This window comes from Nonomuraea sp. NPDC050328, assembly GCF_044459405.1.
Lineage (GTDB): Bacteria > Actinomycetota > Actinomycetes > Streptosporangiales > Streptosporangiaceae > Nonomuraea.
On the sequence record NZ_JBITIW010000011.1, the window covers coordinates 168,241 to 223,636 of the forward strand.

The window sequence follows — 55,396 nt, forward strand, 5'->3', positions numbered from 1 at the left end:
ACCACGAGTACCAGCACGACCGCTGGATCGGCGAGGTCCGTCACCGCGACCTCGGTCACCCCCTGCCCGACGACCCCGCCTCCGACCTCCTCACCACGGTCGACGGGTACCTGGTCGTGTGCGGATGGAACCTCTGACACCCGTCCGCTCCCGACATGCCGCCGGCCACACGCTCGGCCCGCACCGCAGAGGTGCGTAGGTGAGCGAGCGCACCATGCCGGCCTCGGCGGCGGAGGTCCACACCGGGGTGTTCTATCTCGGGCTCATCACCGTGCTCCTCCCGCTCGGCGTACCGCAGGGGCGTTCCTGTTCACCCAGTCCGCGACCCCAACGCCCGCAGCTCGCTGGGCGGACGGACGACAGGGTCTAGTCGCGTGGGTCGGCAGCAGTGCCGCAGGACGTCCCTGCAGCTCTGCGAGAGCGGCAGAACTGCTCGCGGTACCGCCACCCGGGTGGAAGCCGTGGAGGCGGGTCAGGCTCGCTGCCCATGTCCGCCGCGCCCCGAGCCGGGTCAGCCTGTGACGCGCTGATTTGACATCTCTCTAATTAGAGGCGCATCATGACTACTACTTCGACAGTCTTCTAAGTAGGAGGTGTGAGATGCGGTCATCGACCGCGTCCGCACCTTCGCCCTCACCCTTCGATAAGCCCATCACCCCTGGACCTTGAGGACTCTTGTCATGAGCGACAGTTGCTGCGGCACCACCCCGTCCCTCGAACTCGAGCAGCCGGTCACCACCGGCGCCACCGACACCCTGCCGGTCGTGGTGATCGGCGCAGGGCCGGTCGGCCTCGCTGCCGCCGCCCATCTGGCCGAGCGCGGCCAGGACTTCCTCGTCCTGGAGGCGGGCGAGCAGGTGGCCGCCTCCATCGCGCAGTGGGGACACGTCCGGGTCTTCAGCCCGTGGCGCTTCAACCTCGACGCCGCCGCCAAGCGCCTGCTGGAGGCCGACGACTGGACCGCCCCCGACGAAGACTGGCTGCCCACCGGCGCGGAGCTGATCTCCGACTACCTGGCTCCGCTGGCCAAGCTCTTCGGCGACAAGGTCCGCCTGGGCTCGAAGGTGACCGCGATCAGCCGCGTCGGCTACGACCGGGTGCGCACCAACGGTCGTGAAGGCGTGCCCTTCCTCATCCGCCTGGCCGGCGGCGAGGAACTGCAGGCCCGTGCGATCGTGGACGCCTCCGGCTCCTACACCACCCCGAACGTGCTGGGCGCGAGCGGCCTGCCCGCCTATGGAGAGGGGCAGGCGGAGATCGACCACGCGCTGCCGGACGTGCTCGGCGCCGACCGCGACCGCTACGAGGGCAAGCACGTCCTGGTCGTCGGCGCGGGCCACTCGGCCGCGACCACCCTGCTCGGCCTGGCCCAGCTCTCCGCCGACACCCGCATCACCTGGGCCATCCGCGCCGGTACGGCAGGCCGTACCTATGGGGGAGGCGAGGCCGACGCCCTCCCGGCCCGCGGCGCGCTCGGCACGAGACTCCGTGCGCACGTCGAGTCCGGCCGGATCGACCTCGTCACCGGCTTCTACGTCCACCGCATCGAGGGTGACACGGTGATCAGCCGCGACCCGTCCGGTCACGAGCAGACCGTCGTCGCCGACCGGATCATCAGCGCCACCGGCTACCGCCCCGACCACACCATCGCGAGCGAGCTGCGGCTGGACCTGGACCCGATCCTCGGCTCCACCCGCGCGCTCGCCCCGCTGATCGACCCGAACCAGCACTCCTGCGGCACCGTCCCCGGCCACGGCGTGGACGAGCTGGCCCACCCTGAGCCCGGCTACTACGCGGTCGGTGTGAAGTCGTACGGCAGAGCGCCGACCTTCCTCATGGCCACCGGCTACGAGCAGGTCCGCTCGGTGGTCGCCGCCCTCGCCGGCGACTGGGAGGCCGCCCGCGAGACCCACCTCGACCTGCCCGAAACGGGGGTCTGCTCCTCCAACCTGGCCGAGGCCCAGGAGCAGCGCGTCGGCCTGGCCACCGGCCTCAGCGGCGGCCTGCTGACCACCCCGCTCCCGCTCGCCACGGTGAACTCCGGCGGCGGCTGCTGCGGCTGACCAGGCTTCCGAAAGGAACCCGACCACCTGGTTGCGAAGCAGGATGTCCGGAAATGTCTGACGGCTACCCCGCCGCCGCGCAGAAAGAAGCGCTGCGCCTCCTCTGCCACCACGACGGGCTGGACACCGAACGCCTGGCCGGCACGCTCGCCTGGCGGCTTGAGGCACAGGGCTTCATCGCCCAGGCCGGTGACACGTGGACCGCCACGCCGGCCGGAGCGGCGCGGCGTGACCGCTGAACCCGAGACCGCCGCCCTAGCCAGTCGGGGCGGCGGTCAGCCGTACGCCAGGCAGGGCCGGTGGATCGTCGTGGCGCTCGGCCTGTCCGTGCTGGCTGGACGCCGGCCTGGTCAAGGAAGCCGCCTGATCATCACTCGGTCCAGCGGCACGGCCCCGATCGCCCGCCATCGCGTATGATTTAGACGAGGATCGAATTAAGGAGCCCCGGATGACCGCCGTGACGATCCAGTGCTGCGCGCCGATCGCCCGCGAGCCGCTGTCGGAGGCCGACGCGGCCGACCTCGCGGTCCTGCTCAAGGCGGTCGCCGACCCGGTACGGCTGCGCCTGCTGTCGATGATCGGCTCCCACGCCGGCGGCGAAGCGTGCGTGTGCGACCTGACCGGCTCCTTCGACCTGACCGCCCCGACGATCTCCCACCACCTGAAGATCCTGCGCACCGCCGGGCTGATCGACGGCGAGCGCCGTGGCACCTGGGTCTACTACCGCATCATCCCGGAGGCGGTGAACAAGCTCGGCGCCCTGTTCGCTCCGCTGGGCGAGCCCGCCCGCGCCGACCTCGGACTCGCTCCCGCCTGACCAGCCGCGGCCGGCTCAGGCGGGTTGCTGGCCCAGTTCCCGTAGCAGCGCACGCACGCGCTGTCCGATCTCGTCCCGGATCGGGCGCACGGCCTCGATGCCCTGCCCGGCGGGGTCGTCGAGCTTCCAGTCCTCGTAGCGCTTGCCGGGGAAGATCGGGCAGACGTCGCCGCAGCCCATCGTGATGACGACGTCGGAGGCCTCCACCGCGTCCGGCGTCAGCACCTTGGGCTGCTGGGCGGTGATGTCGATGCCGACCTCGCGCATCGCCTCGACGGCGACCGGGTTGATCCGGTCGGCGGGCTCGGACCCGGCCGAGCGCACCTCGACGCGGTCACCCGCGAGGTGGGTGAGCCACCCGGCGGCCATCTGGGAGCGGCCGGCGTTGTGCACGCAGACGAACAGGACGCTAGGCATGGACGGGCTCCTTGAACAGGCGACGGCCCCACAGGCTGACGTAGACGAGCGCGACCAGCACGGGCACCTCGATGAGCGGCCCGACCACCCCGGCGAGCGCCTGCCCGGAGGTGACGCCGAAGACGCCGACCGCGACGGCGATGGCGAGCTCGAAGTTGTTGCCCGCCGCGGTGAAGGCGAGCGTGGTGGTCTTCTCGTACGGCAGGCCGATCGCCCGCCCCGCGAGGAACGACCCGCCCCACATCAGGAAGAAGTACGCCAGCAGCGGCACCGCGATGCGCGCCACGTCCAGCGGACGTTCGCTGATGGTGTGCCCTTGCAGGGCGAAGAGGATGACGATGGTGAACAGCAGGCCGTAGAGCGCGATCGGCCCGATCCTGGGCAGGAACCGCTGCTCGTACCAGTCGCGGCCACGAGTGCGCTCACCGAGCCTGCGTGAGGCGTACCCGGCGGCCAGCGGGATGCCCAGGAAAATGATCACGTAGAAGGCGATCTCCCAGGCCGACACGGCCAGGGTCTCCTGGGACAGGCCGAGCCACCCGGGCAGCAGGTCGAGGTAGAACCAGCCGAGCAGGCCGAAGGCGACGACCTGGAACACGGAGTTGAGCGCGACCAGCACCGCGGCGGCCTCGCGGTCGCCGCAGGCCAGGTCGTTCCAGATGAGGACCATCGCGATGCACCGGGCGAGCCCGACGATGATCAACCCGGTGCGGTACTCGGGCAGGTCCGGCAGCAGCAGCCAGGCCAGCGCGAACATCAGCGCCGGCCCGAGAACCCAGTTGAGCACCAGCGAGGCCGGCAGCAGGCGCCGGTCGCCGGTGACGGTGTCGAGGCGGTCGTAGCGGACCTTCGCCAGCACCGGGTACATCATCAGCAGCAGCCCGAGCGCGATCGGCAGCGAGATCTGCCCGACCTTCACCGACTCCAGCGCGGTATCGAGCCCGGGAAGCAACCGGCCGAGCAGCAGCCCGGCGGCCATCGCGAGCCCGATCCACACCGGCAGGAACCGGTCGAGCGTGGACAGGCCCGCAACGACGGACCGCGACGTCCGAGCATCCACGGTCACACCGCCGCCGGGGAGCCGAGGATGGCCGACAGCTCGCCCAGCGTCTCGGGGACCAGCCGGTAGTAGACCCACGACGCCCGGCGCTCCGAGGTCAGCAGGCCGACCTCCTTGAGCACCTTCAGGTGGTGGCTGATGGTCGGCTGCGACAGCTCGAAAGCGCCGGTGATGTCGCACACGCACACCTCGCCGCCCTCGCGGCTGGCCACGATCGACAGGATGCGCAGCCGTACCGGATCACCCAGGGCCTTGAACACCCGGGCGACCCCCGCGGCCTGCTCGGCGTCCAGTGGCCGGCGGGCCAGCGGGGGGCTGCACTCCAGGAGCTGCGGCAGTTCCATCTCCACCGTTCCTCATATCGACAGCCGTCGAAGTCGAGCACAGTCTATATCGATGGCCGTCTATATCCAGACCCGGTCAGTCGATCGCCGGGCTGCGGCGTTCCAGGAAGACCACGTCCCGCCAGACGCCGTGGTGGCGGCCGATGCGCTCTCGGATGCCGAGCATCCGGAAGCCCAGCGCCTGGTGCAGGGTCAGGCTGGCCGCGTTCTCCGGGAAGATCGCGGACTGGATGGTCCACACGCCCGCGTCCTCGCTGGCGGCGATGAACGCCGTCATCAGGGCCCGGCCGATCCCGTGCGCCTGGCAGCCCGGATGCACGTAGACGCTGTGCTCGACCACCCCGGCGTAGACGCACCGGCTGGAGACCGGCGAGGCGGCGACCCAGGCCAGCACCTCCCCGGTCGCGGTGTCCTCGGCGACGTAGCGGAGCACCTTGCCCTCACTGAACGTCGCCCAGTCCGGGGCGGTGGTTTCGAAGCTCGCGTTGCCGGTGTCGAGGCCGGCCTGGTAGATGGCCAGCACCTGCTCGGCGTCCTCGTCGCGCATGGGCCTGATCACCATGCCGGGCGGGGCCTTCGGCTTGGACGCCCGCACGAGGGCCGAGTGCACCCCGCCGCCGTGATCGGCGGTGAGCTCGATCGACAGGCCGACGAACCCGGCCTGCTGGAGCAGCCGCCGGTACTCGCCCACGGACGGCGCCCCGGCCGGGCAGCCCACCCGCCGCTCGGCCTCGGCCCGCCGTACCGGATCGGTGTCGTCGGCGCTCACGATGTCGCTGATCCCGAGCCGCCCGCCGGTGCGCAGCACCCGGAACGCCTCGGCGAACGCCGCGGCCCGGTCGTCGGAGAGCGTGATGACGCGGTTGGAGATGACGACGTCCACCCACAGGCCGGGCAGCGGGATGTTCTCGATCGAGCCCTGCAGGAAGTCGACGTTTCCGACGCCGGCCTCGGACGCTTCGCGCCTGGCCAGCTCCACCGTCTCGGCCGCGGCGTCCAGGCCGTAGGCGCGCCCGTGCGGGCCGACCCGGCGGGCCGACAGCAGCACGTCGAGACCACCGCCCGAGCCCAGGTCCAGCACCGTCTCCCCGGCGCGCAGCTCGGCGACCGCCAGGTCGGAGTAGCGGGTCACGATCTCGTCGTCGGCCATGATTCCTCACTCGCAGGCTGGGGTCGCCGGGACCGGCTTGCCCATCACCACGTCGGCGGCGGTGGGGAAGCAGCTCACGCAGGCTTCGTTGATCCGGTAGAGGCTCGACGTCCCCCGGTGCTCGACCAGGACGAAGCGGACCTCGGCCAGGATCTTCAGGTGGTGGGACACGGTCGACTGGCCGATCGAGACCGCCGCGACGATCTCACCGACGGTCATCGGCTCCCGCTGCCGGGCCAGCAGGGAGACGATCTGGATGCGGGTGGCGTCGGCCAGGGCCTTGAACCAGCTCGCGTACTCCTCGGCTTCGGCTCTCTCCAAAGGCTTCATCGTTAATCGACGATACTCGATCAAAGCGTGCCTTTCCAGCCCTCGGGCCCACGGGTCATCGGCTAGAGACTCCTCACCCCGAAACCCGGCTCGTTGTGCCGTCTCTGGCAGCCCCGCGGGTTCGCCACCCCGCTGACCTGGAGCAGCCCGCGTGGCGAGCTGCGGCTGATCTCGGTGATCACCTCGCTAGCCACGGCGGAGCCGGCACTCAGGGGCTACCGATTGAAGACGCTGCTGCCCGCCGACGCCCGTACGGCGGAGCTGCTCCGATCCACCAAGTGCAAGAAAACACGACATGTCCGGACTTACTCTGATCCAGCCGGAGACCGCGACCGGCCAGGCGGCAGACCTCCTGGCCCGGGTGCAGAAGACACTCGGCGTCACCCCGAACATGCCGCCCTGACCCTGGCCACCGGCCTGGTCCGCAACCGCGGTGACGACCTGGAGGCCGCCGCCCGGCACCTGTCCGAGGAGGAGATCACCGAGGTCATCGCGCACGTCGCGGCCGCTCTTGTTGAGGTAGCGCGTCCCGATCGACTGGCCGATCGTCCGCAGCACCGACTGAGCCGATCCCGGGGGAGCTGCACGATCCCCTCAGCCCCGCCGCTTGTACGGCGAAGCGACCCGCCTCGCCGTACAAGCGGAGCTGCCTCACCCGGCCGGCTTGGCGTACTCGTCGGCCCCGCCCGCGAAGTCGTAGGCGACGGCTTGCTCGTCGCCCACCACCCAGGCGTCATGCCCCGGCGGGCAGACGAACACGTCGCCGGGCCCCACCTCGGACTCGGTGCCGTCACGCATCTTCAGATGGATGCGCCCCTGGACCACGAAGCCGTTGTGGTGCACCTCGCACAGCTCGGTCCCGGCGATCGGCCCTACCGACTCCGACCACTTCCACCCCGGCTCCAGCGTGATGACGCCGAAGCTGAGGCCGCTCAGTCCCAGTACGTCCAGGTGCCCGCGCGGGAAGTCCCGGCGTTCATCCGGCTTGTCGATGTTCTTGACCTCGATCATGCTCTTCATCCCCTCTCGTCCTGGCGGGGCAGTGCGTTTCGAGCAGTCAGATCGTCAGCGGCACGGGATGGATCTCGTCGGCCGGATGCCCCGCACGCTGGTGGATGCGCTGGACGGCGTCGGCGTCCGGCGCATCGGACAGGCAGTAGACGAGCCCGGACTCCGGGTCGGCCCACGCCTGCTCGAAGGTGACCTGCTCTTCGTCCTGGATGGCCAGGTCGGCGTCGTGGGCCTGCTTGAGCTGGTCCGCGGTGATGCCGGTCATGCCATGGTGGACGTCCATGAATTTCATGGTTGCCTCCCAGTCCATGTCCATCCCAGCGTAGGACTGTTCCGGGCCGCCCGTTCCCCTGTGTTGGTTCAAGCCTGCCTATGGTGGACCACACCTTCAGGACGGATCCCCACCGTCGGTCCCTGTTCGGGGGCGGCGCAACGGGTGGCATAAGCAGGTGGGGACGCTCGGAGGGGGATGCGACGGCCAAGGTGTTGTTCGTCGTCTCGGCGGCTGACCACTGGACGCTGAACGACGGCACTCGCCCGCTACCTCGACTCGATCCAGGCCGAGCTGGACACCCCCCGATGCCTGGATGAGGTCGGCCAGAGGGGCTTCGACCTGGTCTTCTACCCCGGAGGGCACGGCCCGATGGAGGACCTCGCCCACGACGAGGTCTCAGGTGCGCTCCTGACCGGAAGGCTCGCCTCCGGCAGGCCTCTGGCCATGCTGTGCCACGGTCCGGCCGCGTTGCTGGCCGCCAAGGACGCCGACGGCTCATGGCCGTTCGCCGGATACCGGATGACCGCGCTGTCCAGCACCGAGGAGAAAACTCAACAGCTTCGGCCGCAAGGCGCTCTGGTTCCTGGAGGACCGGCTGCGAGAGAGCGGCGCGGATTACACCAAGGGCAAGATCCCGCTGGTGCCGCACCTCGAGACCGACCGCAACCTCTACACCGGCCAGAACCCGGCCTCGTCCGAACGACTCGCCCGCCGCCTGGTGACCGACTTGGGCTGACCCGGAGGACGCGGGTCCGGGGAACCCGTCGGAACCCTTCGGGAGACAGCACGGTGAAATGGCTACTCACCGAAGGAGAGGCGTTGAGCGCTGAGACGGTCGAGATCGACGACGGCGAACTGATCCGTCGTTCGGCGCATGACCCGGAACAGTTCGCCGCGCTGTTCGACCGCTACGCCAGGCAGATCCATCTGTACGCGGCCCGGCGGCTCGGCACGCAGGCGGCCGATGACATCGTGGCCGAGACGTTCCTGGCGGCCTTCCGCAGGCGCGGGACGTACGACCCGTCGTTCGCGCTGGCCAGGCCCTGGTTGTACGGCATCGCCACCACGTTGATCGCCAGGCATCGACGGCAGGAGGAGCGGCTGTTGCGGGCGCTGAGCCGTACCGGAGTGGACCCCTTGCCGGAGGAACTGGCCGACGCCGTGACGCGGCGGGTGATGGCACAGGGCAGGGAACGCGAGCTGGCGGGGGCGCTGGCGTCGTTGCCCCGCGGCCATCGGGACGTGCTGCTGCTGGTGGCGTGGGAGGACATGTCGTACGAGGAGGTGGCGCGGGCGCTGGACATCTCGGTGGGAACCGTACGGTCGCGGCTGCATCGTGCGCGGAAGAAGGCCAGGAACGTGCTCGGGGATGAGGAGCTGTGATGAGTGTGATCAAGGAGTTCCGCCGGAGCACCCCGGCGATGACCGACGAAGCCGCGGCTGAGGCCCGGGCACGGCTGATGTCGGAGATCCACGAGCCGGCAACCGTACAGAAGCCCCGCGTGGCGAAGCTCGGCCGGCGGATCGTGGTGGCTGCGGCGTTGGCCCTGGTCGTCGGCGGCAGCGTCGTGGTGTTCAGGGACCAGCCGGGCATGGCGCCGGTGGCCGGCGTGGCCGAGCTGGGCGAGCGCGCCGCGCAGGCGGCGGAGAACGATCCCACGCCCGCCCCGGGGCCCGGGCAGTGGCTCTACACCAAGGAGCTGCAACTGACCGGAGTCGAAGGTGACCCCGACCGCGACCAGCGCGACACCTGGGAACGGTGGACCAGCGTGGACGGCAAGCGGTCGGCCTGGTACCAGGGCGGCAAGCTGATGTTCCAGGGCAGTGCCGCCTTCGACCCGACCGAGCTCGGCAAGCCGCCGGTCACCCCCGGCGGGGTGATCGCCAGGATCGAGGCGGCCATCCTCGACGAGGACCGCCGGGGGCCGCAGGAGCTGAAGGGCCACGTCCCGCCCGAGCTCCTTTTCATGGAGGTCAACCAGCTCGTCTCCCAGCAGTGGCTGGCCCCCGCGGTGCGGTCCGCGCTCTTCCGCGCGCTGCCGGCGATCCAGGGCATGACGGTGACCCAGGACGTGCCCGTCGCCGACGGGCGGCGAGGCGTGGCGTTCAGCCTCACCGACGCTGAGGCGCGCAGCTACCTGGTTTTGGACCCCGAGACCTTCCGCTACCTGGGCACCAACTCGACGCGGCTGAAGGACCGGACCTACGAGGGGGCCGACGGCAGCAAGGAGACCTTCAAGGCGGGCACGGTGGGCCTGACCGCGCAGCTGGAAGCCAAGATCGTGAACCGGCCCGGCGACCGCTCCTGATCGGGACGGAACCCGGCTGACACAGTGGCCAGGGGACCGATGCCCCTGGCCGTTGGCGGAGAGCGTCGTGACAAGGGAGGGGCGATGGACACAGCGGATCGGTATCGGCGCTTCGCGGCCATGGAAGCTCGCCGGCATTCCGCGGCTTATGAGGAGCTGGCGGGACAGATCGCCGTGATGCCGGGATCGAGTACGGCAGGCCATGAGCCTCACCCAGACGAACGAGCCGGGCCGATGCGCCGTGCTGTTGCCGGTCCTCGCCGCACTGCCGCAGCCTCTGGCTCTGATCGAGGTCGGAGCGTCGGCCGGCCTCTGCCTCTACCCGGACCGCTACCGCTACCGCTACGACGACGGGCCGCTGATCGGCCCCGCCGAGGGACAGGTCGTCCTCGAGTGCCGGACCAGCGGTCCGGTCCCGCTGCCGGAAGAGGTGCCGGCCGTGGCCTGGCGGGCCGATGTCGATCTCAATCCGCTTGACGTGCACGACGACGATGACGTGCGCTCCTGGTCCGGTGCCGGAGGACGAGGCGGCCTTCGTCCTTGCGCTGGATGGGCGGCCGCTGGCCTACACCGGCCCTCACGGTCAATCGTTGACCTGGATCGGTTGACGGTCGTCCCAGCAGGGGGAACCTTCCGTCGTCCGATGGCAGGCGGCCCGTCGCGTCCGGCACGTAGGTGGATATATCCGGATACTCCGGCCGGGCGTGGCCAGGGCGACCAGAGCGCGCTGAGCGTCGCCGATTAGGTGGAGGAGCCAGCCCGCCCGGTGCACCGGGTGGGCCGGATAGATCGATCCCGCTCACCGCGGTGGTGAGCTCCCGATAAGCGGCCGCCAGGGCGGCGCGAGCCCGCTCGATGTTCATGCCACCATCGTGCGGGGACCCGCGCGCGGGACGGCAGCACCCTGCTCAGAGCGCTCGGACCTCGGCGAGTCGCTTGACCGAGTAGTCGTCGTCCCAGCAGACGGCCGCTTCCCAGGCGGCCGACGCCTGAGCGGCGATGTCGTGCGCCGCGTCGTCGAGGCCGGCGGCGTTGCCGGGCAGGACCAGGTCGAGATCGGGGACGTCGACGTGCGACTCGTCCCAGTCGATCAGCGCGACGTGGTCCGCGGTCATACGGACGTTGCCGGGGTTGGGGTCCCCGTGCACGACGCAGGTCTGCCCTCCGGCCAGCCGCGCCCACGCTGCCCGGCATCGGGCGACGCCCTCCGGGGGCATCGCGCCCAGGTCGATCTTCGTGCCGGTGTCGGCGTGCAGGAGGTCGGTGGAGGAACGCCAGCCTGGGCGCTGCGGCCAGCCCTTCGTCAACCGGTGCAGCTCGCGGAGCGTGTCGGCGACGCGGCGCCAGTCGTCCTGGGTCTTGGGCGCTTCGCCCTCCACGTAGGTCATGACCACCAGACCGTCGGCGAAGAGCCGGCCGTCCGTCGTCGGAATCGGCACCGGAACGGTCATGCCTTCGCGGTCGAGATGGACGAGGAGTTCGGTCTCCCACGCGAGGTCGGCGTCGCTCCTGGTGCCGAGACGGCCGACCGCGAGGCGCCCGTCGATGCGCACGCTCCAGACGTCGTTGGCGACCCCGCCGGCGAGCCGTTCGACGCGAGTGACGTCCTCGCCCCACTGCGCGAGTGCTTCCCACTTCATTGACCGGATCCTACGGGGTGGGCGAGCCGAGCAGCCGCCCTGGACGTGCCGAACCTTTCGCCGCCCCGCCGCTACCTAGGTGCATGGCTCACCTACACCCAGCGGTCAGGCTGGCGCGACGACACCCCCTGACCGGCTACTTCCTGCTGACCTTCACGCTCTCCTGGACCTGGATGGCGGTGGCGCTCGGCGTGCTGCGGCTGCCCATGCTCGGGATCGGCGGCGCGCTGGCCCCGCTGGTCGGGCCGGCCCTCGCGGCCTTCGTCCTGACGGCGCTCACCCAGGGCAGGGCCGGGATCCGGGACCTGCTGCGGCGGCTCGTGCTGTGGCGGGTCTCGCCGTGGTGGTACGCGATCGTCTTGCTCGGCTGGCCGGCGCTGCTCCTGCTGCTCGGCTTCACGCAGGGGGCGAGCGCACAGGCTCCGGCGGCGGCGTTCTGGGGACTCTTCCTCCTCATCCTGGTCACGGGCGGTCCGCTGGGCGAGGAGCCGGGCTGGCGCGGGTTCGCGCTGCCGCTCCTGCAACAGCGCCACGGTCCCCTCGCCGGAACGCTGGTCCTGGGCGTCCTGCACGGCCTGTGGCACCTGCCGGTCTACGTGCTGGTCCCCGGCTACAACGGCGCCCCGGCCGACCCGGCGGGCCTCGCGGTGTCGTTCGCGACGTTCGTCGGCGGCGTCACCGCCGGGTCGGTGCTGTTCACCTGGATCTTCAACAACACGCGCGGCAGCGTACTGCTGGCGGTCCTCTTCCACGCCGTCGGGAACGTCCTGCACAGCCTGGCCTACGAGCTGTTCCCCGGAGCGGATCTCGGGCACCTCGTGGCCGACCTCCGCACCCTGACCCAGGTCGGGCTGGCGCTGCTGGTCGTCGCGGCGACGCGCGGGCGGCTCGGCCACGACCGCTACCTGCGCGAGGTCCCGCCCGTCCCGGACGCCGGCCGGGCCCGGGTTTGGTCACCGTGACGATACCGCCCGCCGAGTTGGCTGGGGGAGCACCCGGCCCCGCAGCGGGTCAGCACCGTTCGCCCGGTCGCTGCCGCCCACCTGGCGACAGCGCGAGACCGAACCAGTTGGAGGAAACCCTGTGGATCCCCTACGGCAAGACGGCGGGCCGTACCTCGTGATGACGCAACCCGAAGCGCCCGACGACCGGACCCTTCTCTCGGCGATCGCCCAGGGTGATCGCGCCGCGCTGGTGACGCTCTACGAGCGGCACTCGGGCGTGGTCTACTCCCACCTCGTCCTGCTCACCGACGACCACGGGCTCAGCGAGGAGATCCTGCAGGACACCATGCTCGCCGTCTGGCGCGGCGCGGGCGGTTTCCGCGGCGACTCCTCGGTGCGGTCGTGGATCATCGCCATCGCCCGGCGGCAGTGCCGGGACCGGCTGCGCCGCCGGCGGCCCACCCTCGTCCCGCAGGAGGTGCTGGCCAACCGCCCGGCTGCCGAGCCGGGACCGGAGGAGCAGGTGCTGGGCCGGATGGCGGCCGGGGCGGTGATGACGGCCGTCGGCGCCTTACCGCGACACCACCGCGAGGTGCTCGACCTGGTCTTCAGGACCGGGCTGCCGCTCGCCGAGATCGCCAAGATCCTGGAGATTCCCGTCGGCACGGTCAAGAGCCGGCTGTTCGCGGCGCGGGCCGCACTCGTTCGCTCGATGCCCGAAGGGGGATACGCGTCATGACCAAGGCCTCGCCTCACCTGAGCCTTGAAGAGCTCCTCGCCCATGCCGACGGTACGGCGGAGCCGGCCGACCCCCACCTCGACCGCTGCCCGGCCTGCCGGGCCGAGCTCGACGCGTGGCAGGCCGTTGCGCCTGCCGTACGCGACAGTGCTCCTGCCGCTCAGCCGCACCCGCGGGTCCTGCGCGGCGTGCTGGACGCGATCGACGGCCCGCGCCGGGTCCGGCGGCGCGGGCCCGCGGTGCTGAGCTGGGTCGCGGCCGCGGCCGCGCTGGTGGCGATCGCCGGGTACGTCCTGCTGCCGCGCACCGCGTCCGCCCCGGTGGAGGAGGCTTTCGACGCCCAGCGGGTCGCCGCGATGGGCCTGCTCGCCACCGAGTGCGAGAGCCTGCAGGTGGCCGCGGGCTCCCTGCGGGTCGTGGACGGCTCACGCCTGGTCGTGCGTACGGCAGGCGGCAAGGACATCCGGGTCGACGTCGCGCCGACGGCCAAGGTGACCCGGCAGATCGCCGGGACCGTCGCCGACCTCGTCCCCGGTATGTCGGTCCTGGTACGCGGCGAGGGCAGCCGGGCGGGCGACACCCTCGCCGCCGGCAGCGTGCTCGTCGCGCCCGCGAAGCTGAAGCCGCCCCGGCTCCCCGGCGGGATGGGTTCGGGCATCACCGCGATGCTGGCCGGGCACGGCATCGCGATGGGCACGGTGAGCCAGATCCGGGACGGCGCGTTCACCGTGACGGGCGCGGACGGCGGCAAGGTGAAGGTCACCACGTCCGCCTCCACCACGCTCGTCCGGCAGTCCGCGGCGCGCCTGGCCGACCTGACGACCGGCAAGTACACCACCGTGGTCGGCACGCTCCAGGGCGACGGCACCCTCCAGGCCCGTACCGTGCAGCAGGACACCCTGACCGACGGCGACAAGCCGTCCAGGCCCGAGGGCCTGAAGCCCCCCGGCGGCCTGCCCAAGCCGCCGGGCATGAAGGACCCGTTCTCCGGCCTGGGCTGCGACGCCGACGCCATCGCCGGCACCGCACTCAACGGGACGCCGATCTAGATGATCTAGGGCTTCGGCGGGCAGAAGCCTCCGGCGATGATGAGCGCGGTGTCCGCCCGGTCCGCGTTGGCCGGCTTGAAGTTCGCCCGTTCGCCGGCCGACCAGGCGGAGCCGAGCAGCACGTGGCCGTCGGGGACCCGGTCGTATAGGCAGACGGAGTGGGCGCTGCGGTTGTAGACGGAGTCGACGGCGTCGTGCCAGTGATCGGTGGACGGCTCGGACAGCGGGATGGCGCCGAGCTCGAAGCGCTGGCGGGCCCGGACTTCCCCCAGGTCGGCCATCTGCCCTCCGCCGTCCCGCTGCCCGAACAGGCAGGCGTGGCCTTCGAGTCGTGGCGTCGAAGAGCGCCGGCGTGCGTTCTTCGGCCGACTCGGGCCAGCTGAAGGCCTGACGGCCGGGTGTCACTCCTCGGTTCCGGCGCCGCTCAAGCCGCTGACGATCCCCTCCGCGGTCATGCCCAGCCCGGGCAGCGGAGCACTCTCACCCGCGCGCAAGCCGTCCAGGAGGGTGCCGAGCAGGCGGTCCCGCAAGGTGGTGGCGAGCGCGGGGGAGAGGGCCGGAAGGGGCCGGGTGGCGACGGCGAGGAACAGGATCAGATCCCCCGAGGTCACATCGGGCCGGAGCGTGCCCTCGGCCCGGGCGGCGTCGACCAGGGAGTCCACGGCCGACAGCACGCGGGCGGCGGCCTCGCTGAAGCGGGGGCCGGACTCGACCTGGCCGCCGAGGATCGGGAGCATCGCGACGCTCTGGTGCTCGACCACCTGGGAGGCGAACGTCCGGATCGCCTCCCAGGCGGAGGGCGAGGAGTCCAGGGCGTCGGTGGCCGTCGCGGCGACCTGGTCCATGTCGTGGACGGCCACGCTGTGGATCAGGTCTTCGCGGGTGGGGAAGTGGCGGTAGAGGGTGGCGTTGCCGACTCCCGCGCGCTCGGCGATCTGGTCCAGCGGCGCGGCTGGGCCGTACTCCACGAAGGCCGCGTGCGCGGCGCGCAGGATCTGTTCGCGGTTGCGGCGCGCGTCGGCGCGCATCGGCGGATGGTCGGCCACTCGACGGCTCCCTCGATAAACGTGGACAAACTCCCCGCTTATGCTAGCGTGCAAAGGAAGCGGGGAATAACCCCCCGTTTTAGGCGGCAAAGGAGCAGGGACATGCGGTCGGTGGCATGCACGGTCGTGGGCGGCGGCCCGGCGGGGATGGTGCTGGGTCTGCTGCTGGCTCGATCCGGGGTGGAGGTGGCCGTCCTGGAGCAGCACCCGGACTTCCTGCGCGACTTCCGCGGAGACACCGTCCACGCCTCGACCCTCGGCCTGCTGGACGAGCTTGGGCTGGGGGAGCGGTTCGCCGCGTTACCCCAGCAGCGCGAGCGGCGGCTGACGGTCCGCTTCGACGACGGAGGCTTCGACGAGGACTTCAGCCGGCTGCCCGGACGGCACCAGCACGTGGCGCTGGTGCCGCAGTGGGACTTCCTCGACCTGCTGGCCACGGCGGGCCGGGAGTCGCCGCATTTCCACCTGGTCCAGAACGCGCGGGTGACCGGCGTGATCCGGGAGGGCGCGGCGGTCCGCGGCGTTCGCTACCTGGACAAGGGCGGGATGGTCCGCGAGGTGCGCTCACCCCTGGTGGTCGCGGCGGACGGGCGGCAGTCCACCATGCGCGACCTGCTCGGCCTCCGCCCCAAGAACATCGGAGCCCCCCACGACTGCCTCTACGTCCGCATCCCCCGCCTGCCCGGCGATCCGAAGCGGACGCACCTGCGCTTCTCCGCCTCCGGCGGCCTGATCATGATCAACCGGGGCGACTACTGGCAGACGGCCCTGCTGATCGGCAAGGGCGAAGCCGCCGCGGCCCGCGCGGACGACGGCGCCCGGACCCGGGAGCTGATCGTACGGCTGGCGCCGTACCTGGCCGAGCGCGCGGAGTCGATCGGAGCGGCCGACATCGCCGCGCTCCAGATCCGGATCGACCGGCTGGAGCGCTGGTGGGCGCCGGGAGTGCTGTTCATCGGGGACGCGGCGCACGCGATGTCCCCCATCGCGGGAGTCGGCATCAACCTGGCCATCCAGGACGCGGTGGCGGCGGCCCGGGTCCTCGTGCCCGGCCTGCGGAACGGGCACGTCACCACCAGGGACCTGGCCCGCGTGCAGCGGCGACGCCGGTGGCCGGCCCTCGTGACGCAGGGCATCCAGCGGGCGGCCCAGAAGCGGTTCGTCGCCGCCTCCATGGACGGCTCCGGAGCGGCGGCCGAACCGCTGCGCGTGCCGCAACCGCTGCGGACGCTCCGTCATCTGCCCGGCTTCAGCGGCCTGCTCGGCCGCCTGGTCGCGCTCGGCGTCCGGCCCGAGCACCTGACCGGCTCGCTCGCGCCGCTCAACGGCCGGTGCTAGGGAAGACCCCTGTCGATGCGGCCGCGCAGCGAGTGCAGGGCTTGCCGGAGCTCGGCCGGTTCGATGGCGGTGAGGTCGGCGTCGAAGGTGAGCAGCAGCCCGGCCACTCCTGGCCACGACCACGCGCCGAGCGTGAGCCGGCACGTGGTGTCGGTCTCGTACTCGACCGTTGACCCACCGGGGGCGAACCTGGCGACCGTCGAGGCCGGCAGGGCGAGTACGGCGGAGCCACGGCAGGGCCATTCGGCGGCGGCGTCTCCACGGTCGTGCGCGGTCATGACGAAGGCGACGGGATCCCCGTGCGGGATCGCCCGCCGGTCGAAGGGCAGGTGCGTCGGCGGGTGCGGGCCGATGCGGTCCACGCGCATCGCCCGCCACCGGCCCGCGTCCGGGTCGAAGGCGACCAGGTACCAGCGCGCGGCCCAGACCACGAGGTCGTGCGGTTCCAGCGTGAGCGTGACGGGTTCGCCGTCACCGGTGTAGTCCACCCGGACGAGGTGCCGCCGGCTGATCGCGCTGCCGACAGCACGGACGATCTCGGAGTCGATCGGTGGCGCGGGAAACTCCCAGTAGTTGCGCGCCGACGTGACCGTGAACGCCTCGGCGTGCAAGCGGCTGCGCGCGGGCATCGCCTGGTGCAGCGTGGCCAGAGCCCGGGCCGCGTTCTCGCGGATGCCGGACAGGACCGCCGGCACCGTCTGCAGCGCGACCGCCGCGGCGACGGCCTGGTCCTCGTCGAAGACCACCGGCGGCAACCGCGTGGCCCGGCCGAGCCGGTACCCGCCACCCGCGCCGCGCACGGCCTCGATCTCGTACCCGAGCTCCCGGAGGGTGTCGATGTCGCGGCGGACCGTTCGCGCCGAGGTCCCGAGCCGGTCGGCGAGGTCCTCGGCGGTCAGCGTCGCACCGATTCCGAAGATCGACAGCAGCTTGAGCGCCCGAGCGGAGGTGGCAGCCATGCTCCGATTCTCCGCCCTGTAGCGGACACTCGATGGCAATTATGCCCGCCATGGTGGCCGGCATGACCGCCACCTCGAACCTCCGCACCACCCAGGCCTCCCTGGCCCTGCTCGTGGTGCTCTTCGGGTCCTTCATGGACCTGCTCGACGCGACGATCGTCACCGTCGCGGCACCCGCGATCGCCCACGACCTGGGGGCGTCCGCCGCCGAGATCCAGTGGACGATCGCCGCCTACACCCTCACCCTGGGCGCGGGCCTCATCACCGGCGGCCGGCTCGGCGACCAGTACGGCCGCAAGCGGCTGTTCATGCTCGGGCTGGCCGGGTTCATGCTCACCTCGGCGCTGTGCGCGCTGGCCGTCGACCCGGGCATGCTCATCGGCATGCGGGCCGGGCAGGGACTGACCGCCGGGATCATGGTCCCGCAGGTGTTCGGGATCATCCGGGCGTCCTTCGCCCCGGCCGAGCGGGCCAAGGCGTTCGCCGCCTACGGGGCGGTCCAGGGCCTCGCCTCGGTCGCCGGCCCGCTGCTGGGCGGGCTGCTCGTCGACGCCGACCTGGCCGGGCTCGGCTGGCGCACGATCTTCTGGATCAACGTGCCCGTCTCGATCCTGGCGCTGGTCCTCGGGGCGAGGATCCTGCCGGAGTCGCGGTCCGCCTCGACCGCGCGGCTGGACCTGCTCGGCGCGTTCCTCGCCGCCGCGGGCGCCCTGCTCCTCCTGCTGCCGATCATCCAGACCGAGGCCTGGGGATGGACCTGGACCAGCTACGGCCTGCTCGCCGCCGGCGTCCTCGTCCTGGCGATCTTCCTCGCCTACGAGCGCCGGCTCACCGCCCGCGGCGCAGAACCGGTCTTCGACCCGGCCCTGCTGCGGATCCGCAGCTTCGCGGCCGGCCTGGCCGCCTCGACGCTCTTCTTCGGGGGCATCGGGCCGTTCTTCCTCACCCTCTCCGTCTACCTGCAGTACGGCACCGGCCGGACCGCATGGGCGACCGGCCTGGTGATCCTCCCGTACGCGCTCGGCTCGATCATCACCTCCGGGCTCGGCGTCGCGCTCGCCGCCAAGGCCGGCCGTACGCTCCTGGTCACCGGCTCCCTCACCGTCGCCGCCTCCCAGCTCGTCCTGTGGCTCGTCGTCAAGGACGGCACCGACCCCGGATACTGGCCCCTCGCCCTGGCGCTCCTCATCGGCGGCCTCGGACTCGGCCTCGCCGCCCCCATCCTGGTCAACGTGGTCCTCGCCGGTGTGCCCGGCCGCAACGCCGGCGCCGCGGGCGGGGTGCTCTCCACCGTCAACCAGATCGGCGCCGCGGTCGGCATCGCCGTCCTCGGCACCCTCTTCTTCACCGCCGCCACCGGCTCGACGGCCGCAGCACCGGCCTTGTCCGACTACAGCCACGCGCTCGGCACGGTCCTGATCGTCTCCGCCGCGCTCTACCTGGTCACGGCGCTGGCGATGCTCGCCCTCCCGAGGACGGAGCACCAGCGGTGAAGGCCGCCCCTGGGGCTGACCACCGGCCCCTCCTGGAGCGAACCCCCGCCCCAGAACGGCGGCAGGCATGATCGCGACGACCGCACGAGCCCGCCTACCGTCGACCTCGTCTCAGCAACCCGGGAAGGAAGCACGATGTCGCCGCACACCTGGGCCGCCACGGCCACGATCACCGCCCTCGCCGGTCTGAGCGGGGTGGTCTCGGCCCCTGCTCCCGACCGCTACCACCGGCAGCCGATCACCTGGCGCGCCTGCGCCACCGACCCTGCGGACGAGCTCGGCACCCTGCTCGACCAGGCCGGTGTCCAGTGCGCCGGCGTCACGGTGCCCATGGACTACCGCAGGCCCGCCGGCCGGACGATCACCATCGAGATCTCCCGTCTCAAGGCGCCCGACGCCACCCGCCGGCGAGGGGTGCTGCTGATCAACCCTGGCGGGCCGGGCGCCACCGGCATCCAGCAGGTCCTCCTCGGCAAGAAGGTGCCGGCGCTGGCCGAACGGTACGACCTGGTGGGGATGGACCCCAGGTTCGTCGGACGGAGCACCCCGATCCGCTGCCGATGGCAGACCGACACGTTCCTCCGCTCCGCCGGCCCCGACCGGCGTTCCTTCGACGCCGGCGTGGCCCTCGCCAGACGGCTGGCGGAGGGATGCGCACGCGACGATCGCAGCGCCCTGCCGTACGCCTCCACCAGGAACACCGCGCGGGACATGGACGTGATCAGATCGGCGCTCGGCGAGAGGAAACTGTCCTACCTCGGGTACTCCTACGGCACCTACCTGGGCGCGACCTACCTGCAGATGTTCGGCGCGCACGCCGACCGTGTCGTGCTCGACAGCGCGGTCGATCCTGAGACGTACGGCCCGCGCCTGCTCAGGCACAACGCTCCCGCGCTGGAGGCCGCGCTGCGCCGGTGGGCCGCCTGGGTCGCCGGACGCGACGGCGAGTACGGGCTGGGCGCCACGGTGCGGGAGGTGCGGGCGGCCATCGACAAGATCACCGAGAAGCCGGTGCAGGTCAACGGCCATCAGGTGGACGCCTCGGTCGTGCCGTACTGGCTGTTCGCGCGGCTCTACGACGACGGACCCGCCGAGTACGCCGCCCTCGCGAAGGAGGCCGCCGCCCTGACCGGACGCACCCCGCCGCCCGCGTCGCTGCTGGAGTTCCTCGACGGCCTGTTCACCGGCTCCGGCACGGCCGAGGACCGGGCAGGGACGCCGATCCTGTGCGCCGACCGCGCCGCGCCGACGAACCCGGAGCTGTACTACCGCGACATCCAGCGCCACCGGGCCGCGGAACCGCTGTTCGGGCCGCTGGTCCGCAACATCTCCCCGTGCGCGTTCTGGCCGGACACGCCGGTCGAACCGGCCACCAGGATCGCGAACGCCGTGCCCGCGCTGATCGTCGGCGCCGCGGGCGACCCGGCGACGCCCTACGCCGGCCAGCGGGCGATGCACCGCGCGCTGACCGGCTCCCGGATGCTCACGCTGATCGGGTCGTACCGGCACGGCGTCTACGTCTCGGCCGGCAACCGGTGCGTCGACACCGTGGTCGGCCGGTACCTGCTCGATGGAGTGCTGCCGAAGGCAGACACGAGCTGCACCGTTTCGTCCGCGAGGCCGGCGCCGCCGGGTTCAGACCAATAGCAGGGTCTTGCCCACCGCTGTGCGGTTCTCGATCGCGGCGTGTGCCTCGCCGGCCCGTTCCAGCGGGAAGGTCTGCCCGATCACCGGGCGGACGGTGCCGGCGGCGGCCAGCGACCTCATCTCCTCCGCCCATCGCGGCAGGTCCGGGCCGAACTCCGCCAGTTGCTCAAGGCCGAGTACGGTCACCCCACGGCTCTGTGCCTCCTCCGCGGAGATCACGGTGGGAGCGTCGCTCGACGCGCCGTGCACCGAGAAGCGGCCGCCGCGCGCCGTCACCTCGAACGCGGCCCGCCCGATCGCCCCGCCGACGCCGTCGAACACCACGGTCGGCCCCTGGCCACCGGTCGCTTGCCGTACCTGCTCGGTCCAGTCCGGCTCGGAGTAGTCGACCGCCGCGTCCGCGCCCAACTCCCGGATGAGCTCCAGCTTCCGCGCGCCGCGGGCGGCGCCGACCACCTGGGCGCCGGCCGCCAGCGCGAGCTGCACCAGCAGGCTGCCCACCCCGCCGGCCGCCGCTTCGACCAGCACCCGGTCGCCGGGGCCGATGCCGGCCTTCTCCACCAAACCCTGCGCGGTGCTGCCGTCGCTGTGCAGGGCGACCGCCTCCGGCAGGCCCAGCCCGTCCGGCACGGGGGACAGGCCGGCAACGTCGACCACCGCGTGCTCGGCGAAAGCGCCGGTGTCCCCGACATCCGCGATGACCCGCCGCCCCAGCCAGGCCGCATCCACGTCCGGCCCGACCGCGCTCACGTGTCCGGCCGCCACACCTCCCGGCACGTACGGCAGGGCCGGCCTGGCATGCCATCGGTCCACACCGCGCCGGATCTGCGTCTCGACGAACGTGATGCCCACCACCGCCACATCCACCAGGACCTGGCCCCGCCCGGCCACCGGGACCGGCGCTTCACCCGGCTCCAGCACCTCCGGGCCGCCGAACCGCGTCACTCTGGCCACTCGCATGGTTCTTCTCCTCTGATCAGCAAGCAACGCGGCCATCGTGCAACCTCAAGTCGCCTTGAGGTCAAACGTCAGCCGAAACGGAGGCCTCGCGCGACCAGGCCGAGCACCAGCGCACCCACCTTCCAGGCGTCATCGCCCCCCGATGCTCGGTGCCCTCGAAGCAAAGGCCGGCCAGCCGGAACGCCTCAGGACGATCCGGCCCGTGCGAGAGCCCGTAGGCCACGGCGAAGGAAGCCCTCCGAAGCGCCTCGACCTCGACCCCACCCTGCCCGGGAATTCCGTTGAGCGCCCAGCCGGCGCCTGCCTAGGATCGCCCGCATGCGGCGAACCGTGATCATCGGTGACATCCACGGCTGTTTCGACGAACTGCTCGAACTGCTGGAGAAGGTCGACCTCCACCCCGACGACCTGCTGGTGAGCGTCGGCGACCTGGTCGACCGAGGACCGGCGCCCGGAGAAGTGATCGGCCTCTTCCGCGAACGACCCAACTCGGTCGCGGTGATGGGCAACCACGAACGCAAGCACGTGCGCGGCATCTTCTCCTACGCCCAAGAGATCACGCGCCTGCAACTGGGCGACGGCTACGCCGAAGCGGTCGACTGGATGCGGACCCTGCCGTACTACTTCGAGAACGACCACGTCCGGGTCGTGCACGCCGCGATCCAGCCCGGCCTCCCGCTGGCAGACCAGAGGGAAGCGGTCCTCTGCGGCTCGACCAGCGGCGAACGCGAACTCGCCACCCTGTTCCCGGACAGCCACTGGCACGACCACTACCAGGACCCGAAGCCGATCGTCTTCGGTCACCACGTGACGGGCCGCGAGCCGTTGATCCGCGACGGCAGGATCTTCGGTCTCGACACCGGCGCCTGCCACGGCTGGAACCTGACCGCGCTGTGCCTGCCCGGCTCCACGCTGCACTCAGTCCAGGCGCGCGCAGACCACTGGTCCCTCGCCAGGCGGGCGTGGCAGCTGCCCGTCCTGAAGTCCAAGCCCTGGCCGGACTACACCTGGCCGGAGCTGAGGCGGTCCATCGAACGCTTCGCCTCCGCACCCCACCCAGCCACCCACCGCTGGGTCGATGCACTCGAGGAGTGGGCCGCCACCCTGCAATCCTCGCTACCGGCCCTGCTCCATGCGGCACATCGCCTCGCCGGCGCCCTCGACCCGGCCGACCTGGCACGGCACCCGGCCGCCAAGTTCCTCTTCCAAGCTCGCGACGGCCGCCTCGACGAGGCGGGTCTGGCCAGGCACTGCCTCACGCCCCGCAGGACCAGCGACCTGGCGGCCCACCTGGGGCATGCGCTGCCCGGGCTGCCTGACTGAACGGTGATGGGCAGGCGGAGGTCGGTGTCGTAGGGGAGCAGCACGGCATTCACCGCCCAGGGGGTGGCGCGCCCTGATGCGCGTCTGTTCATACTTTGCCGGATTCGGGGATCAAGGAGGATGATCGGCCGGGTAGCACCAGGCCATGATGTTCGCCGGGCTGCGGGGCGTGCCACGGGCGCAGCTCCCGAGAGAGGTCATCGCCGGTGTGACGCTGGCCGCCCTGGCGATCCCGCTCAACATCGGCTACGCCCAGATCGCCGGCCTGCCTCCGGTCGTCGGGCTGTACACGGCGATCGTCCCGATGCTGGTGTTCGCGCTGTTCGCCTCCTCCCGCCAGCTCGTGGCCAGCCCGGACGCGCCGATCGCGGCGCTGATCGCCTCCCTGCTCGGCGCCATGGCGGCCGCGGGCAGCACGAACTACGTGCAGCTCGCCTACGCCCAGGCGCTGGTCTGCGCGCTGGTGTTCCTGCTGTTCTACGTCTTCAAGCTCGGCTTCCTGGCCAACTTCCTGTCCGAGCCGGTGCTGGTCGGCTTCATCGCGGGCCTGGCGATCGAGATCCTCACCAGCCAGGTGGAGAAGATCCTCGGCATCAAGACCACCTCGGAGCACTTCTTCCCTGAACTGTGGGAGATCGTGACGAAGATCCCGCAGGCGCACTGGTGGAACGTCGCCGTCGGCGTCGGCACCATGGCGTTGATCCTGGTGCTTCGCCGAGTGGCCCCGGCACTGCCGGGTCCGCTGATCGCCCTGATCGCCGCCACCGTCCTGGTCGCCGCCGCCGGGCTGGACCGCCACGGCGTCTCGGTCCTGGGCGCGGTGCCCTCCGGTCTGCCCGTGCCGCACTTCCCGAGCGGGGTGAGCCTGGGCCAGTGGGCGACACTGATCCCCGGCGCCATCGCGATCTGCGCGGTCACCCTGGCCGACGGGCTGCTCACCGCCCGCCGCTACGCCGAGCAGCACAACTACACGATCGACGGCAACCAGGAGCTGATGGCCTTCGGTGTGAGCAACATCGCGGCCGGGCTGACCGGATCGATGACCATCGGTTCCAGCGCCTCCCGCACGGCGGCCATGGACTCGGTGGGCTCCCGCTCGCAGATCCCCAGCGTGGTCTGCGCGCTGGTGGTCGCGGTCCTGCTGGCCTTCTTCAGCGACCTGCTCGCCTACCTGCCCAACGCCGCGCTGGCCGGCATCGTCGCGGTGGCCGTGATCAGGCTCATCGACGTGCGCAAGCTGACCGAGCTGTGGCACCTGCGGCGTTCGGAGTTCTGGATCGCCACCGTGTGCATGCTCGGGGTGCCCGTCCTGGGGTCGCTGTCCGCGGTGGTCATCGCCTTCCTGCTGTCCGCGGTGGACATGGTACGGCGAGCGTCCTCACCCAGCACCGCCGTACTCGAACCGGGGCCCGCCGGGCGTTACGTCCGCGCCCGGCAGCCCGGACCGGGACCGGCGGTCTACCGCTTCGAGGGCCCCCTCTTCTTCGCCAACGCCGCCGCGTTCAAGGAACAGGTCCTGGGCCTGACGGCGACCGACATCGTCCTCGACGCCGAGGCGATCTCGGACGTGGACACCACCGGCGCGGAGGCGCTTCGCCAGGTCATCGGGAAACTGCAGGCCCAGCACCGCACCCTCGTCGTGGCCAGAGCCACCAGGGAACTGCGTGACCTGCTCACCCACTACGGGCTGCGGTTGACCCACTTCGACTCCAACGAGGCCGCGGTCGCCGCCCAGCAACCTTGACCCCCCGCTGAGCCTCGCCGCTGATCGCGGGACAGGACCCGCGCCGGACCTGACGATTTGCCGGGACTTGGCCCGGCCCTGCGCCTGCCTCGCCTGCCGGGCGGGAACGTCACCACCGTTGCCACCTGCGGGAGCAGGCCGGTCTCCACCCTCAAGAACAAGGGACGACATGAGTCACCTGATCGCCATCGCCTACCTGGACGTCCAGACCGCCACCACGGTCCGCGAACGCCTCCTCGACCTGCGCGACACGGTCGAGGCACTCAAGGCATGATCTTCGGCAGGAAGCACGACGAGCACCCACCGCCGGTCACCGCCCTGTACCAGCTCCAGCAGAAGATGGTGTCGATCGGCGACGACTACTGGATCGAGAACGGGCTCGGCCAGCGCGTCTACCACGTCGACGGCAAGGTCTTCCACCTGCGCAAGACCTTCGTGCTGGAAGACGCCTCCGGCGCCGAACTGCTGCGCATCCAGAGCCGGATCCTCCGGGTGCGCGAGACGATGGTCGTCGAGCGCGGTGACGAGACGGTGGCCACCCTGCACAAACACCTCGTCGGACTGCGCGACCGGTTCACCGTCGACCTCGGCGACGCGAGCGAGTTGCACGCCAAGGGCGACTTCGTCGACCACGAGTACACCATTCACCGCGACGACGTCGAGATCGCGAACATCTCCAAGCGCTGGATGCGCGTCCGCGACACCTACGGCGTCTCCATCGTGGAAGGCGAGGACACCCCGCTGCTCCTCGCCGTGGTGGTGTGCATCGACCATCTGAGCCACGAAGGCCACTGACGTGCGGACACTGCTCAAGATCCTCATCGTGGCCGCCTCCCTCGGGGTGGCCACGATGGTCGTCGACGGCATCGACGTGGACGCGCGGTCCACCACCGGGGCGATCGCCACCCTGCTCGGGGTCGCCCTGGTCTTCGGCCTGGTCAACGCCGTGCTCAAGCCGCTCATCCACGTGCTCGGCTGCGCCTTCTACGTGCTCACGCTCGGGCTGTTCGCGCTGGTCGTCAACGCGGGCCTGCTGCTGCTCACCGATTGGGTGGCCGGCCTGCTCCGCCTGCCGTTCCACGTCAGCGGCTTCTGGCCGGCGCTGTGGGGAGCGCTCATCATCGGCGTCGTGAGCTGGGCCCTCAGCCTGGTCCTCCAGGTGTGACGATCACAGGCCGCCGATGCCCTTGCCCAGCAGTACCGCCCCGATGACCAGCAGGAGCACGAACATGACGGTGGCGTTGTTCTGCTCCAGCCAGCCACGCAGCTCGTTGAGCGGCCCGCGCATCCGCTCGGCGGCGACCGCGTAGGCGACCACCGGGATGGCGACGGTCGAAGCCGCGATCACCGTGAAGACCACGATGGGCACGACATAGGCACCGGCCTGGGCGACGGAGACGCCGGCGCCGACGCACATCATGAGATTCTTCGGATTCACCGCGGACAGCGCGAAGCCGAGTGCCGCGCCCTTGGCCGGGGTCATCTGGTCGATGGCCTTCATCCAGCCGGGCAACTCGCCCTGGGCGCCCGCCTTGGGCCGGCTCCTCCACTGCTTCCAAGCCAGAGCCAGCATGAGCAGGCCGAGCAAGATCTTGATCCACGACACCGCGGCCGAGGGCTGCCCACCGGACTGCAGCCCGATCACGTTGGCCAGGACGGCGAACACCGTGGTCGCGACCACGATGCCGCCCACCCAGCCGACCAGGAAGCCGAAGCTGGTGCCGCCCGCCCGGGGCGCGAGCAGCATCAGGATCACCGCGATGATCGGGATCGGGCTGATCGCCACGCCTAGGGCCAGGGGCAGCACGTCCCCGATGGCGCCGTTCACCAGTCGCTCCGCATGATGCGGGGTTACCCGAGGGCCGGGTCACGTGATCTCAGCGGCTGGCAAAGCCTCCGAGGGTTGCCGGGCCCATGAATGGGCAAAGACCAGGGCCTCGCTGGTGCGCCGCAGCCGCAAGGGGTAGGCCAGCAGCCATGGGGGACTATCCATTCGAAGACCGTGCCGACTTCGACGACGTCGAACGTGGGTTTCTCGGCACTCTCAAAGACCCGGTCGTCAGGAACGACAAGGGTGAGCCCGTCTGGGACTGCGACGCCTACGACTTCCTGGCGGGCGAGTGCCCCGACACCGCCAATCCGAGCCTGTGGCGGCAGGGACAGCTCGTCTCCAAGCACGGCCTCTTCGAGGTCTGCGAGGGCATCTACCAGGCTCGCGGTCTCGACCTGTCCAACGTGACGTTCGTCGAGGGCGAGCGCGGCGTCATCGTGATCGACCCGCTCATGACGGTCGAGCCGGCCCGCGCGGCGCTGGCGCTCTACCGGGAGCACCGGGGCGAGCGTCCGGTCACCGCGGTCATCTACACCCACTCCCACGCCGACCACTTCGGCGGCGTGCGCGGCGTCACCGACGGCAAGGACATCCCCATCGTCGCTCCCGCGGGCTTCCTGGAGCACGCGGTCAGCGAGAACGTCTACGCCGGCGGCGCGATGGCCCGCCGCGCGGTCTACATGTACGCCGCCGACCTCGAGCGCGGCCCCACCGGCCAGATCGGCGCCGGCCTGGGCATGACGACCTCCATGGGCACGATGTCGCTGATCGCGCCCACGCTCGACATCACCCACACCGGCCAGGAAGAGGTCATCGACGGGGTCAGGATCGTCTTCCAGATCACCCCGGGCACCGAGGCCCCGGCCGAGATGAACTTCTACTTCCCCGACCGGCGAGCCCTGTGCATGGCGGAGAACGCCACCCACACCCTGCACAACCTGCTCACCCTGCGCGGCGCGGTCGTGCGCGACGCCCGGGTCTGGGCCAAGTACCTGGCCGAGGCCAACGAACTGTTCGGCGACAAGTCCGACGTGCTGTTCGCCTCCCACCACTGGCCCACTTGGGACGGCGAGCGCATCCGCACCTTCCTGTCGGAGCAGCACGACCTCTACGCCTACCTGCACGACCAGACGCTGCGCCTGGCCAACAAGGGCCTGACCGGCATCGAGATCGCCGAGGAGATGCAGGTGCCGCCCGCGCTGGAGAAGCGCTGGCACACCCACGGCTACTACGGCTCGGTCAGCCACAACGTCAAGGCCATCTACCAGCGCTACCTCGGCTGGTTCGACGGCAACCCGGCGCACCTGTGGGAGCACCCGCCCGTCGAGCAGGCCAAGCGGTACGTGGAGTTCATGGGCGGCGCCGCCAACGTGCTCGCCCAGGCCCGCAAGAGCCTGGAGGACGGCGACCTGCGCTGGGTGGCCACGGTGGTCAACCACGTCGTCTTCGCCGACCCGGCCAACACCGAGGCCCGCGAACTGCTCGCCACGGCCTACGACGGGCTCGGCCGCGGCGCGGAGAACGGCACCTGGCGCAATTTCTACCTCACCGGCGCCGACGAGCTCCGCGGCGAGATCAAGCCGCCCGCCCCGGACACCGCGGGACCCGACCTGGTCGGCGCGCTCACCATCGGGCAGATCTTCGACTCGATCGCGGTGAAGGTCAACGGGCCGCGCGCCTGGCACGAGCAGGCGACCGTCGACTGGACCTTCACCGACCTGGACGAGTCCTACCGGATGCGGCTGTCCAACGGTGTCTTGTGGCACACCACCTCGCAGTCCGGCCCGCCGGCCGACCTCACCGTGACGCTCACCAAGCCGCAGCTCTTCCAGGTGCTGGGGAGCGGCAAGCTCGACGGCGTCGCGCACGAGGGCGACGCCACGGTCATCGGGAAGATCCTCTCGCTGCTGGAGGCCCCTGACCACCAGTTCCCCATCGTCACGCCGTAGACGGTGCGGGGGCGTCCACCCGGAGGTTCCGGACGGCCCGAGCCGGCCCCTCAAGCTCGCCCCCGGCCGGCGCGGGCACTCCCCCCTGTCACCCGGCTTGCGCGGACTACGCGACGCTCTGGGTGAGGTCAGTTCTTGACCGGCTGGTACATGCCCCAGTAGCGGTGACCGGACTCGTTTCGCTTGTTCGACTCGGTGGCCTTGGCGAGCTGCGCCATGGTGATGGTGTATCTGCCGCCCCCGCCGGCGAAGGTGTTGGGGTCCCAGACGAGGACGGTCTTCGCCTTCTTGTCGTAGCCGTAGGCGACGATCATGTGAACGACGTCCGGCGCGCCGAAGTCGACGCCCTTGTACCAGGGCAGCCGGTCGATGTAGAGCTGGATCGGAGTGGCCTTGCGCAGCACGCCGATGCTGTAGGCGAGCCGTTCGCCCAGGCGCTTGGCGTTGTATACGTCCCACGCGGGCGCGTAGGCGTACCCGGTGTTCTTGGCGTAGGCGTTCAGCACCCGCAGCTGGTCTTCGGCGGACGTGCCGTTCTCCTTGGTGGTGCGCATCTTCTTGGCCAGGGTCGCCTGGGGCACCTTGACACCGAGCGTGCGCAGGGAGATCTCGGCCGACGCCGGGGCGCACCAGTAGTCCGTCGTCTGGTAGACCTCCTTGATGGCGAGCTTGGCCCGGATGGGGGACTGAGCCCCGGCGGGTACGGTCGCCTGCGCGATGGCGCTGCTGCTCTGGAGCGGGGTACTGGCGGGGGCGGCCTGGGCACTCCCCGGCTGGAGGGCGACGAGGGTCGAGACCACGACGGTGCCCAGTGCGGTCCTTGCAAGGAACGTCTTCACGCGGGAGATCTCCGGGGGAAGTCGGGACAGGAGTGAGCAATCGGGCCGGACTCTACATGAGCCTTGTATGACTCGGCGCTGGACGTCAGTGGTCCTGGACGTCGAAGAGGGTCTTGGAGAAGGCGCGGGCAGCGAGGTGGTCCCGGCGGACGCCCCAGATGATGTGCCCCGTCGCCCCAGCTCATGTGCGTTGTCTCGTCCAACTGAAGGAGCAGCACCCACTGGCGGGCTTCGGCGTAGAACGACTCCTCGTCGTACCAGCCTGCCTCGGTGTGGTCGCGCCGTTCGGCCAGACCTCCCGGACGTGCGCGTACCGGGAACAGGTGGCCGGGCCGCCGGAGTTGGTCGGGACGGGTGGCGGGGTCGGCGAGCAGGCGGGCGGTGAGCGCACGGTCGGCGGCGCTGATGCCCGACTCGATGCCGTCGCGGGCGTCGGCCGACACCGGGTAGGCCGTCCCTGCCGGATCCTGGCTGTCGGCCACCATCGGCGGCAGCAGGAGCCGCTCGGCGACCTCGGCCGATATCGGGGCGTGGAGCAGGCCGCTGGTCCACCGTACGAAGAACGCCAGTGTGCTCGCCGTGGCCAGCCCGGCGGCCATGATCAGGTCGCCCTCGTTCTCCCGGTCCTCGTCATCGACCACGATCACCGGCCGCCCGGCCCGCGGGTCGGCGATGGCCTCATCGATCCTGTCGAGCACCGCTGACCTCGGATCCCTTGCAGGCTCACACCCCATGCACATACTCGAAGCCCCCCTTTGATCACCCAGGCTGACCTGCGGCGACACCGCGTTTGGAGGGGCCGTAGGGGTGGGTCGTGGGATCCGCCGTCGGGCGGTCCAGTGCCGAGGTGTTTCGGCAGCGGGCAGTGATCGCGGCCGGTGGTTAGGCCAGGAAGTCGGTGATGAGCTTCAGCCACTCCTCCGGCCGCTCGGCGAAGGGCAGGTGGCCGGTGGCGAGGTCGGCCACCTCGGCCTGCGGTAGCGCCGCGGCCAAGTCGCGCTGGAGTGCCGGGCTGATCAGGCCGTCCTCGGTGGTGACGATGACCAGGGCAGGGATCGTGATCGCGGCCAGGTCGGCGCGCACGTCCGCTCGCCGTACGAGATCGACCTGGTCCGGGGTGCCGGCGGGGATGGACGGGACGGCCTGCGTCACGGCCGCCTGGAGCTGGGCGGGAGTGAGGGAGTTGAGAGCCGGCTCGCTGAGCGCGAGCAGGTTGAGGTACTGCACGAGCAGGTCGTGCTGTCCCGTCGCGTACAGCCGGTGCCAGATCGAGGCGGCGAGGTCGGTGCGGGTGTCGGCGTGGGAGAAGGTGGCGGTCAGCACGAGGCGGGTGACGCGCTCGGGGTGACGGGCCGCGAGGCGGATCGCGATCGGGCCGCCGAGCGAGTAGCCGCTGACCGCGAAGGTGCCCAGCCCCCGGGCGTCGGCCGCGGCGAGGTATCGGTCGGCCAGGTCGTCGAGGGTCAGGGGCGCGGAGGCGGCGGGGGTGGTGCCGGAGCCGGGCAGGTCGAGGGCGGCGACGGCGTGCCGGGCGGTGAGGCCCTCCATGATCGGGCCGTAGTTGTCCTCGATGCTGCCGCCTGCGCCGTGAATGAGGAGGAGAGACATGGTCGGGTCCTTTGCCGTCGATGCTTGCTGTAGCGATCGCTAAAGTTAGCAGAGAACTGTAGCGACCGCTACAAAACGGGATAGGGTGGGACGGTGACCCGCCGAGCGTTCGACCGTGACCAGGCCCTGGCCATCGCCCTCAGGGAGTTCTGGACGCACGGCTACGAGACGACCTCGATCGCCTCGCTCACCAAGGCGATGGGCATCAACCCGCCCAGCCTGTACGCGGCCTTCGGCGACAAGCGCAGGCTCTTCGACGAGGCGGTCGAGCTCTACCTGCGCACCCACGCGACCGGCCTGCGGCCCGCCGCCGACGCCGGTACCGCCATCGGCCGGTTGCTGCGCGATCTGGCCGCCGACTACGCCGATCCGGCCCACCCGCCGGGCTGCCTGATCATCAGCGCGGCGACCAACTGCGCGCCCGGCTCGGAGGAGGTCCTGGCCGCGATGCGCGCCATGCGGGAGGCCACCAAAGCCTCCCTCGCCGCTCGCGTGCGCGAGGACATCGAGGCCGGGCAGCTCGCCCCGGGCGTCGACTCCGAAGCGGTCGCGACCTTCTACGCCGCCGTCATCCAGGGGATGAACCAGCAGGCTCGCGACGGCGCCGGGCGCAAGGCGCTCGAAGGCGTGGCCGACGCGGCGATGCTCGCCTGGCCCGCTCTCACCGCCGGATAGTGATCAGGAGCCGGCGGCGGCGCGGTCGCGGTGGGCGCGGATCTCGTCGCGGTGGTCGGCGGCCCAGCCGATCAGCTGCTTGACGATGTCGAGCAGCCCGCGGCTGAGGGGCGTGAGGGCGTACTCCACGCGCGGCGGGACCTCCGCGTAGGCCGTGCGGGTGATCAATCCGTCCTGCTGGAGCTGGCGCAGGGTGTGGCTGAGCATGCGCTGGGAGATGCCGGGGACGTCGCGCTGCAGCTCGGTGTAGCGCAGGGCGCCGTCCTCCAGGAGCGAGATGATCAGCATGCTCCACTTGTCGCCGATCCGGTCGAGGATCTGGCGGATGAAGTCCATCTGGTCGGCCGGGATCGCCGCGCAGGGCCCCCGGCTCGCAGCGGCGTCCCCTGCGTGCTCCATGACGCACATTCCTCTCCGTGACGCACAGTGATGTGCCTTTTGTACGCCTCTCCATGCTGTCCTATCTTGACGTTGCGCACAAATAGTAGGAATTGGCGACGCCGTACCCTCCGAAACTCGCTTTCCACGTTCAAGGGACACTGATCATGCCTACACTCGCCATCGTCGGCGCCGGCCCCGGCATGGGCCTCGCCATCGCCCGCACCTTCGGCTCCCAGGGCTAAACATCGCTCTCATCGCCCGCAACCGGGCCAAGCTCGACGGCCTCGTCGGGCGGCTCGCCGCGGAGGGCATCACCGCCGCCGCGTTCCCGGCGGACGTGCTCGACCACGACGCGCTGACCCAGGCCCTCAAGGACGCCGCCACCCTGTTCGGCGGCATCGACGTCCTGGAGCACTCCCCGGCCCCGAGCATCGACACCGTGGCCCTCACCTTCCCGTCCCAGACCAACCCGTCCGACGTGCAGTGGCTGATCGACCTGCTGCTCTACAGCGCCATCGCCGCCACCCAGGCTGTCCTCCCCGCGATGCGTGAAGCGGGCGCGGGCACCCTGCTGTTCACCAACGGCGGCGGCTCGGTCGACCCGCACCCGATGCTCGCCAACGCCAACGCCGCCCAGGGAGCTCTGCGCAACTGGGTGCTCAACCTGCGCAAGGAGCTGGACGGCACCGGCATCCAGGTCGCGCATGTCGCCATCGACGTGTGGATCGGCGGCGGTGGCCCTCCCGGAGCCCCGACCGCGGAGGCCGAGGAGATCGCTCCGCTCTACTGGGACCTGCACACCCGGCGCGACCAAGCCGAACGCGTCTTCACCCGCTGACGGCTCGGGGCGGGGCGGCGTCGCAATAAGATCGCCTCTCATGCTCTCCGAGAGGTTATGGCGGTTCGTCAGGGTTGGCGCGGTAGGCCTGCTTCTGGTCGCGGTGGCTGCCGGGCTGGTGCTGGGTGATGCCTGGCTCTGGGCGGCCGTCCTGTGGTCGCCGCCGATCCGTTGGCCTTCCGCGACGACCGGGGAGCCGGGCTTCAGCGGGCTGTTGACGGGTCTGCTGGTCGTGGCAGGCCTGATGAAGGCCGGGATGGTGTGGCTGGTTCTGCGGGCCCCGCGGCGAGGGGCGCTCGACCGGCGTGAGGCGTGGCTGCGCGGGTTGCTGTATCTCGCGGTGGCGGTGTCGCTGGTGTTGTGGCTGCCGCTCGCGTTGCTTCCCGACTGGGCGCGGGCGGCGTTGCACCTCGTGCTCTGGAGCGGGATCTACGGCCTCTACCTCCTGGTCGTCCGGTGGCGGTCGCGAGGGCTGCGGGTGGCGGCCGGGGCGGTGTTCGCGGTGGAGACGCTCGTGCAGGTGAACGACCTGCTGAACGAGCTTGACCTGCCCGAGGTGGGCCCCTGGCAGGTCATGGAGCCGGTCGCGACGTTCTCCGGGGTGGTCGGCACGGTCGTGGTCCTCGTCGGACTGCGGCGGGATGGCCGGTGGAGCCGGGGGACGCTCATCGCCGGGTGGGCGTTCGCCGGTGCGCAACTGGTGGTGATTCCGCTCTCCTCGCTGCTCGAACACCTCCTCGGCGCTCCTTCTAGGCACGCCGACCTCCCCGAGCGCTTCCTGGCGATGCACCTCATCCTCCATACGACCTGGCTGGTCGGCACGGTGTGGACGGCGGCGATCGCGCGGGAGATGCCGGCCGAGCGCGGCGAGGCCGGTGTCGCGCCGAGGTGGGGGCGGCTCGCCCGCGTGGGCCTGGCGGCGGTGATCGTCCTCCCCGTCGTCGGGTCGATCCAGCCGGAGCGGGTGTCACGGCACACCTACCTCGGGTCCGGTGACGACTGCGGGTATTACGCGAACTTCGGCGACGTACCGCCGGAAGAACGCGAGCACGTGTTCCTGTGCAAGGCGAGGGACACCATGGGCGGGGTGCCGCCGATGTTCCCGTTCGACCTGTCGGATCAGGAGGTGCTCGCGTACGGGCGGGCGCTGTGCCACGTGCGTGATCGCGAGGAGCAGCAGGCGATCCTGGAGCGGGCCGGGAGCGAGCGCGCCTCCCGGGGTGCGGACGATCGAGACCTGGTCTACGCCTGCCCGGGGGTCATCGGGGCGCGACGCCCTGAGCTGCTGCGGTCGTCCCGAGAGACGCAGGCGAGCTACCAGGACTACATCCGCAAGGAGAACGCCAAGTGCCGCGACCCATGGCCTCGGACGAAGGGAGTCGTGCAGGCGTCGTCCAAGTACTTCCTGTTCGCCGACGGGGACCACGGCTACGCGGTCTACGACGGCGATGAGCAGACCCGCGAAGTGGAGATCGAGCAAGCGATCGACGCGCTCTACGACAACGATCTCGTCGGCGTGGCCGGTGGGACGGTGCTGGTCGGCCATCTCGGGGATGTCTCCGACCTCTGCCTGACGGTCAAAGGGCTGCGTACGGCCCCGCCGCCCCGGACAGGTGGGTGGGACCAGGTCGTCGAGGTGCCGATCCTCAGCCGTACCGGGCGGCTCGGCATCGACGACATCGTCGACGGCGCCGAGGTGGGCGCCGGAGTGCGGATCCCGAACCTGGCGGTCGCGGGAAAGGGGCGGTACCGGCTCCGGGTCCACCACCGGATCGACGCGGCGGGGGAGGAGCATCACCTGGTCGTGGTCTTCCCGGGGAAGGCGCAGAAGCGGGTCGTCCTGAAGGCGCTCAAGCGTCGCCCATAACCCCGGAGAAGCACCGGCGGCTGTTTCAGCGGTATCGCTCGACGAGGGTCCGGCCGATCGACGCGAGGTGGTCCCGCACGCCGGGCGGGCCGGTCACCTCGAGCCATTCGACCAGCCCGGCGAGCTCGCCCGCGAGCGAGTACTCGTCGTAGCCGCGGATGACGACCTCGATGCGGCCGCCGGCCGTGGAGCCGCCGACCTCCAGCCGGTCCCCGAAGCCCATCCGGAGCTTGCCGACCGCGTCGGGAACGCACACGGCGTGGGCTTCGAGGGGTGTTCGCCTGCGGTCGAGATCGTCGGCGATCTCCCGCCAGCTCTCGGCGAGGTCGAACCCCTCGGGCCGGTGCACGGGGTCGCCGGTCGGCTCGACGGAGGACACGCGGTCGATCCGGAACGTGCGCAGACCGGCGTCGGTGTGGGTGACGACGTACCAGGTCGGTCCTTTGGCGACCACGCCGAGCGGGTGGACGATCCGCTCGGTTGCGCAGCCGTCGCCGTCGACGTACCCGAGCCGCGTCCGGACACCCCGGATCACCGCGTCCTGGAGGGCGTCGAGGAAGGGCGGGGTCGGATACTCGACCTGGCTCACCCCCCAGCGACGCGGATCCACCAGCCTCGACGACGCCGCGGCCTGCGCCGGCGCTCGGAAGGGTTCGGGCAGGGCCTGGACGAGCTTGCGCAGAGCGGCCCGCGCGGCCGGATTCGCCGACGAGGCCGGGCCGGCCATCAGGAACAGCGCCCTGGCCTCCGGGGCGGTCAGCCCGGTCAGGTCGGTGCGGGCGCCGCCCACCAGCCGCCAGCCACCCCCTCGGCCCTGCGCCGAGTACACCGGGACCCCGGCCATGGCCAGCGCGTCCAGGTCGCGGCGGGCGGTGCTCTCGGAGATCTCCAGCTCGCGGGCGACCTGCGCCGCCGTCACCAGCTCGCGCTGTTGCAGCAGGAGAAGGATGGCCACCAGCCGGTCTGCTCGCATGCCGACGACACTGCCACACCAAACCGCTCAGGAGATGACCTGTTCCGGTCGTCAGGATGGCGGCGCGACTCCAACAACGGAGCGCACCGACATGAGGACGGGCCAGTGCTCAACTCCACCGATTTCCCCCAGCCCACCCGGATCGCCGTCAACGGCGTGGAACTCGAGGTCTTCGAGGCCGGAGAGCGAGGTGCGGGAAAGCCCATCGTGCTGTGTCACGGCTGGCCGGAACACGCCTTTTCCTGGCGTCACCAGATGTCGGCCCTCGCCGCGGCCGGCTACCACGTCATCGTGCCCAACCAGCGCGGCTACGGCCATTCCTCGCGCCCCGGCGATGTCACCGACTACGACATCGGCCATCTGGCGGGCGATCTCGTCGCGCTTCTCGATCACTACGGGTACGGCGACGCCACCTTCGTCGGTCATGACTGGGGGTCGTTCGTGGTGTGGGGGCTGACCCTCCTGCATCCGGCCAGGGTGAACAAGGTCATCGCGCTCAGCCTCCCTTATCCCGAGCGCGGGGAGCGGCCGTGGATCGAAGCCATGGAGGCCGTGCTCGGCGGCGACTTCTACTTCGTGCACTTCAACCGACAGCCGGGCGTCGCGGACGCCGTGCTCGACCAACACACCGCCCGGTTTCTGGGCAACCTCTTCCGGAAGAACGTGCCCGTGAGCGAGCCGCAGCCGGGAATGGCGATGATCAACCTCGTCAGGACGGAAACAGCGCCCGGGGAGCCGCTCATGAGCGACAGCGAGCTGGCCGTCTTCGTCTCGGCCTTCGAGTCGACCGGGTTCACGGCGAGCATCAACTGGTACCGCAACCTTGACCGCAACTGGCACCTTCTGGCGGACGTGGACCCGGTCATCCGCCAGCCCGCGCTCATGCTCTACGGCGACAGGGACCTGGTCGCACGGGGGGAGAACCTGGCGCAGTACGTGCCGAACGTGGAGGTGGTCAGCCTGGATTGCGGTCACTGGATCCAGCAGGAGAAGCCGGAGGAGACGAACCAGGCGATCCTGAAGTGGCTGGAACAGCACGACGCCACCTGAGCCGCGATGACAGGCCGGCCCTGGCGGTGAGGAGGTCGGCGGTCACCGGGTCGCGGCCGACGGCCGGATTGTCCAGCCAGGAGGTGGCCGCGGCGGCGACGCGGTCCAAGCCGGCGTCCATGGCGGCCAGCGCCTGGGCCGTGGTGAGCCGGCCGAAGGGGAGCGACTCCAGGGTGTTGCGTTCGCTCAGCGTCTCGCTGCAGGTGTCCGGCCAGCTCGGCGACGTCGACGAGCACGTCCTGCAAGGCGGCGGTCGCCAGTGTGCCGGGGTGGGCGGTGGTCATGGGCGGGGAACCTTTCCCGGGATGGTGGTGATCAGCAGGGGGTGAGCCGGGCCGCGTCCACGCCCCCGAGGGTGGGCGCGGCCCGGCTCCTGCTGATCGAGGTCGATGGGCAAGACGTTAGGTCCCCGGCGGCAGGCGGTAATCGGTTAGATGACTGCACCTGAGCCGACCGGCTCCTGACTTACGCGGCCGTCCAGGGGCGTGGCGCGGGTCTCGGGTGCCAGCAGTACCGCGGTGAAGGCGATGGCGGCGCAGATCACCAGCAGGACGGCGATCGGCCACGAAGCGCCGCCCGCGGCCGCCACCAGGGCGGCCGCCACGAGCGGCGCGGGCCCGCTGGTCAGCGCGGCCGTCCACTCGCGGGCGATCGCGATGCCGCTGTAGCGGTAGCGGGTGCCGAACCACTCGGTCAGCATCGAGGCCAGGACCGCGAACATGCCGGTGACGCAGACGCCGTACCCCAGCGTGACGGCGAGGATCACCAGCTCGGGCCGGGCGGTGTCGAGCAGCCAGAACATCGGGAAGGCGAACAGGGCCAGGGCGAGCGCGGCGCCGAGGAAGACGGGCCGGCGGCCCACCCGGTCGGCGAGCAGCCCGAACAGCGGCGTGAGCACGATCGCCACCGCGGAGGAGACGACGTTGGCGGTCAGGCCCACCGTCGCGGGCAGGCCGAGCGTCCTGGTGACGTACGACAGGACGAAGACGTTCAGGATGTAGCCGATCGCGCCGTAGGGGGCGTTGACCGCGACGGCGATCAGCAGGCTGCGCGGCTGCCGCCTGACGACCTCCAGCGCCGGGAACCGGCTCAGCCCCCGCGCCCGCTCGCGCTGGAAGAGCTCCGACTCCCGCACCCGGGTCCTGAGGAAGAGCCCGACGCCCACGCCCACCAGGCTGAGCAGGAACGGCACCCGCCAGGCCCAGGACTCGAACGACGGCAGCGGCGCGACCGCGGTGAAGACCAGCGTGGCGATCAGGATGCCCATCTGGACGCCCGCGGCCGGAAGCGAGGCCCACAGGCCCCGCCGGCGCGGTTCGCTGGCCTCGGCCACCATGACCACGGCGCCGGCGTACTCGGCTCCGGCGCCGAAGCCCTGGGCCAGCCGGAGCAGCGTCAGCAGGATCGGCGCCGCCATGCCCACCTGGTCGTAGGTGGGCAGGAGCCCGATGCCGGTCGTGGCCAGTCCCATCAGCAGCAGCGTGATCACCAGGGCGGGCTTGCGCCCGATGCGGTCGCCGACGTGCCCGAACACGACCCCGCCGATGGGCCGGGCGAGGAACCCGACCGCGAACGCGGTGAAGGAGCCGAGGGTGCCCGCCAGGGGCGCGTCGGCGGGGAAGAACTGGTCGTTGAAGACGATCGCCGCGGCCAGCCCGAAAAGGGCGAGGTCGTAGAACTCGATCACGGTGCCGATGACGGCGGCTTTGGTCACGGGTCTGGTGGTCATGGCTTCCTCCTTCTGACGGGGCCGGGCGTCTGGGGACCGGCGTCGGGCGTGCGGGATCAGCGGCCGGCGAGTCCAGGAGGTCGCCGTCCGTGCGTGAGCGCCTGCGGTACGGCAAGCGGGGCGAAGAGGTCCGGAGGGGGCGGGCGTGGTCAGCCGGCGGCGACCTGCCGGATGAGGTCGGCGACCGCCGCGGGCTGGGAGATGTGGACGGCATGGCTGCCGATGACCTCGACGACGGTGGAGCCGGCGCGTTCGGCCATCCTGCGCTGGGCGGGCGGCGGGATCATCCGATCCTCGGTCGCCAGCAGGTACCAGCTCGGCCGGTGCCGCCACGCCGGTTCGGCGACCGGCCCGCGCAGCGCGTCCACGCCCCACGGCACCTGCGAGTCGGCCATGAAGGCGGCCACCTGGTCGGGCAGGTCGGCGGCGAACCAGCCGGGGAACCGCTCGCGGTCGAGCAGGAGGAAGCCTTCGACGGGAGGGAGGATGGGCGGCGGGGGCCCGCCGGGGATGAGGGCGTCAACCGATTCGCCCCGGTCGGGCGCGAAGCCGGTGACGTAGACGAGGGATGTGACGTTGGGATGGTGGCCGGCCTCGCTGATGACGGCTCCGCCGTACGAATGGCCGACCAGGACGGCCGGGCCGTCGAGGCGGTCCAGGACCCGGCGGGTCGTCCTGATGTCGTCCGCCAGCGACCGCGTCGGGTTCTGCACGATGTGGACGCGGAGCCCGTCCCAGGTCAGCTCGTCGTAGACGCCCCGCCAGCCGGAACCGTCCACGAACCCACCGTGCACGAGCACGATGTCCCTGACTGGGATCATGATCACTCCTGGATGGAGGGACAGGCCCGGTGCCTGTCCCGTTGCCTCCATCCAAGGCGCGCGCACGCCGGGAGAACACGCAGAACAGCACGCAGAAGTGGGCGGAACCGTCAGCGCACGGAGCCGGCCAGGTCGCGGCAGCGGCCGCTCGCCTCGGTGTCGCCGACGGCCTCGTACACCTCGGCCGCCCGCGCGTAGGCCTGCCGGCTCTCCTCGCCCCGGCCGTCCTCCGCCAGTACGGTCGCCAGCGTCTCCAGGGCGCCGGCTTTCAGGGCGGGCGCCTGCGCCTGGTCCATGAGTTCGATGGCCTCGGTGAGCCTGCCGATCGCCTCGGCCCGACGGCCGAGGAGCGCCAGACACTCACCGATCCTGGCCAGGGCGATCGGCCGGATGAACGTCGCGTTGTTCGGCGACAGCCCCGACGCGTCGTCGTCCACCAGGTTCTGGAGGTCGAGGTAGTACTGCAGGGCCTCGGCGTACCGGCCCATGTCACGACGGCAACTGCCGAGCGAGCCGAGGCAGTGGGCGTAGGCGTCGATGTCGCCGTCGGCCTTGAAGATCTCCGCCGCCCGGCTCTGCGCCTCGACGGCCTCCTCGAGCCGGCCGAGCCTGCGCAGCGCGCCCGCCGCGTAGTGGTGGGCCGAGGCGACCTCCTCGCTGCTGCCGCCACGGACGGCCAGGTCCATCGCCTGCGCCGTGTAGCGCAGCGCGGCCTCCATGTCCCCGCCGGACAGCACCTGGACCCCGGCCAGCGCGTTGAGCTGCGCGGCCTGCTGCGACGGATCGCCCAGGGCGGCGGCCGCCTCCGCCCCGAGGGTGTAGACGTCGGGCCAGTGCACCGCGTGCATCCAGCGGTTGGAGAAGTGGATCATCGACGTGGCGAAGCCGAGGACGGCGGCGTGCTCGCCCCGGTTCGCCATCTGACGTAAGGCGCCCAGCCAGTTGTCGACGTTCACCCGCAGCCAGCGGTCGGCCTCCTCGATGCTGGACAGGCCGGCGAGCTCGGTGTCGCGAGGGTCGTTCCGCGGTCCGAACCACCACCCGGCGGTGGTGGCCATCCGCAGCAGCCAGGACGTCACCGTGGCGCTGACCGCCTCGCGCTCGGCCGCCGACTCCTCCGCCCGGACCCGGTCACGGGCGAACAGCAGGACCAGGTCGTGGAAGCGGTAGCGGCCGGAGGCGCCGTCCTGCAGGAGTCCGAGGTCCACGAGTTCGTCGAGGGCGTCCCACGCGCCGGCGATCGACGTGCCGCCCGCGACGGAGGAGAGCGCGGCGTCGAAGTCCCGGCCCGGCACCAGGGCCAGGCGGCGGAAGATCCGCCGCGTCGAGTCCGCGAGCTGGTCGTAGGAGAGCCCGAACGCGGTGGCGATCTTCAGGTCGCCGGCGCTGAGCTGGTCCAGGCGGCGCTCCTCGTCGGTCAGCCGGGCGGCGAAGTCGGCGGCGTTCCAGCCGGGCCGGCTGGCCAGCCGGTTCCCGGCGATCCGCAGCGCGAGCGGCAGGCCGCCGCACAGCTCCGCGAGCTGCCACAGGGCCGGCTCCTCGTCCGGGGCGCCCCGGTCCTTCAGGATGCCGGCCAGCAGTTGCGTGGCCTCCAGTTGCGCGAGCGGCCCGAGGTTGAGCCGGCGCACCCCTTCCAGGCCGGCCAGCAGCCGGCGACTGGTCACCAGCGCCCTGCCCTCGCCGCCCGGCAGCAGCGGCCGTACCTGCTCCTCGGAGGCGGCGTTGTCGAGCACGACCAGCACGCGCCGATCGCGCAGCAGGGAACGGTACAACGACGCGCGCCCGGCGAGGTCGGTGGGCACCTGCTGGTCCGCCACGCCGAGCGCGCGCAGCAGCAGGCCCAGCGCCTCGTCGACGGGCAGGGGGTCGGGCGACATGCCGAACAGGTCGAGGAAGAACACCCCGCCGGGGAAGTCCGGCCGCAGCTCGTGCGCGGCGCGGATGGTCAGCGTGGACTTGCCCAGCCCCGCCGAGCCGGTGACGAGCCCCACGCCCGCGCCTTCGGCGCGCATCACCTCGCCGGTCCAGGCCAGCTCCGCGGCCCGGCCGGTGAAGTCGTCGACGGTCCGGGGCAGCTCGCACAATCCGGTCGGCCGGTTCCAGTGGTCGCGCAGGCGGCCCTCGCGCGCCAGCTCGACGAGCTGCTCGCGCTCGGCGCCGGCCAGGCCGAGCGCGTCGGCCAGCGCGACGACGGTCCGGTGCTGGGGGCCCTTGCTGCGGCCGCGTTCCATGTCCGACAGCGTCCGGGCGCTGACACCCGAGGCCTCGGCGAGCTGCTCCAGCGTCAGCCGCGCGGCGCGCCGGTGCTGCCGCAGCACCTGCGCGAAGCTGATCGGGGTGGCGATGGCGGGCTCCCTCTGCGCGATCCGGTGGAGATCACCCAGAGCCTACGCGGGGCCCCGCCGCCGGTCACCTCCCGGGGATCGCGTGCGCAGGTTGACGGCTCGGATGGCGGTCTGCTTGCGGGCGTTGCCCGCTCTGTCCCGGGCTCCGACCTTCAGCGCCACCGCCAGGCCACCGCCAGGCCACCGCGCGGCACCCGCCTGCCGTTCACCAGGGCACCACCCCGGCGTCCTCGAAGAACGCGCCGGTCGGGCCGCCGTCCGGGAGGGTGGCGAGCCGGATGGCGATCGCCGCGCCCTGCTCGGGCGTGCGCACGCCGCGAAAGCCGTTGAGGTCGGTCGCGACGAAGCCGGGGCAGGCGGCGTTGATCAGGATGGCGGTGTCCCGCAACTCCCTGGCGTACTGCAGGGTGACGGCGTTGAGGAACGTCTTGGACGGCGAGTACGCCGCCGACAGCGGCCCGACCACGGCCAGGTCGGTGGACGCGCTCTGCCGGGTGAGGGAGCCGACGCCGCTGGACATGTTCACGATCCGCGGCGAGGCGGAGCGGCGCAGCAACGGCAACATCGCATTGGTGACGCGGATGACGCCGATCACGTTGGTCTCCACGGCCACCCGCACCGCCGACAGGTCGACCGTCGTGGGGTCCTGCGGCATGCCGCCGGTCACCGCGGCATTGTTGACCAGCGCGTCGAGCCGTCCGGCGCGTTCTTCGACGAGCCGGGCCGCGGCGGCGACGCCGGCGTCGTCGGTGACGTCCAGCGGCACACCGAACGCGTCCACGCCCGCCGCGCGCAGCTTCTCCACGGCCGACTCCCCGCGTCCGGCGTCCCGGGCGCCCACCCCGACCCGCCAGCCGAGGCCGCCCAGACCGGCCGCGATCTCGAAACCGATTCCCTTGTTCGCGCCGGTGACCAGCGCGATCGACTGTTCGCTCATGTCTCGATCCTGGCGGCGCACCTGGTGGGAGCTCCAACACCGTCTGGGTACCCGGCGATACCCCAGCGGTATCGATGCGGGTCGCTCCGCCGTACGGTGAGGGCATGGAAACGCGGGAGCTGCGGTATTTCGTCGCGGTCGCCGAGGAACTGCACTTCGGGCGGGCCGCGCAGCGGCTCGGCATCGCGCAGCCGCCCCTGTCGCGGGCCATCCGGCAGATCGAGCGCCGGCTGGGCGTTCCGCTGCTGACCCGCAGCAGCCGCGCGGTCGCGCTGACCGAGGCCGGCTCGGTCCTGCTGCGCGAGGGCCGGGCGGCTCTCGACGCGGTCGAGGCCGCCGAGCGCCGCACCCGGCGGGCCGCGACCGGCCGGCCGGGCCTGGTCCTGGTCACCAAGGCCGGAGCGGTCGGCGAACTGCTGGTCAAACTGCTCGACGCCTACGCCGCCGAGCCCGATTCGGTCGCCGTCGAAGTGGTCCTGTGCGGGATCGCCGAGCAGGGGCGGCTGCTGCGCGACGGCCGGGCGGACGCGGCGCTGCTGCATCTGCCGTACGACTCGACGACCGGCTTCGACACCGAGGAACTGCACGCGGAGGGACAGGTCGTCGTGCTGCCCGCCGGGCACCCGCTCACCAGCCGGGCCGAACTGCGGATGGCCGACGTCGCCGACCTGCCCGGACTGCCGCGGCCGCGCTGGCCCCGGCCGGACGGCAGCTACGCCGACGGGCCCGGCCCGCAGGTCCGCGACCTCGCGCAGTTGTGCCAGCTCATCGCCCTGGGCCGGGCCTCGGCGATCCTGCCCGAGTCGTGCCGCGCCCAGCTACGCCATGATCTGGCCGCGGTGCCGGTGCCGGACGCGCCGACGGTGACGACCGTGATCGCCTGGCCGCCGCACAGCCGGTCCCTGGCGCTCGCCTCCCTGATCCGCACCGCGACCAGCCTCTGACCCCTCCGGTCGGGCTCGGTCACAGCCAGTGCCAGGTGATGTCCGCCTTGGCACGCCGTTCGGCCATGTACTCCGCGAAGCCCGCGCGGCCGGCGGCGGCCAGGATGGCGGGGTCGCTCGGGTCGGCGGGCCGGCGCTCGCGGACGACGCCGAGCAGATGGTGCCGGCCATGGGGGACAGGGCCGACGACGCCCTTCTCCGGTACGGCACGCAAGGGCTCGGGCAGATCGAGGGCGGGACCCTCGGCGGTGTGGACGCTGATGCGGTCCCGGCCGGTGAGAGCGCGGACAAGGGCCTCGGCGGGATCGGGGGCACCGGCCAGCTCGGCCAGCCGATCCTCGGGGCCTTCCGCCCACAGCGCCCAGACCTGGTCGAACTCGGCCGGGTGGCGCTCCAGGTAGTCGCGTGCCGTTTCCCGCTCGATGCGGGCGCGGACCCGCTGCTTGAGGGCCAGGCCGAAGATGTGGCTGGTGTAGGCCGTCTCGTTCAGGCCGACGGCGTCGAGCCAGCGCATCATGTCGTCGCGGCTGCGCAGGCCGTTCCTGATCCGGTAGGCGTCGGAGGCCTGCTGGAGTTCCTCCTGGGTGGGCGGGAGCTCCTTGCCGGTCAGGTCGCTCAGGATGCAGTAGTCGATCAGCTCGTCCTGGATCGTGGTGTCCCGCTCGGCCCGGGCACGCAGGGTGAGCAGCGCGTTCTGGATGAGCAGGGCGAAGTCGTCCACGGTGACCACCCGGCCGGAGGCCCAGTGGGTGGAGTGGTCCACCGTCCACGGGACGCCGTCGTCGGCCGGGGCGGTCAGCGCCACGCTGCCCCCGTCGGGGTGGGCCAGGACCAGGTCGTAGTCGACGATGGGGCTGCCGGGCCGTACGTCGGCGACGAGCTGGGCGCGCGTGGCGGGCCGGCTCTCCCGCCAGCGGGCGACGGCCCGGCGGGCCTCGGGCACGTTGTCGCGGCGGCGCGGCAGCGCACGCAGCAGGTCCACGGCTTCGGACAGGGCGGCGTTGAAGGTGCTGGTCATGGAGTGGTTCACCTGCGGGGTTCGGCGGCGATGAGCCAGTCGGCGACGGCGGCGGCGATGGGCAGGCCGGTGGTGGCCTCGATCCAGCCCCACTGGCCGGCGGGGTTGATTTCCAGGTACACGTACTCGCCCTCGGGAGTGACGATCAGGTCGATGCAGCCGAAGTGCAGGCCGAGCGCGGCGGTCAGCTCCAGGCAGCGGCGCTCGACCTCGGCGGGCAGCTCGTGGATCGCGTAGGTGGAGAAGGTCTGCTCGTAGTGGCGGTAGTCGTACCGCGTCGCGCGCGAGCCCTGGGAGTGGATCTCGGCCGCGAACACCCGCTCGCCCACGACGGTGACGCGCAGCTCGACGGCCTTCCTGACGTACGGCTGCAGGATGGCGGGCGACAGGGCCAGCCGGTGCCGGTCGGTGAGCCGGCGGCGGGTGACCGGCGTGGTGTAGTGCGAGTGGTCCGCGCCGTCGACCCGGAACTCGACGTACTCCACCTCCTTGGCGATCAGCTCCCCTCCGGCCTCCTCCCAGAACGGGATGAGGTCCTCGTCGTCGTTCGTGACGAGCGTCTCGGGAGTGGTGAAGCCCAGCGAGGCCGCGACGCCGAGGTTGACCAGCTTGTTCTGGGTGCGCAGGATGTCCATGGTCCTGGCCGGCAGCCAGCGGCTGTCCAGCGTGTGCTCCCACCCGTGCAGCAGGATGCCGGCGATCTTCTCGACGTACCTGCGGTGGTTGCCGTCGGTGACCGACTCGGGTGCGTGCGGGTGGGTCGGATGGCGGTTCCAGATCGCGGTGAACCGGGAGCAGTCGTACTCGCCGCCGTCGACGCGCAGCGTGTGCCGCCACGACCCGCCGCTCAGCCGCGAGCTGATCACGCTGTCGGCGGGATAGTCGCCCGGATCCCACCACAGGAACTCGGCACCGCGCTTGACGAGTTCGGCGACGACCGACTTCACCGAAACGTCACCCTTGGCGCTGAGGATCAGAATCAACGAATTTCCTATCATCGAAGGCGGCGTGCCCGATACGCGCGGGCACGCCGCTTCCTTTGCGGCGTCAGGGCTTCAGGCCCGGGCGGTTACATGATGTGGTCGCGCCGGTCGACGGTCTGACCCTTGTGGGCGCTGGCGGTCCAGAAGCAGGCTTCCCACTGCATCTCCCGCCCGCCGACGATGTCGTCCAGGGCGTCCTCGGGCAGCTCGGCGAAGCTGTCGAGGTTGTCCAAACGAATGCTCATTTCTTGCACCTCCCTTCTGGGATCGATGGAACGAGACTTTCGCGGGGCCGTCTTGGATCTTGGTTGGAGGCGGCTTGCACGTCCCTGTCGCGGTGATTCCGCGAGCCGGCGGCCCGTCCGCCGGCAGGCCACGGATGGGACGGTCTTCCGCTTCCTGCCGGTGAGCGGGTCCAGCAGGACGAGGTCGCCCATCCGGCAGGGCTTCGCGGCGGTGCTGTGGTCCTCGACGGCCGCGACCGTCCTGCCGTCCGGCGCCAGCGGGCTGAAGGCGTAGTGCTGCGGCAGGACGACCGCCGTGGAGTCGCCCGGTGAGGTGGGCGGCCAGAGACCGGAGATCGTGCGCAGCCGGGAGTTGGGCGAGTACTCCGCGAGGGTGATGGTGGCGCCATCCGGTAACAGGCCGATGGGGACCCAGCGGGGCGGAAGCTCGCGCACGACTCTGCCGTCCAGGTCGAAGAGCAGCGCCGGATCCTTGAGCTCGGGGACCTTGCTGAAGGCCAGGTAGCGCCCGTCGTCGGACACCGTCAGCCGCGTGATGCTGTACAGCCACCTCTCCGCGAGCAGCTTCACCGGCGCCGTGGTCGTGGCGCTCGAGGCCAGATCGCGCACCTGGAAGGTGGCTTCCTTCGCGCTGTAGTAGGCGATCTTGCGGCCGTCCCGGCTGATCGCCAGCGGGCTGTCCTGCCTGCTGCGGCTGGGCAGCGCCTCCGGCAGGCGGTAGTTCCTGCCGCTGCGGGTGACCACTCGCCAGGCCGGTTCGATCCACGCTCTCGAAGACCCCGCCCTGCCTGTGGCAGGCGTTACCGGTAATCGATGGCCACTGCGGAATCTCCTGCGAAATCATGGCTTCGTGACCTCTTTGTCCGGCCGGGAAGCCGAAGTGCTCAGCCTGCTCAGCTCCGGGATGACGAACGCCGCCATCGCCGCCCGCCTGCACCTCTCCGTCCGGACGGTCGAGAGCCACGTCTCCTCGCTCCTGCGCAAACTGGGCGTGCCCGATCGGCGAGCCCTGGCCGGGCTCCACGCTCCCGGCGAGGTGGTCGGCCTCCCCATCCCCAGGACCCGCTTCATCGGCCGGACGGCGGAGCTGGAGCAGGCCCAGGCGGCACTCGCCGGCAGCCGGATGGTCACGCTGGTCGGCGCCGGGGGAGTGGGCAAGACCCGGCTGGCCGTCCATCTCGCCGCGAAGACGGCGACAGCGGGAGCCTTCGTGGACCTCGTCCCGGTCCGGGAGGGGTACGTCGTCCAGGCCGTCGCCGCCGCGCTCGGGGTGAGCGGCGCGCAACCGGGCCCGCTGTCCGACGCGGTCGTCGAGCGCCTGGCCTCCGACCGGGCGCTGCTCATCCTCGACACCTGCGAGCACCTGCTCGACTCGGCGGCGGCCCTGGCCGAGCAGGTGCTGGCCGCCTGCCCCCGGACCAGGATCATCGCCACCAGCCGGGAACGCCTCGGCATCGCCGGCGAGCTGCTGGTGCCCATCGGCCCGCTCCCGCTCGGCTCGGAGGCCGAGGAGCTCTTCCTCGACCGGGCAGGCGTCTCCGCACCCGAGGTCTGCGCCCGGCTCGACGGCCTCCCGCTGGCGCTCGAGCTCGCGGCCGCCCGGGTGCCGTCGCTGGGCGTGGACGGGCTGCTCGCCGGGCTCGACGACCGGTTACGGCTGCTGTCGGGCCGCCGCGACCCCGACGAGCGCCACCGCTCCCTCGGCGCGGTGATCGGCTGGAGCCACGACCTGCTCGACGAGCAGGAGCAGGCGCTGTTCCGCCGGCTCGGCGTCTTCCACGGCCGCTTCGACCTGGCCGCGGCCACGGCGGTCAGTGCGGGCGGCGAACGCGGCCAGGTGGCCGACGTTCTCGGCCGCCTGGTGGACAAGAGCCTGGTGGTACGGCAGGCCAACCGCTGGCGGCTGCTCGACACGATCCGCGCCTACGCCCTCGACCGGCTGGCGGAGTCCGGTGAGGAGGCGGAGACGCGACATCGCCACCTGGTGTGGGCCGAAGCCTTCGCCGAGCACCTCGAAAGCCGGCTCCGAGGCGACTGGCGGGAGGAGTTCGACGCCGCCGTGGACGACCTGCACGCCCATGCTCCGCACTCGCATCGGCTCGCCCGCTCGCTCGGCCATCTCGGCTTCGCCCGGGGCTACCTCGCCCAGGCGCAGGACCACTACGAGCTGGCGGCGGGCCGTACCCCCGACGCGGCGCAGGCCGCCCACGACCTGCGGGTGGCGGCCAGCATCGCGGCCCACGGGTCTGGAGAGGAGGCCGTACGGCTGCTGATCGCCTCGGCCGGCCGGGCGGTCGAGGGCAGCGCCCGGGCGATCGCGCTCGCGCAGGCGGTCGAGCTCTACCACCGGTCACCCGCGGCCTTCCAGGCCCCCGCGCCGGCCGAGGTCATCGGGAGCCTCCTCGATCAGGCCCGGACCGCGGGCGACCCCGGCTCCCTGCGGGTGGCGGCCCATCTCGCCCTGGCCGCGGCCTGGCCGAAGCCCGGTGAGGCCGATCTCGCCCTCGCCGGACACGCTGCCGCCGCGGCTCGCCGTACCGAAGACCCTGTCCTGATCTGCGCCGCGCTCGATGCGGTGGGCACCGCGCTCAAGAGCGCGGGCCGCTACCTCGACGCGGCCCGGGTGAGCCGCGAGCGGCTGGCGCTCGCGGAGCGGCTGGACCCCGATGATCCGATGGCCGCCCTTGAGCACGTCGAGGCACTCGGAGTCGCCTGCGACGACGCGGTGCTCGTCGGGGACCTGTCCCGGGCGCTCGAGCTGAGCTGGAACGAGGCCCGGACACCCACGTCCCGGGCCTGGCCGGTCGTGCCGCTGGCGCTCCTCGGGGAGTTCGACGCGGCACTCGAACAGGCCGAGGCGGCGTGGGAGAGCCAGCGCCGGTCGGGGCGGGTCAGCTCGGGGTGGCTGGGCCGCGCGGTCATCGCGGCCGCGTTCATCCAGGCCGTGCGTGGCGACAGGACCCGGGCCCGGCTCTGGCGGGGCAGGCTCGTGGAGATGTTCGGGGCCGAGAACCTGGTGCACATGCCGGCGCTGGCGTTCTTCGACGCCCGGCTGGCGGCCTTCTCCGGCGACTTCACCGACGCCCCCCGGCTGGTCGAGCGGGCTTTCGCCAGGTATGCGAGTGCCACGGCCATCCCCTACGCCAGGGCGGCGGGCGCCGAGCTCGCGGTGCTGGCGGGGCTGCCCACCGCGGCGGCCCTGGTCGAGCAGGCGGCCGAGACGGCCGAAGCCGCGGCCAACGACTGGGCCCGGGCCTGCCTCGCCCGGACCCGGCGCCGCATACCTGAGGCGATCGCGGGGTTCGAGAGGATCGGCTCCCGGTTCGAGCGGGCGTGCACGCTCCTGCTGGAGCCCTCACGAGAGCCGGAGGGGCACGCGGAGCTCGCCGCTCTCGGGGTCATCCCGCCCTTCGCCCGGGCCGCCGGGGGGTGAACGTCAGGGCGTTCCCTGATGGCGTCGAGTCGAAGATCGCCGATCCTGTCGGCACGGGCTCGATCAGGGGCCCGGCCGTCCGGTGATCCGGACGAACGCACCGGGAGGACCGAGTGAGACGGATCTCGATCGCGCTGGGCGTGATGGTGGCGACGGCCCTGGTCGGCCAGAGCGTCGTTCCCGCCCAGGCCATGGCTTCCACCGACGGCAGCGCACCCTTGTCGCTGGCCGAACCGACCGGCCCGTACCGGGTGGGCCGGACGACCCTGCATCTGAAGGACCCCGGCCGGGCCGACCCCTGGGTCCCGGCGAAGCGCCGGGAGCTGATGGTCTCGGTGTGGTACCCGACCTGGCTGCCGAGGGGCCGGACCGCCGCGTACACGAGCAGGAAGGAATCCGAACTGCTCGTCCGGCACTTCAACGCGGGCCTGCCGCCGGGCACCGGTCTGCCGCTGGACCTGCTGGCCACCGTCGAGACCCACGCCAAGGCCGACGCCCCGCCGCTGCCGGGCAGGGGCGCGCTCGCGCTGGTGGTGCTGTCACCCGGCTGGGAACTGCCCCGCAGCTCGCAGTCGGGGCTGGCGGAGGATCTCGCCAGCCGGGGTTACGTCGTGGCCGCGATCGACCACACCTACGAGTCGGTCGCCGTCGAGTTCCCCGACGGCCGGGTCACCGGCTGCGTGGCCTGCGCCCGGCTGGCGGCCTTACCGGAGGACCAGCACGAGAGGTTCTTCGAGAAGGTGACCGCCGGGCGGGCCGCCGATGTGTCCTTCGTGCTCGACCGGCTCACCGGATCCCGTCCCGCCTGGCGCGGCGGCCGCTCCATCGACCCCCGCCGCATCGCGATGGCCGGGCACTCGATCGGCGGTGCGAGCGCCCTGCCCGCCATGCTCGCCGACGCCCGGGTCAAGGCCGGGATCAACATGGACGGACGCCAGTCGCCCGCGCTCACCGTCCCGTTCGACCGGCCCTTCATGCTGCTGGGCGGGGAGCAGAGCGTCCCCGGCGGCGACATCGGGTGGGACCCGACCTGGGACCGGCTCACCGGCTGGAAGCGCTGGCTGAGCGTGCGAGGGATGGGCCACGAGTCCTTCTCCGACCTGGCCGTGCTCCTCGGTCAACTGGGGGCGCCCCTGCCCGGCCTCCCCGGGGACCGGTGCGTCCGGATCGTCACCGGCTACGTCGCCGGGTTCCTCGACCTGCACCTGCGAAAGATCCCGCAGCCCCTGCTCGACGGCCCGAGCGCCCGCTTCCCCGAGGTCGATTTCCACTCCGGACCGGGCCCGGGTACCGCTCCGAACGCCGGGTGAGGCCGCCGGCGTCGTGAGCGGTGCCGGTGCCTAACGCTCTCCCGGCGTGACCACACCGGATTCGTACGCCAGGACCACCGCCTGGACCCGGTCACGCAGCCCGAGCTTGGCCAGGATGCGCCCCACGTGGGTCTTGACCGTGGTCTCCGACAGGAACAGCCCGGCCCCGATCTCGGCGTTGGACGCGCCCCGGGCCAAGCTCAGGAAGACCTCGCGCTCCCGCTCGGTGAGCACCTCGAGCACGGCCTCCGGATCGGTGTCGGTCTTCGCGACGAGCCGCCCGATGAGCCGCCGGGTCGTGGCCGGCGCGATGATCGAGTCACCCCGATGCACGTGCCGGATCGCTGCGACGATCTCCTCTCCCGGCGCGTCCTTCAGCATGAACCCGCTCGCGCCGGCGCGCAGCGCGGCCAGGGCGTGCTCGTCGAGGTCGAAGGTGGTCAACACCAGCACCTTCGGCGGGTCGTCCAGCCGCTGGATCTCCCTGGTGGCCGTGACCCCGTCCATCCGGGGCATCCGGATGTCCATCACCACCACGTCGACGCGCCGCGACTCCAGCGCCTTCAGCGCCGCCAGGCCGTCTGCTGCCTCGGCCGCCACCTCGACATCCGGCTGGGAGCTGACGACCATCCTCAGGCCGTTGCGCAACAGCTCCTGGTCGTCGACGATCATGATCCTGATGATGAGAGACTCCTGGGCTCGTAGGGCACGGTGGCCGACAGCAGGAAGCCGGCGCCGGGACGGCTACGGGCCTCCAGGGTGCCTCCCACCATGCTGAGCCGTTCGCGCATCCCGGTCAGCCCGACGCCGGCCCCTTCGGCGGGCGGCCGGTCGCCGTCGTCGGTGATGGTGATGTGCAGCCCGTCCGGACGCCACGCCAGCGTCAGGTCCGCCTGGGCCGCCGCTCCCGCGTGCTTGATCACGTTGGTCAGCCCCTCCTGGACGACGCGATAGGCGGTCAGGTCGGCGGCGGGGCGCAGCGGCCGGGCGTCCCCGACCTCTTGGACGGCGACGTGCACGCCCGCGTTGCGCACCTGGTCGAGCAGGTCGGACAGGACCGCGAGGCCTGGTTGCGGGGCGGTGCCGCGCTCGGCGTGCAGGACGCCGAGGAGCCCGCGCATGTCGCGCAGGGCCTCGCGCCCGACCCCGGCGATGGTGGCGAACACCCCGGCGCCGGGCGCGTCCGGGTCGGAGAGCCGGCCGCCTTCCGCCTGGCTGACCATCACGGCGAGCGAGTGGGACACCACGTCGTGCATCTCGCGGCTGATGCGGTCGCGCTCGGCCCTCGTCGCCTCCATCCGCTCCCGGGCCCGGTCGGCCTCGGCCCGCTCGGCCTTCACCCTGAGTTCGGACAGGAACAGTCCCCGCATCCGGCTGAGGCGGCCCAGCGACCACAGGCACGCCATCACGGCGATCAGACCCACCGACAGCCCGAGCCGCCACGAGACCAGTTCGTACGAACCCGACGAGCCGCCCCAGGAGGCCGGATCCCACAGCCGCGCCAGGAGCAGGCCCACACCCGCCAGGGCGACGGCCAGGCAGAGCAGGCCACGCAGCAGATCGAGCCGGCCGGACGCCGTGTAGAGCAGCAGCCCGAAGACCAGCGTGCTCGGCAGCAGCACCGCCGGATAGTAGGCGCCGCCCGGGTCGTGCAGGGGCGGCAGCGCCACCAGCAGCAGCATGGCCGCGGCGGCCAGGCCGTACGCCGCCAGCGGGCGCAGCCGGCGCGGAACGACGCACGCATGGAGCACGAGCAGGCCGAGACCCGCCACCAGGCGGAGCGACAGCGGACTGTCCGAGGCCCGGAGCAGGCTCACCGAGATCAGGCCGAGCGGCACGGCGAGCAGGACGGCGAGCACGGCATCGGCGCTCAGCCGATGCCGGTCGAGGAAGGAGTCCATCGCGGCGCCGGAAGGGGACGGGGACTCTCGCACGCGCCCCATTATGGCCGGCGTGCCTGATCGGGGTGCCGGCGGCGATGGAGGTAGGCCAGCGCCGCCACCGCCAGGGCCGCCCCCCACAGCGGCCACAACATCTCCGGCAGCCAGGCGCCCAGCTCCTCGGCCGCCCCCACCGGGCCGACCTGCTCGCCGGTGAGCTTCTTGCGGACGTACATCAGCCCGGCGGAGCTGATGGGCAGGGCGAGGGCCAGCGCCGAGCAGGCCGGCAATCGAGGTGGGATCGGCCGCCCGCCCAGGAACGGCATCCAGCGCGGCCAGATCTCCCCCCACGGCCGGACCAGGCCGACGGTCAGGGCCGCGCCGAAGAGGCCGAGCAGGCTGAGACCGGCCCCGATCGGGGTGATCTCGGCGATGTGGGCCAGGAACCGGTCGCTGATGCCGACGGGCAGCCCGAGGAGCCAGCCGAAGCGGGTGACGGCGTAGACGACGGGGACGGCGACCGCGACCACGGTCGCCCACTGCCCGACCCGTAGCGCACCCGCGGCGCTGCCGGGCTGCCTCGGCCCTCCGGCCAGTGTGCGCGCCCCCAGGACCATCAGGCAGACACCGGCCGCCATGAGGATGAGCAGGTTGACGCTCGGCCACGTCAGCATGGTGGCGATCATCGAGAACTCGGCCTGGCCGACGAGCGCGGCGGCCAGCATCACCGGCAGGTAACCGGCGGTCATCATGATGCGGACGTCGGGCAGGAGCACCGCCAGGCCGGCCCCGGCCACGACGGCCGCGACGGCGGAGGCCCGGTTGAGCGAGCCTCTCGCGGCGAGCGCGGCGACGACGCCGGCCACCAGCGCCGACCCGGCCAGCGTGCTCCCGCCTACCGCCGCCGGAACCGGGTCTAGCAGGGTGCCGCCCGGGCCCGTACGGCCGGCGTCGAACGGATATCCGGGCCCTCCGAAGGCCCAGAGCAGCCCGAGGACGAGATACGTCACCGACCAGACGACGATGATCAGGACCGGCACGAACGCCCGGATGCTTCGCGGGGAAGAGGTGTTCACCCGGCCCAATCTGTCGCTGCGGGGGTGCCCCGCGCATCGTCTCGGGGGCGCGGCGGGCTCCTCCGCAGGTCGCGACGGCATCGTCCCTGAGGATGACCACCCAGGGTTTCCGGGAGGCATGCGGAGATCGCTCGACGCCGACAGCTGAACCCCTACCGCGCAGGGTCTTCGGGCGGGCAGGGTGACGCCATGGACCTTGGTTTCCGCGGTGAGGTGGCCGATCTCTACCACCAGTACCGGCGCGGCTACCCGCCGGCCGTCATCGGCTCGCTGGTGGAGTCCTTCGGTCTCACCGGGGACGACACCGTCGTCGACCTCGGCTGCGGGACCGGTCAACTGGCCCTGCCGATCGCCGCGAAGGTGCGGGCGGTCGTCGGCCTGGACCCCGAACCCGACATGCTGCTCCGTGCCCGGCGTGCCGCCGACGAGCAGGGTGTCGCGAACGTGAGCTGGATGATCGGCGCCGACACCGACCTGCCGGCCCTGGGCCGGCTGCTCGGGCGCGGGACCGTGGGCGCGGTGACCATCGGGCAGGCCCTGCACTGGATGGACCACGACACCCTGTTCCCCGCGCTGGCACCGCTGGTGCGGCCCGGCGGAGGCGTGGCCGTCCTGGCCAACGGGACGCCGCTCTGGCAGCAGGACACCGCCTGGTCACGGGCGCTGCGCGACTTCCTGGAGCAGTGGCGTGGCCGCAAGCTCACCCGCACCTGCGGCACCGACGAGGAGAGCCGGAGGCGGTACGGCGCTAGCCTGGCCGCCGCCGGGTTCGAGGTGCGCGAGACCGGGTTCGACTACACCGACGAGCTGGACCTCGGCCGGATCGTCGGCAGCGTCTACTCGGCCCTTGCCGTCGACGAGCTTCCCGCACCGGACCGCAGGGCCTCCTTCGCCGAGCAGGTCCGCGGTGCGCTGGAGCCGTACGCGCCGTTCACCGAGCACGTCCGCGTGGCGATACTGATCGGCCGGACAGGTTCGAGTTGACCTCAACCGCGGTTGAGGTCGCACGATGGCGGGCGGGGCTGCGCCCCGTCCACCACGATCACTACACGGGACCCTCATGGAGCTTGAGATCTACGCCGATGTGCTGTGCCCCTGGTGCTACATCGGCAAGAGACGCCTGGCGGCCGCGATGGCCCGGGCTGCCGGCCGTACCAGCATGGAGATCATCTGGCGCGCCTACGAGCTCGCGCCGGACGAGGGCCGGACGCCCGGCCAGACCGCCGCGGAGGCCCTGGCCGGCTGGTGGGGCGAGCGGGCGCCCGCCCGCGTCGCCCTGATCCGGTCACTGGGCGCGGCCGAGGGCCTGGAGCTGAACTTGCACCTGGCCCGCCCGGTGAACACCTTCGACGCGCACCGGCTGGTCAAGCTCGCCGCCGAGCACGGCCGGGCCGACGAGATGATGGAGCTGCTGCTGCACGCCTACCACACCGAGGGGCAGAACGTGGCCGACCCGCGGGTCCTGCAACGCCTCGGCGGCGAGGCCGGGCTGGACGCCGGGCGGGTGCGCAGCGTGCTGGACGGCGACGACTACGCCGGCGAGGTGCGTGACGACCGGCGCCGCGCCGCCGAGCACGGCGTCACCGGTGTGCCCAGCCTCGTGCTCGACGGCCGGCCGCCGGTCTCCGGAGTCCAGCCCGTCGCCGATCTGCTCGCGCTCCTGGCGGACGGCCCGGCCGCTCACCCGGTGCCCGGCTCTTGACCCTCACGTCGCGTCAGGCGGCATAGTCGGTGCCGTGGAGGAGCACTGGACCGTGGGACGCGTGGCCCGGCTGGCCGGCGTGAGCGTCCGCACACTGCATCACTATGACGCGATCGGGCTCGTGCGTCCTTCGGCGCGGACCGCGGCCGGGTACCGGGCCTACTCGGCGGGCGACGTGGAGCGGCTGCGGGAAGTGCTGGCCTACCGGCGGCTGGGCTTCGGCCTGCGCGAGGTCGCGGACCTGGTCGGCGACTCCACCACCGGCGCCGTCGCGCACCTGCGCCGGCTGCGCGGCCTGTTGCTGG

At 71.8% G+C, this 55,396-nt stretch carries 55 protein-coding genes and 3 pseudogenes (2 of these 58 running past the window's edge); 30 read left to right on the forward strand and 28 right to left on the reverse strand.

All coding sequences use genetic code 11. From position 1 onward, the window contains the following. From ACIBG7_RS34690 to ACIBG7_RS34705, 4 genes are all read left to right on the forward strand, one after another. A protein-coding gene (locus ACIBG7_RS34690; protein WP_397339063.1) for a DinB family protein crosses the window boundary here: on the forward strand, window positions 1-137 show its end. 400 nt of this gene lie to the left of the window's left edge; only the last 137 of its 537 coding nucleotides appear in the window; its start codon lies off the left edge, out of view; the stop codon is at window positions 135-137. Between the two features lie 543 nt (window positions 138-680). Then, entirely contained in the window at window positions 681-2,063 is a 1,383-nt protein-coding gene (locus ACIBG7_RS34695) for an FAD-dependent oxidoreductase (RefSeq protein WP_397338951.1), read from the forward strand. A gap of 53 nt (window positions 2,064-2,116) precedes the next feature. Further along, window positions 2,117-2,302 (forward strand): hypothetical protein, encoded by a 186-nt coding sequence (locus ACIBG7_RS34700; RefSeq protein WP_397338952.1) that lies wholly within the window; start codon window positions 2,117-2,119, stop codon window positions 2,300-2,302. Window positions 2,303-2,511: 209 nt separating this feature from the next. Beyond that, window positions 2,512-2,880 carry a metalloregulator ArsR/SmtB family transcription factor gene (locus ACIBG7_RS34705; protein ID WP_357926038.1) on the forward strand — a complete coding sequence of 123 codons (369 nt, stop codon included), beginning with the start codon at window positions 2,512-2,514 and terminating at the stop codon, window positions 2,878-2,880. Window positions 2,881-2,895: 15 nt separating this feature from the next. Here the strand turns inward: ACIBG7_RS34705 and ACIBG7_RS34710 are convergent, their stop codons facing one another. The 7 genes from ACIBG7_RS34710 to ACIBG7_RS34740 form a co-directional block, all read right to left on the reverse strand. Beyond that, window positions 2,896-3,297: an arsenate reductase ArsC gene (locus tag ACIBG7_RS34710; RefSeq protein ID WP_397338953.1), complete on the reverse strand. Its 402-nt coding sequence runs from the start codon at window positions 3,295-3,297 to the stop codon at window positions 2,896-2,898. Continuing rightward, window positions 3,290-4,357 (reverse strand): ACR3 family arsenite efflux transporter, encoded by a 1,068-nt coding sequence (gene arsB / locus ACIBG7_RS34715; protein WP_397338954.1) that lies wholly within the window; start codon window positions 4,355-4,357, stop codon window positions 3,290-3,292. Before arsB ends, ACIBG7_RS34710 begins: the two co-directional genes overlap by 8 nt. 2 nt (window positions 4,358-4,359) lie before the next feature. Further along, a complete protein-coding gene (locus ACIBG7_RS34720; protein ID WP_397339065.1) occupies window positions 4,360-4,701 on the reverse strand; it encodes an ArsR/SmtB family transcription factor in 342 nt (113 codons plus the stop codon). Between the two features lie 76 nt (window positions 4,702-4,777). Next, window positions 4,778-5,851: a GNAT family N-acetyltransferase gene (locus tag ACIBG7_RS34725; RefSeq protein WP_397338955.1), complete on the reverse strand. Its 1,074-nt coding sequence runs from the start codon at window positions 5,849-5,851 to the stop codon at window positions 4,778-4,780. A gap of 6 nt (window positions 5,852-5,857) precedes the next feature. Next, complete coding sequence (locus ACIBG7_RS34730) at window positions 5,858-6,181, reverse strand: metalloregulator ArsR/SmtB family transcription factor (protein ID WP_357926051.1); 324 nt, start codon at window positions 6,179-6,181, stop codon at window positions 5,858-5,860. A 651-nt stretch (window positions 6,182-6,832) separates the two neighbouring features. Next, on the reverse strand, window positions 6,833-7,201 hold the full coding sequence (locus tag ACIBG7_RS34735; protein WP_357926056.1) for a cupin domain-containing protein: 369 nt from the start codon (window positions 7,199-7,201) through the stop codon (window positions 6,833-6,835). Window positions 7,202-7,238: 37 nt separating this feature from the next. Continuing rightward, entirely contained in the window at window positions 7,239-7,475 is a 237-nt protein-coding gene (locus ACIBG7_RS34740; RefSeq protein WP_357926059.1) for an SCO4226 family nickel-binding protein, read from the reverse strand. A 330-nt stretch (window positions 7,476-7,805) separates the two neighbouring features. On the opposite strand from ACIBG7_RS34740, the pseudogene ACIBG7_RS34745 reads away from it, so the two are divergent. The 4 genes and pseudogenes from ACIBG7_RS34745 to ACIBG7_RS34760 form a co-directional block, all read left to right on the forward strand. After that, window positions 7,806-7,901 (forward strand): annotated as a pseudogene (locus ACIBG7_RS34745) (type 1 glutamine amidotransferase domain-containing protein); the annotation flags it as partial. A gap of 384 nt (window positions 7,902-8,285) precedes the next feature. Further along, on the forward strand, window positions 8,286-8,849 hold the full coding sequence (locus ACIBG7_RS34750; protein ID WP_397338956.1) for an RNA polymerase sigma factor: 564 nt from the start codon (window positions 8,286-8,288) through the stop codon (window positions 8,847-8,849). After that, complete coding sequence (locus ACIBG7_RS34755; protein ID WP_397338957.1) at window positions 8,849-9,775, forward strand: CU044_5270 family protein; 927 nt, start codon at window positions 8,849-8,851, stop codon at window positions 9,773-9,775. Before ACIBG7_RS34750 ends, ACIBG7_RS34755 begins: the two co-directional genes overlap by 1 nt. Before the next feature lie 211 nt (window positions 9,776-9,986). Beyond that, window positions 9,987-10,277, forward strand: a pseudogene (locus ACIBG7_RS34760) (DUF2332 family protein); the annotation flags it as partial. A 406-nt stretch (window positions 10,278-10,683) separates the two neighbouring features. On the opposite strand, the gene ACIBG7_RS34765 reads toward ACIBG7_RS34760, so the two are convergent. After that, window positions 10,684-11,415, reverse strand: coding sequence for a phosphotransferase enzyme family protein (locus ACIBG7_RS34765; RefSeq protein WP_397338958.1), 732 nt, complete (start codon window positions 11,413-11,415; stop codon window positions 10,684-10,686). An 83-nt stretch (window positions 11,416-11,498) separates the two neighbouring features. Between ACIBG7_RS34765 and ACIBG7_RS34770 the strand changes: the two genes are divergently transcribed. The 3 genes from ACIBG7_RS34770 to ACIBG7_RS34780 all read left to right on the forward strand — a co-directional run bounded on the left by ACIBG7_RS34770 (window position 11,499) and on the right by ACIBG7_RS34780 (window position 14,147). After that, window positions 11,499-12,377 carry a type II CAAX prenyl endopeptidase Rce1 family protein gene (locus ACIBG7_RS34770; RefSeq protein WP_397338959.1) on the forward strand — a complete coding sequence of 293 codons (879 nt, stop codon included), beginning with the start codon at window positions 11,499-11,501 and terminating at the stop codon, window positions 12,375-12,377. A 160-nt stretch (window positions 12,378-12,537) separates the two neighbouring features. Then, window positions 12,538-13,098, forward strand: a complete 561-nt coding sequence (locus tag ACIBG7_RS34775) for an RNA polymerase sigma factor (RefSeq protein ID WP_397338960.1) — start codon at window positions 12,538-12,540, stop codon at window positions 13,096-13,098. Next, the gene (locus ACIBG7_RS34780) at window positions 13,095-14,147 is read left to right on the forward strand and encodes a hypothetical protein (protein WP_397338961.1); all 1,053 of its coding nucleotides are present in this window, start codon (window positions 13,095-13,097) and stop codon (window positions 14,145-14,147) included. Before ACIBG7_RS34775 ends, ACIBG7_RS34780 begins: the two co-directional genes overlap by 4 nt. 5 nt (window positions 14,148-14,152) lie before the next feature. Here ACIBG7_RS34780 and ACIBG7_RS34785 read toward each other — a convergent pair. Together ACIBG7_RS34785 and ACIBG7_RS34790 are read right to left on the reverse strand one after the other, a co-directional pair. Beyond that, a pseudogene (locus ACIBG7_RS34785) lies at window positions 14,153-14,461 on the reverse strand (peptidase inhibitor family I36 protein); the annotation flags it as partial. Window positions 14,462-14,548: 87 nt separating this feature from the next. Further along, on the reverse strand, window positions 14,549-15,193 hold the full coding sequence (locus tag ACIBG7_RS34790; protein ID WP_397338962.1) for a TetR/AcrR family transcriptional regulator: 645 nt from the start codon (window positions 15,191-15,193) through the stop codon (window positions 14,549-14,551). A 102-nt stretch (window positions 15,194-15,295) separates the two neighbouring features. Between ACIBG7_RS34790 and ACIBG7_RS34795 the strand changes: the two genes are divergently transcribed. After that, the gene (locus ACIBG7_RS34795) at window positions 15,296-16,531 is read left to right on the forward strand and encodes an FAD-dependent oxidoreductase (RefSeq protein WP_397338963.1); all 1,236 of its coding nucleotides are present in this window, start codon (window positions 15,296-15,298) and stop codon (window positions 16,529-16,531) included. Here the strand turns inward: ACIBG7_RS34795 and ACIBG7_RS34800 are convergent. Then, complete coding sequence (locus ACIBG7_RS34800) at window positions 16,528-17,490, reverse strand: helix-turn-helix transcriptional regulator (protein WP_397338964.1); 963 nt, start codon at window positions 17,488-17,490, stop codon at window positions 16,528-16,530. The genes ACIBG7_RS34795 and ACIBG7_RS34800 overlap by 4 nt on opposite strands. Before the next feature lie 62 nt (window positions 17,491-17,552). Here ACIBG7_RS34800 and ACIBG7_RS34805 point away from each other — a divergent pair, with 62 nt between their 5' ends. Beyond that, a complete protein-coding gene (locus ACIBG7_RS34805; protein WP_397338965.1) occupies window positions 17,553-18,983 on the forward strand; it encodes an MFS transporter in 1,431 nt (476 codons plus the stop codon). A 135-nt stretch (window positions 18,984-19,118) separates the two neighbouring features. Beyond that, a complete protein-coding gene (locus ACIBG7_RS34810) occupies window positions 19,119-20,630 on the forward strand; it encodes an alpha/beta hydrolase (RefSeq protein ID WP_397338966.1) in 1,512 nt (503 codons plus the stop codon). Here ACIBG7_RS34810 and ACIBG7_RS34815 read toward each other — a convergent pair. Beyond that, the gene (locus ACIBG7_RS34815) at window positions 20,619-21,590 is read right to left on the reverse strand and encodes a zinc-binding dehydrogenase (protein ID WP_397338967.1); all 972 of its coding nucleotides are present in this window, start codon (window positions 21,588-21,590) and stop codon (window positions 20,619-20,621) included. The genes ACIBG7_RS34810 and ACIBG7_RS34815 overlap by 12 nt on opposite strands. A 318-nt stretch (window positions 21,591-21,908) precedes the next feature. On the opposite strand from ACIBG7_RS34815, the gene ACIBG7_RS34820 reads away from it, so the two are divergent. The 4 genes from ACIBG7_RS34820 to ACIBG7_RS34835 all read left to right on the forward strand — a co-directional run bounded on the left by ACIBG7_RS34820 (window position 21,909) and on the right by ACIBG7_RS34835 (window position 25,822). Then, on the forward strand, window positions 21,909-22,913 hold the full coding sequence (locus tag ACIBG7_RS34820; RefSeq protein WP_397338968.1) for a metallophosphoesterase family protein: 1,005 nt from the start codon (window positions 21,909-21,911) through the stop codon (window positions 22,911-22,913). Window positions 22,914-23,058: 145 nt separating this feature from the next. Further along, window positions 23,059-24,657: a SulP family inorganic anion transporter gene (locus ACIBG7_RS34825; RefSeq protein ID WP_397338969.1), complete on the forward strand. Its 1,599-nt coding sequence runs from the start codon at window positions 23,059-23,061 to the stop codon at window positions 24,655-24,657. Between the two features lie 270 nt (window positions 24,658-24,927). After that, window positions 24,928-25,452, forward strand: a complete 525-nt coding sequence (locus ACIBG7_RS34830) for an LURP-one-related/scramblase family protein (protein ID WP_397338970.1) — start codon at window positions 24,928-24,930, stop codon at window positions 25,450-25,452. Window position 25,453: 1 nt separating this feature from the next. Further along, complete coding sequence (locus ACIBG7_RS34835) at window positions 25,454-25,822, forward strand: phage holin family protein (RefSeq protein WP_357926104.1); 369 nt, start codon at window positions 25,454-25,456, stop codon at window positions 25,820-25,822. 3 nt (window positions 25,823-25,825) lie between these two features. Here ACIBG7_RS34835 and ACIBG7_RS34840 read toward each other — a convergent pair whose 3' ends face one another. Beyond that, window positions 25,826-26,485 (reverse strand): GAP family protein, encoded by a 660-nt coding sequence (locus ACIBG7_RS34840; protein WP_357926107.1) that lies wholly within the window; start codon window positions 26,483-26,485, stop codon window positions 25,826-25,828. Between the two features lie 149 nt (window positions 26,486-26,634). Between ACIBG7_RS34840 and ACIBG7_RS34845 the strand changes: the two genes are divergently transcribed. After that, window positions 26,635-28,437, forward strand: a complete 1,803-nt coding sequence (locus ACIBG7_RS34845) for an alkyl/aryl-sulfatase (protein ID WP_397338971.1) — start codon at window positions 26,635-26,637, stop codon at window positions 28,435-28,437. 128 nt (window positions 28,438-28,565) lie between these two features. On the opposite strand, the gene ACIBG7_RS34850 is transcribed toward ACIBG7_RS34845, so the two are convergent. The 3 genes from ACIBG7_RS34850 to ACIBG7_RS34860 all read right to left on the reverse strand — a co-directional run bounded on the left by ACIBG7_RS34850 (window position 28,566) and on the right by ACIBG7_RS34860 (window position 30,884). Beyond that, window positions 28,566-29,276 carry a C39 family peptidase gene (locus ACIBG7_RS34850; protein ID WP_397338972.1) on the reverse strand — a complete coding sequence of 237 codons (711 nt, stop codon included), beginning with the start codon at window positions 29,274-29,276 and terminating at the stop codon, window positions 28,566-28,568. After that, a complete protein-coding gene (locus ACIBG7_RS34855) occupies window positions 29,273-29,974 on the reverse strand; it encodes a 3,4-dihydroxy-2-butanone-4-phosphate synthase (protein ID WP_397338973.1) in 702 nt (233 codons plus the stop codon). Before ACIBG7_RS34855 ends, ACIBG7_RS34850 begins: the two co-directional genes overlap by 4 nt. Window positions 29,975-30,158: 184 nt before the next feature. After that, a complete protein-coding gene (locus ACIBG7_RS34860) occupies window positions 30,159-30,884 on the reverse strand; it encodes an alpha/beta fold hydrolase (RefSeq protein WP_397338974.1) in 726 nt (241 codons plus the stop codon). Between the two features lie 93 nt (window positions 30,885-30,977). Here ACIBG7_RS34860 and ACIBG7_RS34865 point away from each other — a divergent pair, with 93 nt between their 5' ends. Beyond that, on the forward strand, window positions 30,978-31,559 hold the full coding sequence (locus tag ACIBG7_RS34865) for a TetR/AcrR family transcriptional regulator (RefSeq protein ID WP_397338975.1): 582 nt from the start codon (window positions 30,978-30,980) through the stop codon (window positions 31,557-31,559). Window positions 31,560-31,562: 3 nt separating this feature from the next. Here ACIBG7_RS34865 and ACIBG7_RS34870 read toward each other — a convergent pair whose 3' ends face one another. Beyond that, the gene (locus ACIBG7_RS34870) at window positions 31,563-31,958 is read right to left on the reverse strand and encodes a helix-turn-helix domain-containing protein (RefSeq protein WP_357926122.1); all 396 of its coding nucleotides are present in this window, start codon (window positions 31,956-31,958) and stop codon (window positions 31,563-31,565) included. 226 nt (window positions 31,959-32,184) lie between these two features. Here ACIBG7_RS34870 and ACIBG7_RS34875 point away from each other — a divergent pair, with 226 nt between their 5' ends. Both ACIBG7_RS34875 and ACIBG7_RS34880 read left to right on the forward strand, forming a co-directional pair. After that, the gene (locus ACIBG7_RS34875; RefSeq protein WP_397339066.1) at window positions 32,185-32,778 is read left to right on the forward strand and encodes an SDR family NAD(P)-dependent oxidoreductase; all 594 of its coding nucleotides are present in this window, start codon (window positions 32,185-32,187) and stop codon (window positions 32,776-32,778) included. 40 nt (window positions 32,779-32,818) lie between these two features. After that, window positions 32,819-34,645, forward strand: coding sequence for a hypothetical protein (locus tag ACIBG7_RS34880; RefSeq protein WP_397338976.1), 1,827 nt, complete (start codon window positions 32,819-32,821; stop codon window positions 34,643-34,645). A 25-nt stretch (window positions 34,646-34,670) separates the two neighbouring features. On the opposite strand, the gene ACIBG7_RS34885 is transcribed toward ACIBG7_RS34880, so the two are convergent. Further along, a complete protein-coding gene (locus ACIBG7_RS34885) occupies window positions 34,671-35,618 on the reverse strand; it encodes a helix-turn-helix transcriptional regulator (protein ID WP_397338977.1) in 948 nt (315 codons plus the stop codon). Between ACIBG7_RS34885 and ACIBG7_RS34890 the strand changes: the two genes are divergently transcribed. Beyond that, window positions 35,577-36,668, forward strand: a complete 1,092-nt coding sequence (locus tag ACIBG7_RS34890; RefSeq protein ID WP_397338979.1) for an alpha/beta fold hydrolase — start codon at window positions 35,577-35,579, stop codon at window positions 36,666-36,668. The two genes, ACIBG7_RS34885 and ACIBG7_RS34890, sit on opposite strands and share 42 nt — an antisense overlap. A 26-nt stretch (window positions 36,669-36,694) precedes the next feature. After that, a complete protein-coding gene (locus ACIBG7_RS34895; RefSeq protein WP_397338980.1) occupies window positions 36,695-36,997 on the forward strand; it encodes a hypothetical protein in 303 nt (100 codons plus the stop codon). Window positions 36,998-37,098: 101 nt separating this feature from the next. Here ACIBG7_RS34895 and ACIBG7_RS34900 read toward each other — a convergent pair whose 3' ends face one another. The 4 genes from ACIBG7_RS34900 to ACIBG7_RS34915 form a co-directional block, all read right to left on the reverse strand. Continuing rightward, the gene (locus ACIBG7_RS34900; protein ID WP_397338981.1) at window positions 37,099-38,397 is read right to left on the reverse strand and encodes an MFS transporter; all 1,299 of its coding nucleotides are present in this window, start codon (window positions 38,395-38,397) and stop codon (window positions 37,099-37,101) included. A 149-nt stretch (window positions 38,398-38,546) separates the two neighbouring features. Beyond that, window positions 38,547-39,218: an alpha/beta fold hydrolase gene (locus tag ACIBG7_RS34905; protein WP_397338982.1), complete on the reverse strand. Its 672-nt coding sequence runs from the start codon at window positions 39,216-39,218 to the stop codon at window positions 38,547-38,549. 110 nt (window positions 39,219-39,328) lie between these two features. Further along, complete coding sequence (locus ACIBG7_RS34910; protein WP_357926142.1) at window positions 39,329-41,536, reverse strand: tetratricopeptide repeat protein; 2,208 nt, start codon at window positions 41,534-41,536, stop codon at window positions 39,329-39,331. A gap of 232 nt (window positions 41,537-41,768) precedes the next feature. After that, complete coding sequence (locus ACIBG7_RS34915) at window positions 41,769-42,500, reverse strand: SDR family oxidoreductase (RefSeq protein ID WP_357926145.1); 732 nt, start codon at window positions 42,498-42,500, stop codon at window positions 41,769-41,771. 104 nt (window positions 42,501-42,604) lie between these two features. Between ACIBG7_RS34915 and ACIBG7_RS34920 the strand changes: the two genes are divergently transcribed. Next, window positions 42,605-43,444 carry a LysR family transcriptional regulator gene (locus ACIBG7_RS34920; protein WP_397338983.1) on the forward strand — a complete coding sequence of 280 codons (840 nt, stop codon included), beginning with the start codon at window positions 42,605-42,607 and terminating at the stop codon, window positions 43,442-43,444. Between the two features lie 19 nt (window positions 43,445-43,463). On the opposite strand, the gene ACIBG7_RS34925 is transcribed toward ACIBG7_RS34920, so the two are convergent. From ACIBG7_RS34925 to ACIBG7_RS34935, 3 genes are all read right to left on the reverse strand, one after another. Next, window positions 43,464-44,462 (reverse strand): TIGR04500 family putative peptide maturation system protein, encoded by a 999-nt coding sequence (locus ACIBG7_RS34925; RefSeq protein ID WP_397338984.1) that lies wholly within the window; start codon window positions 44,460-44,462, stop codon window positions 43,464-43,466. 8 nt (window positions 44,463-44,470) lie between these two features. Beyond that, window positions 44,471-45,445: an MvdC/MvdD family ATP grasp protein gene (locus ACIBG7_RS34930; protein ID WP_397338985.1), complete on the reverse strand. Its 975-nt coding sequence runs from the start codon at window positions 45,443-45,445 to the stop codon at window positions 44,471-44,473. 86 nt (window positions 45,446-45,531) lie between these two features. Next, entirely contained in the window at window positions 45,532-46,434 is a 903-nt protein-coding gene (locus ACIBG7_RS34935; protein ID WP_397338986.1) for a hypothetical protein, read from the reverse strand. Between the two features lie 106 nt (window positions 46,435-46,540). On the opposite strand from ACIBG7_RS34935, the gene ACIBG7_RS34940 reads away from it, so the two are divergent. Next, window positions 46,541-49,123, forward strand: coding sequence for an ATP-binding protein (locus ACIBG7_RS34940; RefSeq protein ID WP_397338987.1), 2,583 nt, complete (start codon window positions 46,541-46,543; stop codon window positions 49,121-49,123). Between the two features lie 113 nt (window positions 49,124-49,236). After that, a complete protein-coding gene (locus ACIBG7_RS34945) occupies window positions 49,237-50,433 on the forward strand; it encodes an alpha/beta hydrolase family protein (RefSeq protein WP_397338988.1) in 1,197 nt (398 codons plus the stop codon). 30 nt (window positions 50,434-50,463) lie between these two features. Here ACIBG7_RS34945 and ACIBG7_RS34950 read toward each other — a convergent pair whose 3' ends face one another. Genes ACIBG7_RS34950 through ACIBG7_RS34960 form a run of 3 tightly spaced genes read right to left on the reverse strand, consistent with a single transcriptional unit; the run spans window position 50,464 to window position 53,389 of the window. Next, window positions 50,464-51,105 carry a response regulator gene (locus ACIBG7_RS34950; protein WP_397338989.1) on the reverse strand — a complete coding sequence of 214 codons (642 nt, stop codon included), beginning with the start codon at window positions 51,103-51,105 and terminating at the stop codon, window positions 50,464-50,466. After that, on the reverse strand, window positions 51,102-52,367 hold the full coding sequence (locus tag ACIBG7_RS34955) for a sensor histidine kinase (protein WP_397338990.1): 1,266 nt from the start codon (window positions 52,365-52,367) through the stop codon (window positions 51,102-51,104). The genes ACIBG7_RS34950 and ACIBG7_RS34955 overlap by 4 nt, the downstream gene beginning before the upstream one ends. 8 nt (window positions 52,368-52,375) lie before the next feature. Continuing rightward, window positions 52,376-53,389, reverse strand: coding sequence for a hypothetical protein (locus ACIBG7_RS34960; protein ID WP_397338991.1), 1,014 nt, complete (start codon window positions 53,387-53,389; stop codon window positions 52,376-52,378). 189 nt (window positions 53,390-53,578) lie between these two features. Between ACIBG7_RS34960 and ACIBG7_RS34965 the strand changes: the two genes are divergently transcribed. From ACIBG7_RS34965 to ACIBG7_RS34975, 3 genes are all read left to right on the forward strand, one after another. Further along, on the forward strand, window positions 53,579-54,373 hold the full coding sequence (locus tag ACIBG7_RS34965) for a class I SAM-dependent methyltransferase (RefSeq protein WP_397338992.1): 795 nt from the start codon (window positions 53,579-53,581) through the stop codon (window positions 54,371-54,373). Window positions 54,374-54,449: 76 nt separating this feature from the next. Next, window positions 54,450-55,091, forward strand: coding sequence for a DsbA family oxidoreductase (locus tag ACIBG7_RS34970; protein WP_397338993.1), 642 nt, complete (start codon window positions 54,450-54,452; stop codon window positions 55,089-55,091). A gap of 34 nt (window positions 55,092-55,125) precedes the next feature. Continuing rightward, on the forward strand, window positions 55,126-55,396 hold the 5' end (the start) of the coding sequence (locus ACIBG7_RS34975) for a MerR family DNA-binding transcriptional regulator (protein ID WP_397338994.1). The gene runs 845 nt beyond the window's last position; only the first 271 of its 1,116 coding nucleotides appear in the window; the start codon lies at window positions 55,126-55,128; its stop codon lies off the right edge, out of view.

Coding starts and splice junctions, on each gene's coding strand:
- ACIBG7_RS34815 (WP_397338967.1), bottom strand. CDS start 21,590: ATGCGAGTGGCCAGAGTGACGCGGTTCGGCGGCCCGGAGGTGCTGGAG.
- ACIBG7_RS34950 (WP_397338989.1), bottom strand. CDS start 51,105: ATGATCGTCGACGACCAGGAGCTGTTGCGCAACGGCCTGAGGATGGTC.
- ACIBG7_RS34700 (WP_397338952.1), top strand. CDS start 2,117: ATGTCTGACGGCTACCCCGCCGCCGCGCAGAAAGAAGCGCTGCGCCTC.
- ACIBG7_RS34755 (WP_397338957.1), top strand. CDS start 8,849: ATGAGTGTGATCAAGGAGTTCCGCCGGAGCACCCCGGCGATGACCGAC.
- ACIBG7_RS34830 (WP_397338970.1), top strand. CDS start 24,928: ATGATCTTCGGCAGGAAGCACGACGAGCACCCACCGCCGGTCACCGCC.
- ACIBG7_RS34860 (WP_397338974.1), bottom strand. CDS start 30,884: ATGTCTCTCCTCCTCATTCACGGCGCAGGCGGCAGCATCGAGGACAAC.
- ACIBG7_RS34925 (WP_397338984.1), bottom strand. CDS start 44,462: ATGACCAGCACCTTCAACGCCGCCCTGTCCGAAGCCGTGGACCTGCTG.
- ACIBG7_RS34730 (WP_357926051.1), bottom strand. CDS start 6,181: ATGAAGCCTTTGGAGAGAGCCGAAGCCGAGGAGTACGCGAGCTGGTTC.
- ACIBG7_RS34905 (WP_397338982.1), bottom strand. CDS start 39,218: ATGATCCCAGTCAGGGACATCGTGCTCGTGCACGGTGGGTTCGTGGAC.
- ACIBG7_RS34735 (WP_357926056.1), bottom strand. CDS start 7,201: ATGAAGAGCATGATCGAGGTCAAGAACATCGACAAGCCGGATGAACGC.
- ACIBG7_RS34880 (WP_397338976.1), top strand. CDS start 32,819: ATGCTCTCCGAGAGGTTATGGCGGTTCGTCAGGGTTGGCGCGGTAGGC.
- ACIBG7_RS34695 (WP_397338951.1), top strand. CDS start 681: ATGAGCGACAGTTGCTGCGGCACCACCCCGTCCCTCGAACTCGAGCAG.
- ACIBG7_RS34810 (WP_397338966.1), top strand. CDS start 19,119: ATGTCGCCGCACACCTGGGCCGCCACGGCCACGATCACCGCCCTCGCC.
- ACIBG7_RS34710 (WP_397338953.1), bottom strand. CDS start 3,297: ATGCCTAGCGTCCTGTTCGTCTGCGTGCACAACGCCGGCCGCTCCCAG.
- ACIBG7_RS34725 (WP_397338955.1), bottom strand. CDS start 5,851: ATGGCCGACGACGAGATCGTGACCCGCTACTCCGACCTGGCGGTCGCC.
- ACIBG7_RS34920 (WP_397338983.1), top strand. CDS start 42,605: ATGGAAACGCGGGAGCTGCGGTATTTCGTCGCGGTCGCCGAGGAACTG.
- ACIBG7_RS34770 (WP_397338959.1), top strand. CDS start 11,499: ATGGCTCACCTACACCCAGCGGTCAGGCTGGCGCGACGACACCCCCTG.
- ACIBG7_RS34965 (WP_397338992.1), top strand. CDS start 53,579: ATGGACCTTGGTTTCCGCGGTGAGGTGGCCGATCTCTACCACCAGTAC.
- ACIBG7_RS34780 (WP_397338961.1), top strand. CDS start 13,095: ATGACCAAGGCCTCGCCTCACCTGAGCCTTGAAGAGCTCCTCGCCCAT.
- ACIBG7_RS34740 (WP_357926059.1), bottom strand. CDS start 7,475: ATGGACGTCCACCATGGCATGACCGGCATCACCGCGGACCAGCTCAAG.
- ACIBG7_RS34820 (WP_397338968.1), top strand. CDS start 21,909: ATGCGGCGAACCGTGATCATCGGTGACATCCACGGCTGTTTCGACGAA.
- ACIBG7_RS34970 (WP_397338993.1), top strand. CDS start 54,450: ATGGAGCTTGAGATCTACGCCGATGTGCTGTGCCCCTGGTGCTACATC.
- ACIBG7_RS34795 (WP_397338963.1), top strand. CDS start 15,296: ATGCGGTCGGTGGCATGCACGGTCGTGGGCGGCGGCCCGGCGGGGATG.
- ACIBG7_RS34720 (WP_397339065.1), bottom strand. CDS start 4,701: ATGGAACTGCCGCAGCTCCTGGAGTGCAGCCCCCCGCTGGCCCGCCGG.
- ACIBG7_RS34900 (WP_397338981.1), bottom strand. CDS start 38,397: ATGACCACCAGACCCGTGACCAAAGCCGCCGTCATCGGCACCGTGATC.
- ACIBG7_RS34825 (WP_397338969.1), top strand. CDS start 23,059: ATGATGTTCGCCGGGCTGCGGGGCGTGCCACGGGCGCAGCTCCCGAGA.
- ACIBG7_RS34765 (WP_397338958.1), bottom strand. CDS start 11,415: ATGAAGTGGGAAGCACTCGCGCAGTGGGGCGAGGACGTCACTCGCGTC.
- ACIBG7_RS34915 (WP_357926145.1), bottom strand. CDS start 42,500: ATGAGCGAACAGTCGATCGCGCTGGTCACCGGCGCGAACAAGGGAATC.
- ACIBG7_RS34845 (WP_397338971.1), top strand. CDS start 26,635: ATGGGGGACTATCCATTCGAAGACCGTGCCGACTTCGACGACGTCGAA.
- ACIBG7_RS34705 (WP_357926038.1), top strand. CDS start 2,512: ATGACCGCCGTGACGATCCAGTGCTGCGCGCCGATCGCCCGCGAGCCG.
- ACIBG7_RS34885 (WP_397338977.1), bottom strand. CDS start 35,618: ATGCGAGCAGACCGGCTGGTGGCCATCCTTCTCCTGCTGCAACAGCGC.
- ACIBG7_RS34775 (WP_397338960.1), top strand. CDS start 12,538: ATGACGCAACCCGAAGCGCCCGACGACCGGACCCTTCTCTCGGCGATC.
- ACIBG7_RS34870 (WP_357926122.1), bottom strand. CDS start 31,958: ATGGAGCACGCAGGGGACGCCGCTGCGAGCCGGGGGCCCTGCGCGGCG.
- ACIBG7_RS34805 (WP_397338965.1), top strand. CDS start 17,553: ATGACCGCCACCTCGAACCTCCGCACCACCCAGGCCTCCCTGGCCCTG.
- ACIBG7_RS34800 (WP_397338964.1), bottom strand. CDS start 17,490: ATGGCTGCCACCTCCGCTCGGGCGCTCAAGCTGCTGTCGATCTTCGGA.